We start from the raw sequence: 57,671 nt of genomic DNA on the forward strand, positions 1-57,671 counted from the left end.
TTCCCTGGGCACGATGTTCGCGCCGCTGTTCGGCGGCTACCTGATCCTGGGCCGGTCCACCAGCGGCACCGCCGAGGCGGGCCAGGTGCTGACCCAGGCCGAGCGCCTGGCCGATGCGCAGGCGGTGCAGCTGCCATACCTGATCGTGGCGGCCGTGCTGGTGTTGCTGGCCGTTATCATCGCGCGCTACCCGCTGCCGGCCATGACGTCGCGCCGCGTCTCCAAGGACGAGCGCGGCTCGCATTCGCTGTGGCGCCATCGTAACCTCGTCTTCGGCATCCCGGCGATCTTCATCTACCTGATCGCGGAAATCGGCGTCGCCAACCTGTTCATCAACTTCGTGTCGCAGCCCCACATCGGCAATCTCACGCACGAGAGCGCGTCGCACTACCTGTTCCTGCTGTGGGGCGGCATGATGGTGGGCCGCTTCGTCGGCAGCGTGCTGATGCGTTCGGTGTCGGCCGAGCGCGTGCTGGGCGGCGCCGCCATCGGCGCCTTCGTCGTGATGTTGCTGGCCACGTTCACCACCGGCCCGACCGCAATGTGGGCACTGATCGCCGTGGGCCTGTTCCACTCGGTGATGTTCCCGACCATCTTCACGCTGGGCATCCGCGGCCTGGGCCCGCTGACCGAGGAAGGCGCCGGCCTGCTGATCATGGCGATCGCCGGCGGCGCGCTGGTCGTCGTGCAGGGCTGGCTGGCCGATATCTACGGCCTGCAGATGTCGTTCCTGCTGACCGTGGCGTGCGAGCTGTACATCCTGTTCTATGCCGCATGGGGCGCGAAGGCGACCAACGCGTTCCCGGACCAGCAGCCGTAACAAGAAAAAAGGCGCCGCAATCGGCGCCTTTTTTTGTCTGCCGCCGCAACGGCGGCAGCATCAGTTGCTTGCTGTCCCGGCTTACCGCCCCGCGCGCCGGCGCCATGCGGCCAGCAGCCCCAGGCCGCCCAGCATCATGCCATACGTGGCCGGCTCCGGCACGGCCGGCAGTGGCACGCCGTCTAGCGTGACGCCGTCGAACGCCAGGCCGGACTGGTACTCCTCGTCGTCCCAGTTCGTCACGCCGAATTCCAGGTAGTAATTGCCCGCGTCGGCGATCCGGTACGACGACTGCACCCAGCCGGTGTAGCCGCAACCGGCGTCATAGCAATCGCCCGAATCGGCGCCGAGCGGGCTCCAGGTGGGGCCGCCGGCGACGATGCCGACCTGGCCCGGCGTCAGCGTGGCCGCGGCGGCGGGCATGTCGAAGCCGGGCACCGCGCTGCCGGATGGCGAAGTGCGGGCCGTGAACAGCAGCGCGACCTGTGCGCCGCTGGCGTCCAGCAGCCGCGCCCAGCCGTAATCGCTGTAATCGGCGCCATCCGAAGTCACATAGTTGAACTTGAAGTCCAGCGCCTGGCCGGCCTCGGCCGTGAACAGATTCGACAGCAGGCGGCTGCCGGTGGTCGCTTCGCCCACGCCGCCCACGCCGGGCAGCGAGACGCCGGCGACGCCCGATTCGCTCGTGACATAGCCGTAGCTCGTGCCGCCGCCGGGCGCCAGTGTTACGTCGCCGTCCGCGCCGGCGGCGCCGCAGTTGCCCTGGCACTGCCAGTCCGCCGGGATGCCGTTGTCGAATCCTCCCGCGGCGGCGCTACCGGGTCCGGCAAGGCCCGCGATGCAGGCGGCGATTCCCAGCAGGCGTGTGGCTTTCAACTGTCCAGCTTTCATTTGTTCTCCATGGTTTATATAAAGGCGTGACGGGGCCGTCCTGCCCATGGAGTTGATTTTATCTTAATAGTATTGACATAAATCTATCAAAAAACCACGTTGCATCAATATCATCAAAAATATTTGACCCACGCCTTGCCGCTGCTGCGCTTGTACCGCGCGAACCGGCGGGTCGGCCAGTACAGCACGGCCGCCAGCAGCGCCGCGATGAGCCACACCTGCCAAACGTGGCCGGCATCGGCGCGCGGCACATCCAGCACGAAGGCGGCGAGCCGCTGCAGCACCAGCAGTGCATACAGGTGCAGCAGGTAGTAGAACAGCGGGGCGCCGCCGAACACGGCGGCGATGCCGGTCCAGCGCAGCGGCCGCTCCACGAACGCCAGCACGATGGTGCCGGCGCCCAGCGTCAGCAGCACGAAGTCCAGCGATGGGGGGTACTTGGTGAAGTTGACGAACGACATTGCCGTCAGCAGCGGCTGCGCATGCATTGTCCACTGCGCCGGTTCTCCGTAGACGTCGACGCCGCGCAGCACGGCCAGCAGCGCCAGGCAGCCGGCGCCGATCGCCAGCAGCCGGCGGCGGCGTAGTGCCGGCGGCGTGCCGCGGGCGTACAGCGGGCCGGCGGCATAGCCGAGCAGGATCACGCCGATCCAGGCAAGCAGCGGATAGCTGACCTTCACACGCACGGGCTCTTCCAGCAGGAAGCCGCGCTGTTCGAGAACGGTCCATGCGGCGGCCGCCAGGCTGCCCGGCTCGGGCATGAAGTGCAGCGCATCGTGGCCGGCGACGATCGCCGCGCCCAGCACGCCGATCACGGCCAGCGGCAGCCTGTGCAGCAGCGCGAGCGCCAGCATCGACAGGCCGATCGCCCACATCACCTGCAGGTACACGGTCGATGGCGCCAGGGTGCCGGTCCATGCGAAGTTGACGACGGTGATCTCCAGCCCGATCAGCAGCAGGCCGCGCTTGACGAGGAAGCCGGTGGCGTCGCGCGGGCCGGCCGGCGGGTGCGCGTACAGCCACGCCGACAGGCCGGTGAGAAACACGAACATCGGCGCGCAGAAGTGCGCGGCCAGCCGCGAAAAGAACAGCGCCGGGTCGGTGGCGGCAACGTCCATCGGGTCGCCGACCTGGTGCTGGAGGAAAAAGGTTTCGCGCACGTGATCGACCGTCATCAGCAGCATGACGATGCCGCGCGCGATGTCGATCGAGGCGATCCGGTTCGGGTGGTTCATTGCGGATCCTCAGAAGACATGGGTCGCGCTCAGCGACGCGGTGCGCGTGCTGCCCGGCGCCACCCACAGGCGGCTGTACGAGCTGGCGTAGTAACGGCGGTCGAACAGGTTGTCCACGTTCATGGCCAGGCGCCAGCGCCTCGAAGGCATCCAGGCCGCCAGTACGCGCGCGGTGGTGTAGCCGGGCAGGCGGAAATCGCCCGACGCGGCAACCTCGCCGCGGCGCTCGCCAACATAGGCGACGCCGCCGCCGATGGAGGCGACGGCATTGCCCGCCACCAGCAGCACGTTGGCGCCGTGGCGCGGCACGTTCGGCATGCGGCTGCCGGTCCTGATGGCATTGTCTCCCCGCGTCACGCGCGCATCGGTGAACGCATAGGCGCCGGACAGCCGCACGCCGCGCGCCACTTCGCCCGAGACGTCGAGCTCCACGCCCTTGCTGGCCACCTCGCCGGCGGCAATCGCGAAATCGGTGTTGACGGGGTTCGTCGTCAGCACGTTTTCCTTGTCGATCCGGTACAGCGCCAGCGTGCCCGACAGCCCGGCGCGCGTTTCCGCCTTGGCGCCCAGCTCATAGGAAATACTGCGCTCGGCGGGAAACGCCGCGTTGTCGATGCTGATGCCGCTGTTCGGACGGAATCCCCGGGCCACGCTGGCATAGAGGGAAACGGCATCCGACGGTTGCCAGACGACGCCGGCGCGCGGACTCGTCGCCGACAGGGCCTGCCCGTTGACGGACGCCGTGCGGCGATTGGCCACGCTCTGCCGGTAGCGGTCGTGCCGCACGCCGGCCAGCATCTTCCATCGTTCGCCGATCGTGACCTGGTCCTGCGCATAGACGGCGTGGGCGCGCTGGTGTTCCAGCGTATCGACCGACACGGCCAGCGGCGCCGCGACGGCCCCATAGGCCGGCGCGTAAAGGTCGATCGCATAGGCATTCGCGGCCGAGGGATTGCGGCGCAGCTGCAGGCGCGTGTCGTCGAACCTGTAGCCATCGGCACCGAACAGCAGCGCGTGCTTCATGCCGAGCGCGGTGGCGCTGCCCAGCAGCTCCGCGCGCGCCGAACGGTCGGTCGCCGACCAGTCGCGCGAGCGCCGCTGGCGGCGCAGCGTGCGCCCGTCAGGCAGCAGGTCGCTGGCTTCGCTGGAATGGCCTTTCAGCGAACTGTCGCGATAGGCCGCGCCACCCTGCAGCGACCAGCCGTTGCCGAGGCCATGCTGGACGAACAGCTGGTGCCCCAGCGATTTCACCGTGATGCGGCCATCGGCCGGCTCGCCGAGGAAGCGCTCCACCGGTACACCGGGCCCCGCGGCCGGCACGGGAATGCCCCGGTCGAACGGCGAACGCTGGCGCGAAGCCTCCATTTCATACGATACCGTGGTCTCCGGTCCCGCCAGCCACAGCAGCGACGGCGACAGGTAGTCGCGGTCGGTGCGTACCGTGTCGCGGAAGCTGCCGCCACCCTGGTGCGCCCCGTTCATCCGGTACGCGACGGTGTCCGACAGCGGGCCGGTCAGGTCGACGGCCACGCGCCGCGTCGCATGGCTCGCGAGGCCGGCTTCGATGGCGTAGCGGGGCGCGAAGCGCGGCTTCTTCGTGAGGATGTTGACGGTGCCGCCCGGCTCGCCGCGCCCGTACAGCGCCGATGCCGGCCCCTTCAGGATTTCCACCGCCTGCGTGCCGGCGATGTCGCGCAGGCCGTTATAGCCCCGGCTTGCCGCGAAGCCGTTGACCATGTAGTCGGAACCGAAGTTCGGGTCGCCGGTGAAACCGCGCATCGCGTAGCTGTCCCACAGGCCGCCCAGGTCGCTCTGGCGCGAGATGCCGCTGGCCAGGTCGAGAGCGCCGGCCAGCGACGTCACGCCGGCATCCTGCAGCAGCCCGGCGGTCAGCGTGCGCACGCTCTGCGGCAGGTCTTTCGGCAGCGCGTCGGTCTTGGTGGCGCCGGCCACGGCCAGCGTGCGGTAGCCGCCGCGCTGGCCGTCGATGACGACGGTGCCGGCGTCGTCCGCCAGCGCGGCGGGAATGTGAAACAGGGTGGAGACGAGCGCGGCAAGCGCCAGCCGCCGCGGAAAGATATCGGTTCGGTCGTGCATGGTGTTCCTGTGGCCCATGGCTGCGCCGCGGCGCGGCTGGTGGAAGCACAGCACGCGCACCGGCGCAAAGCGGGAGCATGTGGGTGGTCGGGTGCGCGCTGGCGAATCGCCGATGGCGCGGCCGGGATCAGCGGAGGGACAGGAACGAAGGCGGCGCCTGCGACGGCGGCAGCAGGTAGCGGGCCGCGTGGGCAGCCGGGAAAGCGGGCGGGAGGGACGCCAGCGTGTGCAGCAGTGTCCAGCCGAACGGTGCCGGAGCGGGCCGTGCTTCGGGCGGCGCGGCGTGCGGTTGCGCATGCAGCGCGCACGCCACGCAGTGCTGGGACTTGGCGGCCAGTTCGTGGTCGTGGTGCGCCGCCGCAGCAAACAGCTGCAGCAGCAGGATCGCCGCCGCCAGCGCGACCACCCACGACGCGAGCCGGCCGCGCAGGGCGGCGCGGCGGGATCGGGAGCGTGGGAAAGCGGCCATTGTAATGAGAATGCGTTATCAGGAACAACGCATTGTAGCGCACGGCATGGTTGTTGGCCACCGTTGCTGGCCATTGCGGGCCATTGCGGGCCATTGCGGGCCGACCCGACCCGGGCCGGCGCGCGCTATCGGTGAATGAAATTCAGTGGACGATGTCGACGATGCCGCGCCGCACAGCCTCGCGCAGCACCTCGGTGCGGCAGGAGGCGTCCAGCTTCGCCATGATGTTCTTCACGTGGTACTTGACGGTGCCCGGCGCGATGCCCGCAGCGCGGGCGATCAGCTTGTTCGACATGCCCTGGGCCAGGAAGCGCAGCACGTCGAGCTCGCGGCCGGTCAGCGCATCGTTGTCGAGGCGCGCGGCGAGGCGGGTGGCGACATCCGGCGGCACGTAGCGGCGCCCCGCCGCGACGGCGTGCAGGCATTCGGCCAGCTGCGCTTCCGGCGCGTCCTTCAGCAGGTAGGCGCGGGCGCCGGCGTGCAGCGCGCGGTAGACATGCTCCTCGCCGTCGGAACTGGAAACGATCACGACCCGTGCGTCCGGGTGGAAAGCGCGGATCGCCTGCAGCGCCTCGAGGCCGCCGACGCGGGGCATCGACAGGTCCATCAGCACCACGTCGGGCCGCAGGCGGCGGTACAGGTCGATGGCGTCGGCGCCATCGGCGGCTTCGGCGGCTACGGCATAGCCGGGCTGGCGGGCGACGATGCCGGCCATGCCGAGACGGACGAGCGGGTGGTCATCGACGAGCATCACGGAAACGGTCATGTCATTCTCCTGGTTCGAGTGGAAGGGAAAGGAAGATGGTCGTGCCGCGCCCGGGGGCGCTGTCGACCTGCAGCGAGGCGCCTGCCAGCGCGGCACGTTCGTGCATGCCGCCGATGCCGAAGCCGGCACGGGGCATGTGGAGATCGAAACCGTCGCCGTCGTCGCGGACCTGCACCTGCGCGCGGCCGGCGCGCACCCGCAGCCGGCACACGATGACGCTGGCGCGCGCATGCTTGGCCGCGTTGCCGACCGCCTCGCGCACGATCATCGCCACCTGTTCGCAGGCGCCCGGCGCGAGCGTTGCGGCGTCGTCGAGCTGCAGGCGGAGCCGCATGCCCGCCGCCAGCGGCAGCGCCTGCAGCGTGGCGCGCAGGGCGGCCGCGAGGCTCGCCGGACGTTCCAGCGCGACGGGCGAGGTGCGCAGGCGGCGCACGAAGTCGCGGGCGCTGGCCAGGCCCTGCTGGGCCGCCAGCGTGGCGGTGGCCAGGCAGGCGGCCAGCTGCGCCGGGTCCGTGCTGCCGCTGGCGGCGCGCAACTGCAGCAGCACGGCGGTCAGGTCCTGCAGCACGATGTCGTGCACGTCGCGGGCGCAGCGCAGGCGCTCGGAACGCAGCGCTTCGTCGAGTGCTGCGGGTTCGGTCGGGGCGGCGGGGGCCGGGGCCGGTACAGGGCGCGGGATCGTCAGCTGTCTCATGTCTACTCGTTGGCTGGGAGTTGATCGGCGATGCCGGCAGCATCACTTGTCTGTGCCGCCGTTCATCGTGAGTGGAGCATAGGACGCCGGGCGGGCGGCGCAAATCATACGTGCGTATGATCCCGGCGATTCGGGATGCTAGCTTGCGGCGAGCGCGCGTTCGATGCAGCCGACCAGCGCATCGGCCTGGAACGGCTTGCCGAGCAGGCACGCGGCGCCGGCGCCCTCGGCGCGGCGCGCCACGCCATCCTGCAGGAAGCCGGTAATGACGATGAAGGGGACGCGATCGGCCCGCCCGCGCAGCAGTTCGAGCAGGTCCAGGCCGCTCATACCGGGCATCTGGAGGTCGGAGATCACCAGGTCCGTCGCGGTGCCTGCCGCGAGGAACGCCTCCGCGGAGTCGAACAGCCGGGCGCGCAGCCCCAGCGAACGTACCAGGCTGCCGACGGCGGTACGCACGGACGCATCGTCGTCGACGACGCAGACTTCTTGATCGGAAAAAGACACGGGTGCTCCTGTTGAGGCAATCGGCAAGAGCTTAGCGCCGGCGGGGGGCGGCGGCCATCATACATGCGTATAGGCGGCGTTTTCCGGGGTGGTGCCGGAAACCGCTTTTCGTTATGCGCACGTTGGCAACATGCTGGAGAAAACCGGTGTCCGACACCACGACGCCACGCCAGTGCCCCAACGTCATCCGCGACTTCAGTCCGCGCCGATCCGCAGCGCCTCGGCCATCCGCACCAGGTCGGCGAAGGTTTTCGCCCCCATCTTCTTCATCGCCTGGCCGCGGTGGATCTTGACGGTGATCTCGCTGGTGCCCACTTCGCCGGCGATCTGCTTGTTCATCAGCCCGCGGGCGGCGAGGGCCATGATTTCGCGTTCGCGCGGCGTCAGTGTCCCGTAGCGGTGCCGCAGCCCGGCCTGCAGGGCTTCGTCGGCGCGGCAGGCGGCGTCGCGGGCGAGGGCCTGGCCGACGGCGTCCAGCAGTTCCTCCACGCGCACCGGCTTGGCGAGGAAGTCGACGGCACCGGCCTTCATCGCCCGTACCGACATCGGAATGTCGCCGAAGCCCGTCATGAACACGACGGGCAGCGTGCAACCCTGCGTCTTGAGCTCGGCGTGCAGGTCCATGCCGCTTTGCCCGCCCAGCCGCACGTCCAGCAGCAGGCAGCTGTTGCGTTCCTCGCGGCGGTGGCCGAGGAAATCGGCCACGGCGCCGAAGGTGGCCACGTCCATGTCGGCCGACCGCAACAGGCTCGACAGGCCATCGCGCAGCGCGGCGTCGTCGTCGACGATGTATACCAGCGGTTTCATGCGGCGGCCTCGCGGTGCGCGGGCAGGGTGATTTCCAGCGTTGCGCCTGGGCCGCCCGGCAGGACCGCGATACGGCCGCCATGCGCCTCGACGATCGAGCGGCAGATCGGCAGGCCCATACCCATGCCATCCTGCTTGGTGCTGTAGAACGGCTCGAACAGCCGGCCGCACCCGTCCGCGGGAATGCCCGGGCCCTCGTCGGCGACGGCGATGCGCACGCCGGCGTCGCCGGCCAGGTCGGCGGGCGCGAGCGACAGCCGCAGCGCGCCGCCGCGCGGCGCCATCGCCTGCATGCCGTTCATCAGCAGGTTGATCAGCACCTGCTGCAACTGCACGCGGTCGCCCGCGACGGGCGGCAGGCGTTCGGCAATGTCGACCATGAGCGTGGCGCCGTGGCTTGCCAGCTCGCGCTGCAGCAGCGCGGCGCAGTCATGCACGATGCCGGCCAGGTCGACGGGCGCGAACGTGGCCTCGCTCCTGCGCGCCAGCGCACGGATGCGGCGGATCACCTCGCTGGCGCGGCAGGTGTCGGCCAGCATCCGCTGCAGCGCATGCTCCACTTCCAGGGGGTCGGGCGGCTGGCGGCGCAGCCAGCGCAGCGCCGCCTCGCCGTTGGCGGAGATCGCGGCCAACGGCTGGTTGACTTCGTGCGCGATCGATGCCGCCAGCTCGCCCAGCGTGGTCACGCGCGTCACGTGGGCCAGCTGCATGCGCGAATCGCGCAGCGATTCCTCGCGCTGCAACAGCCGGGACGTCGCCTGCGCGCCCACGTGCGCCAGGTAGCCGCCGATGCCGATCGCGGCAAGGCTGACGGCGCAGCGGGCCAGCGACGAATTGAGCACGCCGAACCAGCCGGTGACCATGTGCGCGGCCAGCGTCAGCACCAGGCACAGTGCCGTGACCGCCAGTATCCGGCGTGGCCACACGTGCACCGTGGCAAGTACGACGACGACGTACATGACGGCGATGGCGCTGTCCATCGACGTGAAGGCGTCCAGTGCGAAGATCGCGGCCGTCAGCAGCACGATGGCCGCTTTGAGCAGGGTAACGCGCAGGGTGGCGGGCATGGGAATGATGGGAGCTTGTCTTGAATGTTAGTTGCCGGCAGTATATGACGAGCTGTCCATGCCCCGGCCGTTCCGGCGGGCCGGTTCCCACCAATGGGGGAGGCGGGCATCGCAGGATCGGACTACGCGCCTGCAGCGGTCGCGCCCGGGTGCTATGCTGCCGCGCATGAACAAGCCAATCGAACCCCATATTGCCCCGGTCGAGCTCGCCAAGGCTTACCGTTTGCTGAACCATGGACCAACGGTGCTGGTTTCCGCGCGCCACGGCGGCGTCGACAATGTCATGGCCGCCGCCTGGGCCTGCGCACTCGACTTCAGCCCCCCGAAGGTCACCGTCGTGCTGGACAAGGCGGCGCAGACCCGTGCACTGGTGGAAAACAGCGGCCGGTTCGTGCTGCAGGTGCCCAACGCGGCCCAGCTGGACCTGGTGCATGCCGTGGGCACGCACAGCCTGGCCGACGATCCGGACAAGCTGGCCCGCTTCGGCGTCGAACTGTTCGCGGCGGACGGCTTCGATGCGCCGCTGGTCGCCGGCTGCTCGGCGTGGCTGGCGTGCCGGCTGATCCCGGAACCGCACAACCAGGACGCCTACGACCTGTTCATCGGCGAGGTCGTCGGCGCGTGGGCGGATACCCGCGTGTTCCGCGACGGTCACTGGCAGTTCGAGGATGCCGGGCCGCGCTGGCGCAGCCTGCACTACATCGCGGGCGGCCAGTTCTACGCGATCGGCGAATCACTGCAGGCGCGCGGCGTGTCGTGATTCAGTAAACGTCGCGGCGGATGCGGCCTTCGGCCGCCAGCAGTTCGACCGTGTCGCGGCCGAGCAGGCGGGCCAGCGCCGCATCGACGCCGCCGGCCATGCCTTGCAGGCTGCCGCAGACGTACAGCACGGCGCCATCGGCGATCCAGGCGCGCAGAAGTTCGCCCCGCTCGCGCAGGCGGTCCTGCACGTACCCTTCGCCATCGCGCGAGAACACCAGGTCCAGTTCCGGCAGGAAGCCGTCCGCGGCCCACTGTCGCAGTTCTCCCGCACACAGGCTGTCGAACGCGCGCTGGCGTTCGCCGAACAGCAGCCAGTTGCGGCGCCGGCCGGCGGCCACACGGGCGCGCAGGTGGCCGCGCAGGCCGGCCAGGCCCGAGCCATTGCCGATGTAGATGCATGGAACGTCCGCGTCGACCGGCGCGAAGCCGGGGTTGGCAAGCAGCCGGCCCCGCACTTCGGTTCCGGGCATGGCGTGCGCCGTCAGCCAGCCGGAGGCGAGGCCCAGGCCCTGTTCGTGATGCACCTGCCGCACCAGCAGTTCGACCGCGCCGTCCGCCGGCAGCGAAGCGACCGAGTAACGCCGCGGCGCCAGCGGTTTCAATACGGCGGCGCATTCACCTGCCGACGCGAACGGGTGGCTCGCGTCCGGCAGTTCGCTGGCGGCCAGCAGGCCGGCGAGCGTGCCGTCGCCGATCGCCGCGTCGCCATCCATGCCGGTCCGCGCCAGCCAGTCCTGCACGACGTCCTCGGCATGCCGCGCCTCGATCTCGACGAGCGCGCCGGGCAGCCAGCCCGCCGCGCGGCCTTGCAGCCTTACCTCGAACAGCGGGCCGCCCAGGCTGCCGGGGTTGAGCAGCGTGCGTTGCGTCAGCGTCCACGATCGCCATGGGGCGGTTTCGGCGGCCGGCGCCGCCGCCAGAGGAGCGGCGCCCAGGCAGGCCAGGGCGGACGACCAGCGGGCCACCGCCGCTTCGTCGCCATTGTCCACTTCCACCGGTGCGAACAGCCGCGTGCCGCCTAGCGCGGCCAGCCGGTCGTCGAGCGCGCGGCCGAAGCCGCAGTATTGCGCGTAGGCGCTGTCGCCCAGGGCCAGCACCGCATAGCGCAGGTGCGGCAGCCGCAGCGGGTTCTCGGCCAGCAGGCGGGCGAAGCGGCGCGCGCCGTCCGGCGGTTCGCCTTCGCCGTAGCTGCTGGCGACGAACAGCGCCTCGTGGTAGCGGGCCAGGTCCTCCGGTACCAGCGTGGCGACGGCATGGACATCGGCCGGCGTGCCGGCGGCCCGCAGCGCGGCGGCGGTGCGCAGCGCCAGCCGCTCGGCCTGGCCGGTCTGGCTGGCGTAGGCGACCAGGGTCGGGGTTGCCCCGATCGCGCCGGCGGCACCGCCGCCGGCGGGCGCCATGACGGCGGCCAGCGCGGCGCGCTCGGCCCGAGCGGCCCGCGCCTGGCGCCGGCGTTTCAGGTACAGCATCCAGCCGGTGACCGCGAAGCCGGGCAGCGCCAGGCTGGCCAGCAGCATCGCGATCCGCCCCGGCAGGCCGAAATAGGTGCCGATGTGCAGCGGATAGATTGTCGTCAGCGCCCGCGCGCCGGCGCTCTTGTCCGCATACGGCTCGTTCTTCGCCAGCGTGCCGTCCGGCGCGATCGTCATGGCGCTGCGCGCGCGCGGGTGCGGCGCGTCGGCGGCCAGCCATGCCACCTGGACCGGATCGCCAGGCTTGTCAGTAAAGCGCAGGAAGGCCATCTGCCAGCCGGGCGCGTGTTGCGTGAACGTGTTCCAGGCGGGCGCCAGGTCGACAGCTGCCGGCTTGTTCTTCCGCGCGCCCGGCGCCCCGGCCATCGGCTTCGCAGGGGCTTCGCGCGGCGCCCGCTTGACGCCCGCCCAGCCGTCGACGGTCGTACGCACGGCGTCGAACGCCCAGTAGGCGCCCGTCAGCGTGAAGATCACGTAGGCAACCAGCGCCCACGTGCCCGCCACCGAGTGCAGCGCCCACAGGAACGAACGGCCTTTCAGCCGGGTGTCGATCGTCAGCCAGGTGCGCCAGTTGCCGGCGTTGCGCGGCCAGCGCAGGTACAGGCCGGACAGCGCCAGGCCCAGCAGGCAGAGTGCCAGCGTGCCGGTGACGGGCTTGCCCGTTTCGCGCCCCAGCAGCAGCCAGCGGTGCAGGAACTCGATCCATTCGAACGCCGGCTCGCCGGCCATTTCCGGCTGGATCGTGCCGGCATAAGGGTGCACGTGGATGGACTCGCCGCGCTGCTGGCCGGGCAGCGGCGCCAGGCCCACGCGCGCCGCCGTACCCGGCTCGGCATACAGGATCACCGACGTCACGCGCTGCTCCGGATGCGCGGTCCGCACCGCCTGCGCCACCTGCTGCGGCGTGAGCACCGGCGCGTTTTGCGCCGGCACGTGGCGCACGCCCGGATTGGCCAGGTCGAGCATTTCGTCCTTGAACACCAGCAGTGCGCCGGTCAGGCCGATCACGATCAGCACGGTCCCGGCGGTAATGCCGATGAACCAGTGCAGCTGGAACCACACCCCCTTCCAGGTGGGCAGCACGAGGCGGGACGGGGCAGGCGTGACGCTGGCGGGGAGGAAGTCGCGTTTCATGATGGGCTCTACAGGGATTGCGGCCATTATATGGGCAAATCTACTGCAAATGAGAATCATTATTGTTGAGGGTTACTATTATTTCCGACCTGTGGCGGGGAGCACGCCGCGATGCCCGTGCCCGCCACCCCGGCGAAAGATGCCCGCTATAATCGGCACTTTCCATAGCCGGGCCCGCACCAATGCCTCCACGCCACGGCCTCACTCTCAGCCTGCGCCACCTGCTGATCCTGCTGACGGCGATCGGCTTCCTGCCGCTTGCACTGCTCGGCACGTGGGGCCTGATGGCGGCCGCCGACGTGCAGCAGCGCGAGCAGGACCGTTCGATGCTGGAACTGGCGCGCGCGCTGTCTTCCGCCGTCGATGCCGAACATGACGGCGCCGCGGCGGCGCTGACCGGCATGGCGCGCACCCCGGCGATGCAGGCGGGCGACCTGCGCGCCTTCCACGACGTGGCGAAACAGCAGGCCGCGGCCCAGCGCGAATGGCTCGGCGTGATCCTGTCGGATGCGGCCGGGCATACCGTGTTTCGCACGATGGCGCCGTTCGGCGCGCCGGCGCTGCCCGTGGCCGACCCGGGCAGCCTGGGCCGGGCGGTCGCCCTGAATGCGCCGGTGGCCGGCAGCGTGGTGCGCGGCAAGGGCGGGCGGCCGGCTTTCCCGGTGCGGGTGCCGGTCAGGCTGGCCGACGGCAGCAGCTATGTGTTGTCCGCCGTGATCGCGCCGGACCGCATCCTGAACGTGATACGGCGCCAGCGTGCCCCCGGGGATTGGGTGATCGCCGTGATGGACGGCACCGCGCGGCGCGTGGCGCGTTCGCGCGACCATGACCGCTTCGTGGCCGGGCAAGCCAGCGTGGGCCTGCTGCGGCTGCTGCGCAGCGGGCCGGAAGGCACCGGCGATTCCCGGACCATCGAGAACGTCGAGGTGCGTACGGCATTCACCACGTCGGCGCGCTGGGGCTGGAGCGTTGTCGTCAGCGCCCCGACCGCCTCGCTGCGCTGGCCGCTGCTGCAGGGCGCGATGGTGTACGCGGCCGGGCTGGCATTGAGCCTCGCCGGCTCCATTGCATTGGCCACGCTGCTGTCGCGCCGCATCGTGCGCCGCATCGAGCGCCTGGTGCGCGGCGCCGCGGCCCTGGGTGCCGGCACGCCGGTAAAAGTGGCGCCGTCGCGGGTGCGCGAGATCGAACAGATGGGCCAGGCGCTGGCCGCCGCCGCCGCCGCGCGCGACAGGCACGAGCACGAGCGTTCCGAACTGCTGGCTTCCCTGGAACGCGCCATTGCGTCGCAGGAGGGGGCGCTTGCCGAGGCGCGCGAGGCCGGCCGCGCGAAAGACGAGTTCCTCGCCGTGCTGGGGCACGAGCTGCGCAACCCGCTCAGCCCGATCGTGGCATCGCTGGACCTGATGGACCTGCGCGGCGACACGGGCGCGCAGCGCGAGCGGGCGGTGCTGCGGCGGCAGGTCGCGCACCTGAAACGCCTGGTGGACGACCTGCTGGATGTGTCGCGCATTGCTTCCGGCAAGCTCGACCTGGACTTGCGGCCGGTGGACCTGGCCGACATCGCGCGGCAGGCGGTGGATGCCGCGACCGGTCTGCGCGTTACGCTGGCGGCGCCGGAGGCGCTGTGGGTCATGGGCGACGACACCCGCCTGGCCCAGGTGCTGGGCAACCTGCTGTCGAACGCCGGGCGCTTCGGCGGCGGTGAAGCGGCCGTCACGGTAACGGTGGTGTCCGGACACGAGGGGGGCATGGCGCGGCTGGCCGTGAGCGACTGCGGTGCGGGCATGGCGCCGGACCTGCTGGCGCGCGTGTTCGAACCGTTCTACCAGGCGCCCCAGCAACTGGCGCGGCGTACCGGCGGGCTCGGGCTGGGACTGGCGATCGTGCGCAAGATCGTCGAACTGCATGGCGGCCACGTGGCGGCGCACAGCGCGGGCCCGGGGCAGGGCAGCACGTTCGAGGTGCTGCTGCCGCTGGCGCGCCAGATGACCGTGCCGCCCCCGCAGCCGCGGGCGCCGGTCACGCCCGGCCTGCGCGTGCTGCTGGTGGACGACAACGAAGACGCGGCGCGGGCCAGTGCGCAGATGCTGTGCCACATGGGCCTCGACGTGCAGGTGGCCTACACCGCGCACGATGCGCTGGCGGCCTATGGCGACGGCACCGTCGATGCCGCGCTGCTCGACATCGGCCTGCCGGACATGGATGGCTACGCGCTGGCCGCCGCGCTGCGCGATGCCGCGGCCGGCCGCGCCCTCCGGCTCGTGGCGCTGACCGGTTATGGCCAGAAGGGCGATATCGAGCGCGCGTCGGCGGCGGGTTTCGACCTGCATCTCACCAAGCCGGCGTCGCTGGACGACCTGCGCCGCGCGCTGGCGGCCTGATACGTTATGAAAAGCGCAAATATCGCGCGTCGTGATCTGCCTGGCTGGTGTACTATCACCGGTTTCTTGGATGGAGTAACGGCATCATGGCGGAACGCGGCACAAAGAGGTCGCGCGCTGACGCAACGACGGCTGCGCGCGTGGACGATGCATTGAAAATAGTCGAGGCCGACGGCATCCATCCGGCACTGGAATTCATGCAAAAGGCGGGCGTGCCGCGCGAGATCGCGCTGCGCGTGCTGTGCGCACCGCAATTCCACCGGAACGGCGAGCGCCGCCGCGAGCCACGCTGAAGCACACCTGGGGTTTCCCGTTGGCATGCTGGCTCGCCGAAGGGCGTTGCCGGCAGGCTTTCATTTCTTTCCAAACCTAGTCTAATTCCTACGTCTTGCAGGACGGGGCTCCGACTGCCATGGCGAGCGGCCCAGCCTACAATGAGGTTGGCTCGCACCGGCGGGCTCCCGCAACCTGACTCGAGGAGTATGTGATGGCAACGATGAATACCGGCTCGGCCGACGTGGTCGCGCACAAGGCTCTGAATGCCGTGGACTGGATCGCAATGGTATTACTGATCGTGGGTGGCCTGAACTGGGGCCTGGTGGGCCTGTTCCAGTTCGACCTGGTCGCCGCGATCTTCGGCGAGCAGACCACCGCCTCGCGTATCGTGTATGCACTGGTGGGCCTGTCCGCGCTGTACGGGATCTACCTGGCTGCGAAGAAGCTCCCAAGCCACTGAGCCGGCCGGCCACGTAGTCCGTACGCCTGCCGGGGCCGCGCTTTCGCGCGCCCCCGGTGTTCGTTGCACTGTCCCACGCCTTGCATTACTCCGCTCACAGCATTGAACGGTTCATTGCATCGCTTCAATCTCCGCCGCACTCAGCCTTAATGGCAATTTCCGACGAAGCATAGTCGGAATGGTTCGTTCTGTTTCGTTTTCGCTCCGTCTATATTGGCAACGCGGCCATGCGCCGTGCCTTTTCCGAGTCCGAAACGAACCACGTGCCATGAACGCCGTACCCCCACACAGTAACCTCCTGGCGCTGCGCAACGAATTGCTGGGCAACGAATTCAAGCGCAGCTATGGCTGGCTGACGGCCAGCATGCACCGGCTGGTGGGCTCCCGCAACGATGCCGAGGACCTGGCCGCGTCCACCTTTACCGAACTGGCCACTCTCGACGACCTGCGCCATGTGCGCCAGCCGCGCGCACTGCTGACCACGATCGCGCGCCGCCTGACCTTTGAATTCTGGCGCCGCCGCGATCTCGAACGCGCCTACCTCGCCGAGCTGGCGTTGCGGCCGGAGGGCGTGGGCGCATCCGCCGAGGACATCTGCATGACGGTCGAGGAAATCGTTCGCATCGATGCGGCCCTCGCCCGGCTGTCGGCGAAGGCGCGCGAGGCGTTCATCCTCAGCCAGTTCGAGGAACTCGGCTATGCCGAGATCGCCGACCGGCTCGGTGTATCGGTCAGCATGGTGCGCAAGTACGTGGCGCAGGCGCTCGCCGCCTGCTGGCCGGCCGCATGACGGCGCAGCCGCGCAGCCGCGCCGAACGCACCGCGATCGACTGGGAAGTACGGCTGCGCGATCCCGGCGTGGACGAGCGCGAATTGCGCGCGTTCCGTGCCTGGCACGACGGCGCGCCGGAGCATGCGGCCGCGTGGACGTCGCTGCAGCGGCAACTCGGGCAGATGGGCGGGCGCGGCGGCCGTGCCGGTGGAGAAGGCCTGGCGGTGGCCCGGGCCCTGCGGAAGCCGGTAGAAGAGCGCCGGCGGGCGCTGCGGGCCGGGTTCGGCATGGCGATGCTGGCGATCACGGGCGCCGGCAGCTGGAAGCTGGCGCACGAGCTGGGCTATGACGCCACGTGGCGCAGCGCCGTCGGCGAGCGCGGCGCGGCCACCCTTGCGGACGGTTCGGCGCTGCGCTTCGATGCCGCGTCGCGCATCGATCTCGCCGGCGGCGCCGGGCCGGTGCGGCTGCACCTGCGGCAGGGGCAGCTGCTGGTGCGCGCGCGGGGTGCGCTCACGGTCGCCGTGGGCGGCGCGGAAATCGACTGCAATGGCGCCGAACTGTGTGCCGGACGGCTGGTGCAGCGCGGCATCGCCGCGGTCCGCGGCGGCGAGGCACGGTTGCGCCTGCCGGGCCGGGCGCCCGTCGCGCTGGCATCCGGCGACGTACTGACCTTCGATGGCGCCGGCGGCGCGGCCGGTGCTCTGCCGTCGCCGCTGTCGTTCAACGCGGCGTCCGGCTGGACGCGCGGCATTCTGGTGGCCGACCGCCTGCCCCTGCCTGACGTGGCCGAAGCGTTCGGCCGCTACCATCGCGATATCGTGCGGGTCGGCGGCACGGCCGCATCCCGCGTGATCAGCGGCGTGTTCCGGCTTGACGATCTCGACGGCGCGCTGCGGCAGATCGGCGGCGCGCTGCCGGTGCGCGTGGCGCGCTACGGCATGCTGGCCATTATCGAATAACGGATATCGGCGCTGTTCGCATTGATTCCCGGCAGCGCCAAAAATATTTTCAACATCCGCTGACGCTTTTCGCATCTCGCCGCACAAGGGTATTACCAACGACATCAATGAGGTATCCCTTGCAAAAGCATTCAATGACGGCCGCCGTGCTGGCCACCCTTCCTTTCATCGCCATCCACGCGCAGGCACAGGCGCAGGGCCAGCACGAACGCCTGGACTACAAGCTGCCCGCGGCGCCGCTGGAACGGACGCTGCTGCTGATCGCCGCCGATACCGGCGTGGCGCTCGCCTACGACCCGCGCCTGCTGGGCGGTGCCCGGTCGGCGCCGGTGGTGGGCCGCTACAGCGCGGCCGAGGCGATCGCCCGCGCGCTCGATGGCAGCGGCTTCGAGCTGGCCGGCAATGGCGGCGGCGCGTTGACGATCCGCCGCGCGATCCAGCGGTCGGCGGCGCCCATGGCGCCGCAGTTCGTCAAGGTGTCGGCGCCGGCGGCGCCGGCGGCGGTGTCCTCGTCCGCGGCCGCCGCCCAGCCCGCGGCGGCCATGGCGACCGTGACCGTCAGCGGCGCGCGGCAGGGCCGCCGCGCCGGTCTCGACGAGGACCCGCAGCGCACGCCCACGTCGTCGTACCGGATCGGCGGCGAGGAACTCGACAGGCAGAACATCACGACGATCGAGGAACTGCAGCAGCTGGTGCCGGGCCTGAACATCCAGAGCACCGACCCGTCGGACATGCAGATCAGCATCCGCGGCGTGGGCGATGGCGGCGGGCAGGCCAGCGGCGATTCCAATATCGGCATGCCGGGCAGCGTGGCCGTCTACGTCGACGGCGTCTACCTGGCCCGGCCGGGCATGCTGTCGAGCCTCGGCGACCTGGCGTATGCCGAAGTGCTGAGCGGCGCGCAGGGCACGATGTTCGGCGCCAATTCCACCGGCGGCGTGCTGAACATCACTACCAAATCCCCGACGTTCGTGCCGGAGGCCGAAGTCACCGTGTCGGCGGGCCAGCACGGCTACCAGCGCGTGCGCGGCGTGGTCTCCGGCCCGCTGTCCGAAAACTGGGCCGGCCGCCTGAACGTCGTGCGTAGCGCGTCCGACGGCGCCGTGACCAACATCCGCAACGGCAACAAACTCAATGGCGGCTCGTCGAACGGTGTCCGCGGCCAGTTGCTGTATCGGGGCGGCGACAGCTTCACGCTGCGCCTTGCCACCGACTACAACAACAGCAACAGCGAGCCGACATCGGTGCTGGTGGCCACGCACGCGATCAATGGCCGCGACACGTACCTGACGCACTCCGCCGCTGCCGGCAACAACGTGGTGTTCGGCCCGAACGTGGACCTGGACGACGAAAACCGCATCCACGTGGTGCAGGGCGGCGCGTCGGCGCTGGCCGAATGGCAATTCGGCGGCGGCTGGCGGCTGCGCTCCGTCACGTCGCTGCGCTACTTCCATTCGCAGCCGACGATGGCGGACGGTCTTTCCGTGCAGGTCTACGCCAACACCGGCACCGAGGTGCGCGACAAGACCTGGTCGCAGGAACTGCGGGTCGACTCGCCCGCCGGCGGCGCCGTCGACTACGCGTTCGGCCTCACGTACCTGGGCCAGCATGCCGAGACGCTGGCGCACACGCGCTACGCCAATACCACGGTGCCGGCGAAGTGGCTGGACAGCACCGCGTTCCGCAACCTGGACATCATCCGCCTCGGGCTGCTGCGCGACCGCATGCTGTCGCCGTTCGCGCAGGGCACGCTGCACGTGGGCGATGCCGTCGACATCACGGCCGGCGTGCGCGCCAACATCCAGAAGAAGGGCGGCAGCTTCATCCGGTACAACCGCGTGCCCTTCAACTCCGGCTACCTGGAAGAGCAGCATACGCTGCCATCGGGCACGCTGACCGCCAGCTGGCGCTTCGCGCCGGGCTGGAGCACCTATGCGGCGGCCTCGTACGGCGAGAAGTCGGGCGGCCTGAACATCTCGGCCGGCGCGGCGCGCCAGGCCGGCCTCGATTCGCTGTACATCAAGCCGGAAAAGACGAAGAGCGCCGAGGTCGGCGCGAAGGCCAGCCTGGCCGGCGACCGGCTGGCGCTGAAGGGCGCGCTGTTCCTTACCGAGATCAGCGATTTCCAGACGCAGGGCTACAACCCCGACGACCAGCAGGTGTACCTGCTGAACGCCGGCACGTTCATCTCGCGCGGCGCCGAGGCCAGCGCGCGCTGGACGCCGGACCGCAACTGGAGCATCGACGCGGCGGCCGTCTACAACGACACGTACTACACGCACTACGCCAACGCGCGCTGCGCACCGGAAGTGACGCTGGCGCCGAATCCGCCGCCGTCGTGCAACCTGACGGGCCAGCGCGTGTTCAACGCGCCGCGGCTGACCGCCAATACGAGCGTGCGCTACGACTGGACCGCGGAAAACGGCCTGCGTTCGTTCGTGTCGGCACGGTATGCCTACCGCAGCTGGATGTTCGGTACCGTCGACGCGTCGCAGTTCACCCGCGTGCCGGGCTACGGCCTGGCATCGTTCGCCGCCGGCACCGGGGCCAAGGCAGGAGCGGGCGAGTGGACCGCGTCGGTATTCCTGAACAACGCGTTCGACAAGACGTACTACAAGCGCCTCGTGAACGGCGACTACGGCTCGGTGGCCGGCTGGCTGGGCGAACGTCGTACACTTGGCGTCACGCTGGCATACCGCTACTGACATACCGCTGCTGACATACTGCTATTGACATACCCTCGCCGATATCGCTGTCGGCGACACGATCGAACGACACGAAGGAGACCGATGGACCGCCGTCAACTGCTCAAACTTTCCGCGCTGCTGGCCGGCGCGCCGGCCGTGACCATGCTGCCCGCGCGCGCCGCCGGCCAGCCGGGGACCGCCCCGATCGGCCCGACGACGCTGCGCTGGCTCGACAGCGATGCGCCGGACAGCTTCACCGGCGCCACGTTCGGCGTGCCGTGGCCGCAGGGACTCGTGCCGCGGGCCAGCGGTTTTTCGTTGCGCGCCACGGCGGGAGGGGGCGCGGCAGGGGCGCCGGCGTCGGCGCCGCCGCTGCAGTCCTGGCCGCTGGCCTGGTGGCCCGACGGCTCGGTCAAGTGGAGCGCCCACGCGATCGGCGGCGGCACGCCGGCCGGCAGCTACGACCTGCAACCGGGGCCGGCCGCTCCGCAGGACGGGAACGCGGGCGGCATGGTCAGCCGGCACGGTGCCGACATCGTCGTCGATACCGGCAGGCTGCGCGCCCGGGTGGCGGGGAATGGCAACGGCGTGTTTGCCGAAGTCGCCCTGGGCGGCCGGACACGGCTGCGCGACGGCGAACTGGTGCTGCTGACCGATGCGACCGATGACAGCGAAGAGGGCGCCGGCCAAAAGCGGCGCTGGCGCGGCGAGGTTGCGCAGGTGGAGGTCGAACAGGATGGTCCGGTGCGCGCGGTGCTGAAACTGACCGGCACCCACAGGGGGGAGGATGGCACCGCGCTGCTGCCGTTCACGCTGCGCCTCGAATTCCACCGCGGCAGCGACGCGATCCGCGTGCTGCACACGTTCGTCGTCGACGTGGACCCGGCGAAGTTCCAGGTGCGCGGCATCGGCCTGCGGTTCGGTACCGTGCTGGACGGCGCGCCGCACGACCGCCACGTGCGCTTCGTGTCTGCCGCCGGCGGCGTGTTCGCCGAGAGCGTGCGCAGCCTCACCGGCCTGCGGCGCGATGTCGGCGACGACAACGCGGCCGCGCAGGTGGCCGGCCGGCCCCTGCCGCCGGTGGCGCAACTGCCGCAGGCCATCCGCGACGGCCTGGCGTATGTGCCGGCGTTCGGCGATTACCGGCTGCTGCAGCCGAATGCCGACGGTTTCACCATCGTCAAGCGCACCGCGAAGGGATATGGCTGGATTCCGGCCGGCGGCGGCACGCGCGCCGGCGGCACCGGCTATGTCGGCGGTGCCGGCGGCGGGGTGGCGTTCGGCGTGCGCAATTTCTGGCAAAGCCATCCCGGCCAGATCGACATCGCCGGCGCGGCCGGCGACCGTGCCGCCGTCACGCTGTGGCTGTGGGCGCCGGAAGCGCCGCCGATGCAATTGCGCTTCTTCCACGACGGCATGGGCCAGGACACGCACGAAAAGCAGCGCGCCGCGCTGGACATCACGTACGAGGACTACGAGCCCGGCTTCGGCTCGCCGCACGGCATCGCGCGCACCAGCGAACTCGAACTGCAGCTGTTCGCCGCCACGCCGTCCGCCGCGGAGCTGGCAGCGGTCGGCCGGCGCATCGCGCAGCCGCCACGGCTGCTGCCCACGCCCGAGCGCCTGTACGCGGCAGGCGTGTTCAGCGATTACTGGGCGCCCCGGGGCCGTGGAGGCAGCCGTGCCGGGCCGCTGGAAACGCGGCTCGCCGGGCTGTTCGACTATTACAAGGGGCAGGTCGAACAGCGCCGCTGGTACGGCTTCTGGGATTACGGCGACGTGATGCACACCTACGATCCGCGCCGCCACCAGTGGCGCTACGACGTCGGCGGCTTCGCCTGGGACAATTCGGAACTGTCCACCGACATCTGGCTGTGGCATTACTTCCTGCACTCGGGCCGGGCCGATGCGTTCCGGCTGGCCGAGGCGATGACGCGGCATACCGGCGAAGTGGACGTGTATCACATCGGCCCGTTCAGCCCGCTGGGCACGCGGCACGGCGTGCAGCACTGGGGCGACAGCGCCAAGCAGCTGCGCATCTCCACCGCGATCAACCGCCGCTTCATGTATTACCTGACGGCGGACGAACGCATCGGCGACCTGCTGACCGAACAGCAGGATGCCGTGCGGCGCCTGCGCGACATCGCGCCGGGCCGCAAGATCGGCCAGAAGCTGGCCACGGGCGCGGACGAGGCCAGCGTGGGCTTCGGCACCGACTGGGGCGCCATCGCCGGGGCCTGGTTCACGGCCTGGGAACGCACCGGCGACAACGTGTGGCGCGACAGGCTGCTGGCCAGCATGACCACGATTGCCGCGCAGCCGCACGGCTTCTTCACGGGCGCCGCGATCATGGACCTGCGCACCGGCGCGTTCCGCATCGATACATCGAAGAAGATCTCGGTATCGCACCTGTCCGCCGTGTTCGGGCTGACGGAAATCTGCTCGGAGCTGCTGTGCACCTTGCCGGAGCCGGCGTTCCGCGAGGCCTGGCTGCGCTACTGCCGGCTCTACAACGCCACGCCGGAAGCGCAGCGCGCCGCGCTGGGGCAGGATCTCGGCAAGCTGAACCTCTCGCAAGGGCATGCCCGGCTGCTCGGCTATGCCGCCGCGCAGGCGCGCGATCCGGCGGCGATGCAGGAAGCGTGGCGCCTGTTCGAAGCGGGCAAGGCGGGGCTGCGCGACGCCGATTTCGCCATCCGCCCCGTGCGCGCGCCGGCGGTGCTGAACGATATCGACGAGGCGGCCCGCATGTCCACCAATGCCGCCGCCCAGTGGGGGCTGGGCGCGCTGGGACTGCTGGCGCTCGATGCACGGGCCACGCCGCCGGGCAAGGTGCTCGTGCGCGACGACTTCCGCAGCTTCGATGGACGCCGCTGGCGCGTGGAAGCGGAAAAGGGCGATCCGCGCGAAGCCGCCACGGTGAAGGATGGCGCGCTGCTGCTCGATACGCGCGGCGGGCTCACGGTATGGCTCGCGCAGCCGCTCGACGGCCACTACGAGATCGCGTACACCTGCACCGTGCTCGACGAAGGCAATCCGGGCGACCGCGTGTCCGACATGAACGTGTTCTGGCAAGCGCGGTTGGACCGGCCGCGCTCCGGCAAGCTGGACGATTACGACCGGGTGCCGATGTTCTATGCGGGGATCGGCGGCAACCACAATACGACGACGCGGTTCCGCCGCTATGACGGCAGCGGCGAGCGCATCCTGCTGCACGAGTACACGGAAAAGCCCTGGCTGCTGCGGGCCAACCATCCGTACCGGGTGCGGATCGTCGTCGATGGTGCCGGTACCCGGCTGTACGTCGACAATGTGCAGTATTTCGCGTCGCGCGAACGGGTCGGCGCAGGTCTGTTCGGACTGCGCACCACGCTGTCGCGGCAGCGGATCGCCGATTTCGCCGTCTATAGTTTGGCGTAAGGGATAAAAATCGAACGATCGTGCCACAAGGGCCGCCGACACGGTCCGCCAGTTCAGGGTAATATTGACGGTTTCGCACACCGTGTCACTTTGATATCACTGCGGCCGATCACTATTTTATAAGCCTGCGCCGACCCGTAGCCGCACGGGCGGTCCTGAAGGAGATTGCATGACGAACGACCATAACGACAACAATAACGACAGCGACCAGCGTCGCGAGCAGCAACTGCGTGCGGACGCACTGGAATACCACCGCCTGCCGACCCGGGGCAAGATCGAGGTCGTGCCGACCAAGCCGCTGTCGAACCAGCGCGACCTGTCGCTGGCGTATTCGCCGGGCGTGGCCTACGCCTGCGAGGAAATCGCCGCCAACCCGGCCGCCGCCGCCGAGTACACGTCGCGCGCGAACCTGGTGGCCGTGATCACCAACGGCACCGCCGTTCTGGGCCTGGGCAACATCGGCCCGCTGGCCTCGAAGCCGGTCATGGAAGGCAAGGGCTGCCTGTTCAAGCAGTTCGCCGGTGTCGACGTGTTCGACATCGAACTGGCCGAGAACGATCCCGACAAGCTGGTGGACGCCATCGCGATGCTCGAACCCACCGTGGGCGGCATCAACCTGGAAGACATCAAGGCGCCCGAATGCTTCTACATCGAGAAGAAGCTGCGCGAGCGGATGAACATTCCCGTGTTCCACGACGACCAGCACGGCACCGCGATCATTTCCAGCGCAGCGCTGCTCAATGCGCTGAAGGTGGCGAACAAGCGCATCGGCGATATCCGGCTCGTGGCGTCGGGCGCCGGCGCCGCGGCGATCGCCTGCCTGGACATGATGGTGGGCCTGGGCGTGCGCCGCGAAAACGTGTACGTGACCGACTCGCGCGGCGTGATCTGGCAGGGCCGCGAAGCCAACATGGAAGCGAACAAGGCGCGCTATGCGCAGCAGACCGATGCCCGCACGCTGGCCGACATCGTGCGCGGCGCGGACGTGTTCCTGGGCTGCTCGACCGCCGGCGTGCTGACGGGCGAGATGGTGAAGACGATGGCCGATCGCCCGATCATCCTGGCGCTGGCTAACCCGGAACCGGAAATCCGCCCCGAAGTGGCGCTGGCCGCCCGGCCGGACTGCATCATCGCCACCGGCCGTTCGGATTACCCGAACCAGGTCAACAACGTGCTGTGCTTCCCTTACATCTTCCGTGGCGCGCTCGATTGCGGCGCCACCCGCATCACCGAGGAAATGAAGCAGGCGTGCGTGGTGGCGATCGCCGAGCTGGCCGAAGCCGAAGTGAGCGAGACCGTGGCCGCCGCCTATGCCGGCCAGAGCCTCACGTTCGGTCCCGACTACATCATTCCGAAACCGTTCGACCAGCGCCTGATCGCCGCGATCGCGCCGGCCGTGGCGAAGGCCGCCTTTGAGTCGGGCGTGGCGGCCACGCCGATCGCCGACCTGGCCGCCTACCGCGCCCAGCTCGAGCAGCAGGTGTTCCACACCGGCCTGGTGATGAAGCCGCTGTTCAGCGCCGCCAAGGCCGCGCAGAAGCGCGTGGTGTACGCCGAGGGCGACGACGAGCGCGTGCTGCGCGCCGTGCAGACCGTGGTCGACGAACGCCTGGGCCTGCCGGTGCTGGTGGGCAGCGCGGAGAAGGTCGCGAAGGCGATCGCCGCCGCCGGCCTGCGCCTGAAACACGGCACCGACTACACGCTGGCCGATCCCGGCACGGTCGATTCCACCAGCCATGCGCTGGCGCTGCTGAAGTCCGGCGATGCGGATGCGGTGATCTGCGGGCTGCGCGGCAACATCGACTCCCACCTGGAGCAGGTGCGCCAAACCATCGGCCTGGCGCCGGGCGCCGAGGTGCTGGCGACGATGAACGCGCTGGTGCTGGAAAAGCACACGCTGTTCGTGGCCGACACGCACGTCAACGACGACCCGACGGCGCAGGAACTGGCCGCCATCGCACGGCTGGCCGCCGCACAGGTGCGCCACTTCGGCCTGGAGCCGAAAGTCGCGCTGCTGTCCCATTCGACGGCCGGTTCGTCCGAGCGGCCGTCGGCCCGCAAGATGCGCGATGCCCGTGCGCTGCTGGCGCGGTCGTCGCCGGACCTGCCGGTGATCGGCGAAGTGCAGGGCGACGTCGCGCTGGTCGGCGGCGTGGCGCCCGGCCTGCTGGGCAACTTCAGCGGCGAAGCCAACGTGCTGGTGATGCCGTCGCTGGACGCGGCCAACATCGCGTTCAACCTGCTGAAGGTAACCGGCGGCAAGGGCGTGACGGTCGGTCCCGTGCTGCTGGGCGCCGCGCTGCCGGTGCACGTGCTCGGCCCTGGCGCGACCGTGCGCCGCATCGTCAACATGACGGCGGTTGCCGTGGCTGAAGCCGTCCGGTAAGGGCACGCCGTTTCCCTGGAAGCGGGGCTGCCGGTTCGCCGGCATGCCCCGTTTTTTACGCCGAAATTTGCAACTAACCGAATCTGACGGGAGGCAGCCGGCGGGTGCATTTGCACGACTGATCGAAGGCCGGGCTTGCAGTATCGAAGCGGCCCGGCGGGGCATGCCGGGCGGGCAGCCGTGCACCACCGTTGAACCAGCCATGCTACCTTCCGCCTTTTGGCGAAAGGAGCATCCAGTGCGGGCATGCCTGTTTCTCCTGGCGGCGCTGTTGCAAGTCACGGCCGCCGCGCAAGCGCAAGCAACTTCCACTTACCAGAATCCGCTGCCGGTAACACTGGCCAGCGGCGAGATCGCGCAGAACTGCGCCGACCCTGCCGTGCTGCGCGATCCGCGTGCGACGCAGCCCACCTGGTACCTGTATTGCACCACCGATCCGGTCAGCCGCGATGAAAAGGAGGGGGACGGCTATCGTTTCCGCCTGCTGCCGGTCTACCGCTCGACGGACCTGGTGCACTGGGACTGGGTTGCCGATTCCTTCATCGACCGGCCGGCGCCCGCCGCGCCGAAATCCTGGCTGTGGGCGCCCGAACCCCACTATCACGACGGCCGCTACTGGCTGTACTACACGATCACCGATACCGACGATGCCCACAGCCCCGAACCCGGCTGCGGCAGCGACAGCGCGATCGGCGTGGCCAGCAGCGCGTCGCCCGCCGGGCCGTGGCGGGCCAGCGGCAAGCCGGTGGTGCCGCCCCGTCGCGCCGGCCCCGGCTGCAAGTTCGACTGGACCTTCGACCCGGACATCGTCGTCGACGACGACGGCACGCGCTGGCTCTACTACGGCAGCTACGGCGGCGGCATCTTCGTGCAGCGGCTCGCGGCGGACGGCCTGGCGGTGGAGGGCGAGGCGCGCCTCGTCGGCACCTCCGGCCGCTACGAAGGCGCCGAGGTCGTGCGGCACGACGGCTGGTGGTACCTGTTCGCTTCCGCCACCGACTGCTGCGCCGGCCCGGCAACGGGTTATGCGCTATATGTCGGCCGGTCGCGAACGCCGCAGGGGCCGTTCCTGGACCGGCAGGGCAACGACATGGCGGCCGCGCGCGCCGGCGGCACGCCGGTCCTGCCGCAGAACGGCAACCGCTGGACGGGGCCGGGCCACAACACGGTGTTCCAGGATGCCGCCGGGCAGTGGTGGACCATCTACCACGCGGTCGATACCGGCGATCCCTATTTTTCGCCGGGGCTGACGCGGCGCCCCGCCTTGCTGGACCGCGTGGACTGGGCCGGCGGCTGGCCGGTGCTGGCCGAGGGGCGGGGGCCTTCGACCGGGGAACTGCCGGCACCGGCCTTCACCGCCGACGGCACCCGGCCGCCGCCGCGGTTCGCCGGCAACGGCGTCGACGTGCGCCTGCTGTGGCGCGAGGATTTCGGCAAGGCCCCCGCCGCGCCATGGCGCTGGGTGCGCTCGCCGGGAGCATGGCGCGCCACCGCCGAAGGCCTGGCATGGAGCACGCAGCCGGGCGACCTGTACGTGGACACGAATACCGCGCCGCTGCTGGTGCGGCCGCTGCCGCCGGCCGGCGACCTGCGCATCGAAACCCGCGTGCGGCTCGACGCGCCGGACGACTGCTGCGTCACGCACTCGCAGGCCGGCCTGGTGGCGATGAAGGATGACGACAACTACGTGAAGCTGGCCGTGCTGGCCGATGCCGGCCTGCACCAGGTGGAATTCGGCAGGGAAGCCGGGCCGGTGCCGGCCGGCCATCCCCGCTACGGCAATACGGTGGCCGGCACGCCGGCGGCCGCCAACGGCTGGACATGGCTGCGGCTCGACTTGCATCGCGATGCCGGCGGCGGCGAGCGCTGGAGCGCCTGGTCCAGCGCCGATGGTCGCGCATGGGAGGGTGGCGGCACGTGGAATCACCGGCTGGGCCCCGCTGCGCGGATCGGCCTGGTGGCGATGGGCGGCGGCGGGCGGGCCGTGACGTTCGGCCCCGTCACGGTCAGTGCGTTGCGCGCACCCCACTCGGCGGCGCATCCGGCACCGCCAGATCGCGCCAAAGCGGTGCCGCGCGCGGTGCCGGCTCAACCGTAACGCGCGATGCGCCATAAACCCCTTATCATAAGGAGACACCGTGATGAGAGCCCCGCCGAAGGAGAACGAGATCGTGGACCACCCCCGGCCGCAACTGCGGCGCACGCAATGGCTGAACCTGGACGGGCCGTGGCAGGCCATGCTCGACGACGATGCCGTGCACCACGAACCGGCCGGCGTGCCGTTCGACCGCACGATCATCGTGCCGTTCCCGCCCGAGGCGGCGGCCAGCGGCGTGCACGACCGCGGCTTCCGCCGGCGCGTCTGGTACCGGCGCGTGGTGGGGCTGGACGACGACCTGCTGCCGTCACCGGACGAGCGGCTGAAACTGCACTTCGGCGCCGTCAACCACCGCGCGCGGGTGTGGATCAACGGCCGCTTCGCCGTGCAGCACAAGGGCGGCCACGGGCCGTTCTCGGTGGACGTGACCCGCTACCTGAACGGCCGCTCGATGGAAATCGTGGTGCAGGCCGAGGACGACCCGCACGACATGCACAAGGTGCGCGGCAAGATGGACTGGGAACTGGAGCCCCATTCGATCTGGTATCCGCGTACCACCGGCATCTGGCGCACCGTGTGGCTGGAAAAGGTGGCGCGCTCGCACGTGGCGCAGCTGCGCTGGACGGCGGACGTGTTCACCTGGCAGATCCGCCTCGATGCCGATATCGCCCACCATGCACCCGGCAGTACCGTCAACGTGATGCTGCGCCTGGGCGAGCAGGTGCTGGTGTCGGACCGCTGCATGCTGCTCGAAGGCCGCCTGTCGCGGCTGTTCCAGCTGCCCGACCCGGGTATCGACGATGCGCGCGCCCACTGGATGTGGAGCCCGGAAAGCCCGCAGCTGATCGATGCCGAGATCACGCTGCATGCGCCCGACGGGCTGGTGCTCGACCATGTGCTCAGCTACACGGCGCTGCGCACCGTCTCCGTCGACGGCGACCGGTTCCTGCTCAACAGCCGGCCGTATTACCTGCGCATGGTGCTCGACCAGGGCTACTGGCCCGAGAGCCTGATGGTGGCCTCGGCCGAGCAGCTGCGCCAGGACGTGCTGATGATCAAGAAGCTCGGCTTCAACGGCGTGCGCAAGCACCAGAAATCGGAAGATCCCCGATGGCTGTACTGGTGCGACGTGATGGGCCTGTGCGTGTGGGCCGAGATGCCCTCCGCCTATGGCTTTTCCAGCGAAACGGTGCACGGCGTGATGGAGGAGTGGAAGGAACTCGTCGCGCGCGACATCTCGCACCCGTGCATCGTGGCCTGGGTGCCCACCAACGAATCGTGGGGCGTGCCGGAACTGATGCACGACCGGCGCCAGGTCGATTTCGTGCGCGCGATGTACCACATGACGCGGGCGCTTGACGGCACCCGCCCGGTGGTCGGCAACGACGGCTGGGAAATGCCCTGCGGCGATTTCGTCAACGTCCACGATTACCATGCCGACCCGGAAGAACTGGTGGCCCGCTACGGCAGCCGCGAGGGCCTGAAATACACGTTCGAGCACGTGCGGCCGGCGCGGCGCCGGCTCGTCATCGACGGGTTCGACGGTACCGGCAAGCCGCTGTTCCTGTCCGAGTTCGGCGGCATCGCCTGCATGGAAGAGCAGGACCCGAAGGACTGGGGTTACTCGGTGGCGCGCAGCGGCGAGGAACTGCTGGAGCGCTACCGCCGGCTGATGGAGGCGATCCACCGCTGCCGCCCGCTGTCCGGCTTCTGCTATACCCAGCTGACGGACACGTTCCATGAAAAGAACGGCTTGCTGACCGAGGGGCGCGTGCCGAAGGCGCCGATCGCCGCGCTCGCCGAAGCCACCCGCGGCCCGGACGCGCGCCTGCACGACTGGTACACCGACCCGCTGGGCCACAGCGAACTGTGGCGCGGCAAGCGGACGCCCGAACTGCTGCCGCCGACGGGGGCGCAGCCGGCGGGGGCGACGGAGACCAGGCAGGACGCCGGCGGTTCCGAAGACCAGCCCGGCACGGACGGCCCGCCATCCTTTCCTCTGCCCAGCGAGGCCGCCTGACCAGGCCCGCGGCGGCCGTTTCGAACGATCGACCACAAGAAAAACGAGGGGAGACGGGACATGAGGCATGCTGGCAAACGGCTGGCGGGAGGGCTGTCGGAGTTGCTGCCGGGGTTGCTGCCGGGGTTGCTCCTGCTGCTGCTGGCACTGTCCTGCGGCGCGGCGCGGGCCGACGCGCAGGTGGTACGGATGTGGACGCTGCTGTCCGGCGGCGACGGCGCGCGCATGCGCGCGCTGATCGACTCGTTCAATGCGTCCCAGCAGGAGGTGCGCGTCGAGAGCACGACGCTGAAGTGGGGCGAACCGTTCTACACGAAGCTGATCACCGCGTCGGTGGCCGGCGCGGGGCCCGACCTGGCCACGATCCACCTGTCCCGGCTGCCGAACCTGGCCGGCGGCGGGGTGCTGCGGCCCATTTCGGCGGCCGAACTCGCCGCCGGCGGCCTGCAGGGAAGCGACTTCCTCACGCGGCAGTGGGACCGTTCTCAGTACGGCGGGCGCACCTATGCGATCCCGCTCGACCTGCATCCGCTGGTGCTGTACTACAACAAGGACCTGGCCGGCCAGGCCGGCCTGCTGGGCGCCGATGGCCGCCTGGCCCCCATCGTCGGCATGGATGCGATGACGAACGCTTTCCGGGCCGTCAAGGAACGCACCGGCAAGGCGGGCCTGACGATGGAATCGGCGCAGAGCACCTATGCGATCTGGCGACTGTGGCTGTCGCTGCTGGCGCAACAGGGCCTGCCGGTCGTGGCGGACGGCCGTTTCGCGTACGGGCCCGCCGGCGAGCGCACGCTTGCCGCCATCGCCCGCTGGTTCCAGGCCGGCTACGCCACACCGGGCCAGGATTACCCGGCGTCGACCAGCCAGTTCATGGCGGGTAACGCCGGCTTCATGATCAACGGCGTGTGGGAAGTGCCGGAGCTGGTACGCGGTACCAGGGCGGGCACGCTGCGGTTCCGCTACGGCATCGCGCCGCTGCCGCAACTGTACGGCAATGCCAGCGCATGGGCCGATTCGCACGGCTTCGCGATCCCGGCCAGCGAAGGCAGGCCGATGTCGCCGGAAAAGGCCACCGCGGTGCTGCGCTTCGTCGCCTACGTCAACACCCATTCGTTCGGCTGGGCCGAGGGCGGCCACATTCCCGCCTACCGGCCGGTGGCCGAGTCGCCGGCCGCCATGGCGCTGATGCCGAACGCGGAATACGGGGCGGCGGCCGCCAGCGTGGTCTACGACCCGCCCGGCTGGTACATGGGGGCGGCCGGGCCGCTGGAAGCGATCGCGTCGAAATTCCTGCCGGCGCCGCTGGCCGGGCAGCTCACGCCGGCCGATGCGCTGCGCCGCTTTGAAACCGAGGCGCAGCGCCTGCTCAGGAAACGCCCGCCGCGCTATTGACGCACCATGGACGCGCCATCGACAGAACCACCGGGAGAACCACGGATGAAGGCAACACGCCGTTCCGAAGCGCTGTCCGCCGCACTGCTGCTGTTGCCGTTCATGGCGGCGTTCGTGCTGTTCTTCCTGCTGCCGGCCTTCCAGACGCTGTACCTGTCGCTGACCGAAAGCAGCCTGACGCGCACCAGCGCCTTTGTCGGCCTGGCCAACTACGATACGCTGGTGCACGACCCGGCATTCTGGTCGTCGCTCGGCAACACCTTTTATTTTTCCGTGCTGACGGTCATTCCATTGACCGCGCTCGGCCTGGCGATGGCGCTGCTCGTCGACCGTTTCACGGGCGACCGCCAGCGCGCCGGCACCTGGCTGCAAAGCGTGTTCTTCCTGCCCTACGTACTGCCGATCTCGGTGATGACGCTGATCGCCGACTGGATGCTGCAGCCGTCGTCGGGCATCGTCAACCACCTGCTGGGCGTGCAGCGGGCATGGTTTTCGGACGTGCACTGGGCAATGCCGGTGGTGGCGATCGCCACGGTGTGGTGGACCGTGGGTTTCAACATGCTGATCTTCCTCGCCGGCCTGCGCAACATCCCGCGCGAACAATACGAAGCGGCGGCGCTGGACGGCGCGCGCGGTTTCGCCGTGTTCCGCCACATTACCTGGCCGGCGCTGCTGCCCGTGACGGTGACGGCGCTGGTGCTGCAGCTGATCGCCTCGCTGAAGGTATTCGGGCAAACCTACATCATGACCACCGGCGGGCCGTTCAACACCACCCGCGTCACGCTGCACTACATGTACGAGACGGCGTTCACGCAAAGCGACGCCGGCTATGCGGCGGCGGTGGCGATGGCGTTCATGTTCGTCGTCGTCGCGCTCGGGCTGCTGCAGGCGCTGCTGCTGAGGAAGCGGAAATGATACGGCAGCCCGCCGCAACCGGCATGAAAACTTCCCGTGAAGGCATCGACATGAAGGCTCGCGCATGAAACATACCCAGCTGCACTGGACCGTGATCGCCATCGCCGCCGCGCTGTCGCTGGCCATGCTGTGGGTGGCGCCGCTGCTGTGGGCGCTGTCGACGTCGCTGCGGCCCGAGTACGAGACGATCTCGCCGGTGCTGCACTACCTGCCGCGGCGCTGGACGGTGGAAGCCTATGCGAAAGTGCTCGGCGCCGGCAACGTGCCGCGCTGGCTGTTCAACAGCGCGCTGGTCGCGCTGGCCGTGACGGTCGCGACGATGGCCATCAGCCTGATGGCCGCCTTCGCATTTTCCCAGCTGCGCTTTCGCGGCCGCAACCTGTTGTTCCTCCTGTCGATGCTGGCGCTGCTGCTGCCGTTCGAGGCGCTGCTGGTGCCGCTGTTCCGCACGATGAACGGGCTCGGCCTGATCAATACCTACGCCGGCATCGTGCTGCCGCAGGTGGTGTCGCCGGTGGTGATCTATGTGTTCCGCCAGTTCTTCGACGCGGTGCCGCACGATTTCCGCGATGCCGCGCTGCTCGACGGCGCTTCGCCGCTGCGGGTGCTGTGGAGCGTGTACCTGCCGATGTCCGGCAATATCGTGTGGGCGATGGCGATCGTCACGTTCATCGGCGCCTGGAACAATTTCCTGTGGCCGTTCATCATCGTCACGTCGAACGACATGATGACGATCCCCCTCGGCCTGACGCAGACCTACGACGCGTTCGGCGTGCGCTACGCGCAGCTGATGGCGGCCGCGCTGCTGGGCGCGTTCCCGGTGGCGCTGGCCTACATCGTGTTCCAGCGCCGCGTCACGCAGGGGCTGCTGGCCGCTACCGGGCTGAAAGGCTGAGAGGCGGAGAGGCCGGCGGCCGGCTGCGGCGGCGCCGGCGTCGCGCCGGCGCAACCCTTTCGCCATACCGCGTTGGCATCGAATAAAGCTTGTGTCTATGATCGGGAAGCTTCCCCAGGCGGAGCATGACGAGCCTGGCACGACGATCGATCGACAGCACGACAACAGAATCACGCCCGCAGCCAACGACAGCAGCCAAGATATCGGAGACAGCCATGACTTCCACGACATTGAATCCAACGCGGATGCGCCGCGCCGTTGCCGCCGCCCTGTGCGTGCTGGCAGCGGGAGCGGCCGGCGCGCAACAGGCCGGGGTGCAGGCCAATGCCCAGGCCAATGCCCAGGCCGGCGAAAAGGCCGCCGAGCCGGCGGCGATGCAGCCGCCGGCCGGCCAGGATTCGCCGGCGCAGGATACGTCCGGGCAGGGCACGCCGGCGCAGGCCACCGGTTCGGGCCAGGCCACGGTGGAGGGCGGCCCCATCGCCACCGTCGAGGTGACCGGCATCCGCCGCAGCATCCGCTCCGCCGAGCAGATCAAGCGCGATGCCACGCAGGTCGTCGATTCGATCAATGCCGAGGATATCGGCAAGTTTCCCGACCGCGCCGCCGGCGACGCGCTGCAGCGGATCGCCGGCGTGCAGGTCGGCCGCGACCGGGGCGAGACGTCGTCGGTGACGATCCGCGGCCTGCCGGACGTGGTCACCACCCTCGACGGCAACGACATCTTCACCGGCCGGGGCCGCCGGCTGTCGTACCAGGACCTGCCCGTGCAATCGATCGCCGGACTGGACGTGTACAAGTCCGCCACGGCCAACCAGCCCGAGGGCGGCATCGCCGGCGCCGTGAACATCCGGTTGCGCGCGCCGTTCGACAACCCCGGGCAGACCGTCACCGGGTACCTGGAAAACCGGCGGCCGCAGATCAACGGCAGCGACGCGGCCGAGACCCGCAACAGCCCGGGCGGCGGTCTGCTGTACAGCAACCGCTGGAAGACGGACGTGGGCGAGATGGGCCTGCTGTTCGACGCCGCCTACAACAAGGAGCACTGGGGCTACCCGGTACAGTGGGTCGACCGCCCGGACCGCATCTTTTCCGTCGGGCCGGACGGCAATGCCGTGCGGCTGAACGACGACCAGCCGGTCGCGCCCCTGAACCCCGGCGACCGGCTCGGCAACCTGCCGCAGGTGGGCGGCATCTACAACGCCGGCGACCGCGAACGTTTTTCCGCGCATGGCGCATTCCAGTGGAAGATCAACCCGAAGCTGGAATTCACCACGCAGTACCTGGGCACCGGCTACCGCGCCCGCAGCGAGGTCGACTACATCCTGGCGATCGTGGGCTGGGCGCCGCGCCTGAACGGCGTGGTGCTGGGCGAGCGGGGCTGCGATACGCCGGAAGGCACGATCTGCCCGATCCTCTCGGCCAACGCGCCGGCGGCGCAGTTCGGCGGACCGTACGACTGGGATCCGTACGTGGCCACCAGCGGGTGGGGCGTAAAGGAACGCACCAACACGCACTACCTGAACTTCGGGCTGCAGTTTCGCGACGGGCCGTGGAACGTCACGAGCGCGCTGGCCTTCACCCGCTCCAAGTTCATCAACGACACGGTCATCGTCGACCAGCAGATTCCCAACGCGACCGTCAACGTCTACACCTACGGTGCCGATGGCCACGGCGGCTACAACGCGGTGACCACGCCAGGCAGCGCCGCGCCGCTGCGCGATCCGCGCGCGTTCGTGCTGCGCGGCCTCGTGCAGAACTGGGAAGAGTCCGAAGGCAAGCAGGCACAGTGGCGCACCGATGGGACGTACAAGCTGGGGCAGGGCTTCGTGCGCGCGCTTAACGCCGGGCTGCGGCTGTCGTCGCGCTCGACCAGCTATCACTCGGCGGAGGGGCACAGCGACGTGAACCCGCAGGCGCGGCCGAACCCGGTCGATGTGTTCGGCCCGTCGTTCGAACGCCTGATCCCCGGCATCGACCGGCTCGGCGGGCAGTACTACGTGCCGTCGCGCGACTTCCTGATCGACCAGACCGACCAGGTGCGCGCCGCCTACGGCGCGGCGGCCGGCCGCGTGCCGGACGATCCGACCCGGCTGTTCGACCAGCGCGAGCGCACCACGACAGGCTATGTCAGCGCCCGCTGGCAGACCAGTGTCGGCGGCGTCGACGTGAGCGGCGACGCCGGCGTGCGCGTGATCCATGTGAAGCGCAAGCTCGAAGGCACCAGCCGGATCGGCAACGTGATCACGCCGGTCGACCTGTCGACCTCGGAGAACAACTACCTGCCCAGCATCTCGGCGCTGGTCGGCTGGCGCGACAACCTGCAGACGCACCTGTCCGCGGGCAAGACGCTGACCCGTCCGGATTTCCAGCGCCTCAATCCCGCGCTGTCGCTGATTCCGCCCACCGTGAACGCGCCCGGCACCGGCAGCGCCGGCAATCCGGGCTTGGCCCCGACCAAGTCGACCAACCTCGATGCGACGCTGGAGTACTACTTCCAGAAAAACGGCTACGCCCAGATCGCGCTGTTCCACCGCGATATCGACGGCTACCTGCAGAACTTCACGCAGGATGAAATCATCGACGGCCAGCGCTACCGCGTGACGCGCCCGCAGAATTCCGGCAAGGGCACGCTGAAGGGCTACGAGTTCGGCACCCAGAAATTCTTCGACTTCCTGCCCGGCTTCTGGAGCGGGTTCGGCGCCCAGTACAACTTCACATGGATCGACGGCGACAACGAAACGCGGCTCGACGTGAATTCCGACGTGCTCACGAAGACCCGGCTGATCGACGTGGCCAAGAAGAGCCACAACCTGGCGCTGCTGTACGAGGGGCACGGGCTGACCGGCCGGCTGGCGGCCACGCGGCGCGGCGACTACGTGGAGCAGGTGGCCGAGCCGCGCTTCCTGCAGGACCGCTTCGTCAAGGCTTCCACCTACGTCGACCTGTCGCTTTCGTATGACATCACGAGCAACATCTCGGTGCAGTTCGACGCGATCAACCTGACGAAGGAAAAATACGAGAGCTACGTGGGCGACACCGCGCGCCCGCGCGATATCCGCTACACGCCCACCACGTACGGCGTGGGCCTGCGCTTCAAGCTATGACCGATCGAGGAAGACCCATGTCCGAGCAGCCGATTTCCCCGCAGGCCCCGCAGTCCGGCTCGCATTATGTGAACCCGGTGTATCCGCACACGTTCGCCGACCCGTTCGTGCTACGCCACCAGGGCTTCTATTACGCGTACGGCACGGCGGCGGGCAATGCCGACGGCCGCGCGTTCCCCGTGCTGCGCTCGTTGGACCTGGTGCACTGGCAATCGCTCGGCCATGCGCTGGTGCCGCCGGGCGGCACGGATTTCTGGGCGCCGGAAGTGGCGTATCGCGACGGCACGTTCTACATGTATTACTCGGCGCAAGGCATCGACGGGCGCGATCACCAGCTGCGCGTGGCCACCAGCGCGGATCCGGCCGGGCCGTTCGTCGATGCCGGCGCCGGTTCCGTCCTTGTGCCGGACCAGCCGTTCTCGATCGATGCCCACCCGTTCTGCGACGACGACGGCCAGTGGTACCTGTTCTACTGCGTGGATTTCCTCGAACTGGAAGACGACCACCGCGTGGGCACCGGCATCGTCGTGGACCGCATGCTCGACATGCGCACGCTGGAAGGCAAGCCGCGCATGGTGCACCGGCCGCACGAGGACTGGCACCTGTTCCTGAACGGGCGCACGATGTACGGCAATGTCTACGACTGGCACACGGTGGAAGGCGCGGCGGTGCTGAAGCATGATGGGAGGTATTACTGCTTCTACAGCGGCGGCGCGTGGGAAAAGGACAACTACGGGGTCAGCTGGGTGGTGGCGGATCATCCGCTCGGCCCTTACCGGCGGCCGGAGGAGGGCGGGCGGGCCCTGCTGATGAGCACCTTGCCGGAGCGCCTGATCGGCCCGGGACACAATTCCTTCGTGGCCTCGCCCGGCGGCGACGAGACATGGATCGTGTACCACGCCTGGGGGCCGGACCGCGCGGGGCGGCGCATGTGCATCGACCGGCTGCGCTGGGAAGACGGCAGGCCCGTCACGGACGGGCCCACCGCGTCGCCCCAGCCGGCGCCCTTGTAACGCCAACGCGCGCCAAAGCGGCCCCCATCGCGGCGGGCCAAGGGTTCGTCAAAAGTCGCGTCGCTCGCCCGGCATGGCCAGCACGCGCTTGATCAGCGCCGGCTTGACACGCTTGCGGGTCAGGAACAGGTGCGCATCCTTCAGCCCGGTCGACTTCTGCAACAGCAATGCACGGTTGATGATCAGTTCGGTTTCGATATCGGTGCGGGAATAGGCGCGGCGGACTTTGTACATCTTGTCTCTCCTTGGGTAATGATCGTTGCGTGATGTGACGTGATGGCTTCATCGTATGCGGCCGGGCTCAGCACTACCGTGCGCCAGTTCACGCAGCGCGCATGCGAAATTATCATCCACGCCACAGCCATGTCTTGAAAATATTGCCCCACGGCATAAAATACTGCACTATGGCAGCTGTTCCCAGCCCCCGAGCAAACCGTTGACCCTAGCCCGTCGCGACCGCGACGATGGCGTGCCGCGTGGTGCGTGCCGCCGCCCCGTTCTGGAGCCCCCGATGAAACCCGATTCCCCGCAAGTGCTGTCCCATGTCATGTCCGACGAGGAGGCCATGACCTACAACCCGAACCGCCTGCTCGACGGCCTGCTCGACATCATGCAGCTGAAGAACGATGCGGCCCTGGCGCGCGCGCTCGAGGTGGCGCCGCCCGTGATCAGCAAGATCCGGCACCTGAAGCTGCCGGTCGGTGCCTCGCTGCTGATCCGCATGCACGAGGTCAGCGAACTGTCGATCCGCGACCTGCGTTACCTGATGGGCGACCGCCGCAGGAAGTTCCGCATCAGCCCGACGCACTTCAAGCCCGACGGCACGGAAGCGGCGTCTCCAGGGACGTCGTCCGGGTCGTAATCCGGCCGGCAACCGGCCGGGAAGTTCGCGGGCGCTGTCTTTTTGCCATCGAGTGCGGGCATACTGTGCGGGCCGGCCGGTGCCACTCCCGTGGAACCGGCTTCCCCGTCCGGCACTCGAACGGGAATCTGCATTGAGGAACCGACTATGGCACAGCCCGCGCAATTCACGCATCATACGCATTTCCGCATCTGCGACGCATCCGCCGCCGTACCGCTGGGTGACGACGAATTCATCGCCGCCGACGACGAATCGAACGTGCTGCACGTCTACCGCTACGATACCGGCGCGCCGGTTCGCGAGCTCGACCTGACCGCTTTCCTGGACACGCCGGACGGCGGCGAGGCCGATATCGAGGGCGCCGCCGAACTGGGCGGGCGAATCTGGTGGATCGCGTCGCATGGCTGCGACAAAAAGGGCCGCCCGAGCGCCACGCGCCGTCAGCTGTTCGCCACCGATCCGCACGGCGCGCCGCTCGGCGCCCCCTACCGCCGGCTGCTGGACGACATGCTGGCGCACCCGCCGCTGGAACATCTCGAACTGGACAAGGCGGCGCGCAAGGCGCCGAAGGATCCCGGCGGCCTGTGCATCGAGGGCCTTGCCGCCACGCCCGGCGGCGGCCTGCTGATCGGCTTCCGCAATCCGGTTCCGCACGGCTGGGCGCTGCTCGTGCCGCTGGCCGATCCGGCGCCGCTCCTTGCCGGCGGCGGCGCGCGTGCCGTGCTGGGCGCACCGGTGCTGCTGGACCTGCAAGGCCACGGTATCCGCGCGATCGAATGGTATGGCGACGCCTACTACATCGCGGCCGGGGCGCCGGGGGCGGGCGACAACTACGCGCTTTACCGCTGGTCGGGCCGGGTGGGCGATGCCCCGGTGCGGATGACGGTGCCGGCGCTGGCGGGCCTGCATCCCGAATCGCTGTTCTTCGATGCGCGGGGCACGCTGCATGTGCTGTCCGACGACGGCAAGGCGCAGCCGGGCGGGCGCAAGTGCAAGGAGTTGCCCGTGGCCGAACGCACTTTCCGGCGCCTGTCGCTGCCGCGCGCCGAGTGGGACACTTACTGGGGCGCGTGACCGCGCCGCCAGCGCGCCGCCGGCCAATGGCCGGCCGGCACCCCTGCATCACACGGGCCACTGCCGCCTGGCGCACCGACTCCAGCGACCGGGCCACACTGCGCTTGTTTCGCCTGTTGCACCCCGGCGCTTCCTGATCACCCTCAGGCAATTACTCGCGGCGTTGTATTTTTGATACAGAATTGAGGGCCGGCAGCGGCATGCCGGGGCCGGATTCCTGCCGTTTCACGCCTGCCGGCAGCTATCGCCAAAAAGAATACCATTTTGTATAAAAGTTATAGTTAAGCGTCCGATGGCGCCGTGTAGTATCGACAATGGTAACGTTGCCATAAGGAGGCGGCGGACCCGGTTGTTCGCCCCCGTTTCATTCCGGACGTGGGCGCAAATTACCGCGAGTAACGAATCGTTCCCTGCAAAGTCATGCGGAACGCGGCACGTCGATAACTTAAAAAATGGAGACCAATTACAATGCATAAACATGCCTTGCGCAGGACCGTCCTGGCCGCGCTGATCGCCGATATCCTGATTCCCACCGCGGTATTCGCGCAAAGCACGCCGGCGCCCGACGGCGAAACCGCCAGCGGCGACAGCCCGGCCCGCGTAGTGGTCAGCGGCATCCGCGCGTCGCTGTCCTCGTCGCTGACGACCAAGCGCCTGCAGGACGGCGTGGTCGACGCGGTTTCAGCCGAGGACGCCGGCAAATTCCCGGACACCAATATCGCCGAATCGCTGCAGCGCGTGACCGGCGTGCAGATCCAGCGCAACAACGGCGAAGGCCGTTATATTTCCGTGCGCGGCCTGGGCCCCGAATTCAATAACGTGCTGGTCAACGGCCGCACGCTGACCAGCGATACCGGCGGCCGCGAGTTCTCGTTCGACCTGCTGTCCTCCGACCTGATTTCCAAGGTGCTGGTCTACAAGACTTCGCAGGCGTTCCTGCCGGAGGGGGGCATCGGTTCGACGGTAGATATCCAGACGGCGCGACCGCTGTCCGGCAAGACCGGCCATTCGTCGGTGATCAGTCTCTCGCATTCCTACGACGACAATTCGAAGCAGCACACGCCCGGCCTCACGGGCATGTATTCGTTCGCCAACGAAGCGCGCACGTTCGGCGTGACCGGCTCGCTGTCGTACACCGACCGCGCCTCGAAGCAGAACAAGGCCGTGACCGACAGCTGGAATTACCGCGATGTCGCCATGATCAACGGCGACCTCAATTCCACCGGCCTGACGGCGGCCGATGTCACGACCAGGAAACTGTACATGCCGCAGAGTTTCGGCTTCCAGGTCGAGGACGAGACGCGCAAGCGGGTGGTCGGCAATCTCACCGTGCAATACAACCCGTCGCCGGCCTGGAAATTGACGGCCGATGCGCTGTACTCGCGGCTCGACCAGCGCAACAAGGTGATCGCGATCAGCGACTGGAACAACCCCGTCCAGGTAGGTGTGCAGTATGACGCGAACGACCAGGTGACCGCATTCCAGCGCCCGGGCGCGGATTTCTACGCGAACAATCCGGCCCTGGCGAGCGAGGCCAATTCGAACGACATGATCGTCAAGGGCGGCGATCGCCTGTCGGAAACGAAGGCGTTCGGCCTGAACTCGAAATGGCAGCTGGCGCCGGACTGGAAACTCGAAGGCGATGTGTCGACGTCGCGCTCGACGTCCGACTTCCCCGACATGTGGGTCGTGGCCGGCATGGTGCCGAGGAAGGGCGACTTGCTCACCTTCGGCAGCGCGCCGACGGTGACCTTCGGCGAAAACATCGCCGATCCGAACGCGGTGCGGGCCCATGCCGTGTCGAACAACGAGATCACCAATTCCGACAAGCTGCACGAGGGGCGGCTGAGCCTGTCATGGAACCGCGACAACGGGCCGTTCAAGGGCATCGACACGGGCGTGGCCTACTCGCAGCGCAACGTGGAGCGCACCCAGGTCGGCAGCGATTCCTGGAATGCCTTCAGCGGCTACCACGTGGCGCTGCCGGCGTCGCTGTTCACGGTGACGCCGATGGACGATTTCTTCGGCAGCGGTGGCCAGGTACCGAAAGCGTTCCTGCGCTTCGATCCGCAGCAATACATGGCTTACCTGAACCAGCCTTCGCTGCTGGGACAGAGCAATGACCCGGCCCTGTATTCGGACCTGACGAAGTTTCCGAACGGCCCGATGGCGATCGACTATACCAAGCCGTCGATGCGCGGCGTGAAGGAAAAGGTGGCCAGCATCTTCCTCGACACGCGCTGGGAAGGCGAGCGCTGGTCGGTCAACGCCGGGGTGCGCGTGGTGCACGTGAAATCCGGTGCGACCGGCACCAGCCGCGAACTGCTGTCCGCGGTGAAGAGCCCGAACGACACGACCTATATCCTGAACTGGGGCCCGTACAAGACGATCACCGTGGACAACAGCTACAACAGCTTCCTGCCGTCGGCCAACCTGAAGTTCGACGTGACGAAGGACATGCTGCTGCGCCTGGCCGCGTCGAAAACGGAAACGCGGCCGACGCTGAGCCAGATGGGGGTGGACAACTGGTACGGCGGCCGCTATGGCGACGTGCAGACCGGCGGCGGCAACCCTTACCTGAACCCGATGCAGTCGAAGAATCTCGACCTGTCGTATGAATGGTACCTGTCGAAGACGAACTACGTCAGCGCGGCGGTGTTCTACAAGAAGGTCTCCGACTTCCTGGAAACGCGGCTGGTGGACATGCGCATTCCGCAGTACGACGAGGTCGTGCATGACAGCCGCGTGCGCAATGGGCAGACGGGCAAGATCAAGGGCGCCGAGCTGGCCGGCCAGTATGCGTTCGACGAAGCCATGCCATGGCTGCGCGGCTTCGGCGTGGCGGCCAACTATACCTACGTGGATGCGTCGGCCGAGCGCGAAGGCGATACCGCCGCGCTGGTGTGCGGCTACCCCGGCCTGTCGAAGCAGTCGTACAACGGCTCGGTATTCTTCGAGAACGGCAACTTCCAGGCACGAGTCAGCTACAACTGGCGCAACCACTTCTCGGTCGACTGCGGCGGCGGCAGTACCCAGCCGCGCAACCGCGCCGCCTATGGCCAGACCGATGCCAGCCTGCGCTACAACCTGACGCCGACGATCGCGGTGTATGCCGATGCAATCAATCTCTCCAACCAGAGGATGCATGAATACGCCAACAATGAAAGCCAGTTCCTGACGCTGGAAGACGTCGGGCGCCGGGTCAACGTGGGCGTGCGGATGGCGTTCTGACGCGAAAAACAGCAAGGGGCGCCGCGGCGCCCCTTATTGATCCTGCCGTTCCCTCACGGCCGCGTCATCGCCGTATCAATGGCCCTGGTTCAGCAGCGAACGCTGGCGCGCATAGCCGAAGTAGATGACCAGGCCGATCAGCAGCCAGATGCCGAACGCCAGCCAGGTGTGCCACGACAGGTAAGCCATCAGCGTGAGGCAGAACGCCACGGCCAGCAGAGGCACGACCGGCACGCCGGGGCAGCGGAAGGCGCGGTGGAGATCGGGGCGCTTCTTGCGCAGCACGATGACGGCGATCGATACCAGCGAGAACGCGGCCAGCGTGCCGATGTTGATCAGTTCGGCCAGTACGTTCAGCGGCACCAGCGCCGCCAGCAGGCCGAACACGATGCCGACCATCCACGTGGCGAAATACGGCGTGCCGTGTTGCGGGTGCAGCGACGACAGGCGCTTCGGCAGCAGGCCGTCGCGCGACATGGCAAAGATGATGCGCGTCTGACCATAGGACATCACCAGGATCACGGTGGTCATGCCCAGGATCGCACCCAGGTCGACAAAGCCGGCAACCCAGTTCTCGCCCGCGTATTTCAGCGCCAGCGAGACCGGATGGTCGACGCCTTCGAAGTTCTTGAACGGCACGATGCCGGTCATGATGCCCGAGACGATCACGTACAGGATCGTGCAGACGGCCAGCGAGCCGATAATGCCGATCGGCAGGTCGCGTTCGGGCCGCTTGACTTCCTCGGCGGCCGACGTCACGGCATCGAAGCCGATGAAGGCAAAGAACACCAGGGCAGCGGCGGACAGCACGCCGGTATGCCCGAACGGCATGAATGGTTGCCAGTTGGCCGGCTTCACGTGCCCCGCGCCGACCACGATGAACAGCAGCACGACGGCGACCTTGATGGCGACCATGATGTTGTTCATCCGCGCCGATTCGCGGATGCCCCACGACAGCATGACGGTCAGCACCATCATGATGGCAAACGCCGGCAGGTTGAACCACGTGGCCACGCCCGGGACCGCACCGGGCGCGCCCGTCAGCGCGGTGGGCAGGTGCAGGCCGAAGCCGGCCAGCAGCGACTGGAAATAGCCGGACCAGCCGACCGCCACGGCGGATGCGGCCAGGCCGTATTCCAGCATCAGGTCCCAGCCGATCATCCAGGCAACCAGTTCGCCCAGCGTGGCATAGCTGTAGGTATAGATCGAGCCGGCAACCGGTACGGTGGAGGCGAATTCGGCATAGCACAGCGCGGCAAAGCCGCAGGCCATCGCCGCGATAATGAAGGAAAGGGTGAGCGCGGGGCCGGCGGTCAGCGCACCGGTGCCGGTGAGGACGAAGATGCCGGTGCCGACGATGGCGCCGATACCCATCAGGACGAGGTCGAAGGGGCCCAGTACTTTCTTCAGGCCGCCGGGTTTCCGGCTGGCCGCAACCATGTCGTCAAGGTTTTTGGTTCTGAAAATGCTCACTGCTTCTCCAAGGTGTGTTGGGATTGTCTCCGGCGCCGCGCGTTGCCGGGTAGGCCCGCAGCGGTCTGTGCTTTGTATACAAGCAAGCCCATACGGACTCGCCGCCGCATACTAGCACAGCAGAAGAAGCGTGAAAATGTGTTAACTGACTGCCAGCCAGGTTGTCACCGGGGCTGGTGCCCCGGTGATGAAGGAAGGGGGATAGCGGAGGAAATCGGGGGAGGGGGCGGCGACGGATCAGTGCAGCAGGCGGCCGCGGCTGTCAACATAGCGGCTGGTTTCCGCCATCTTGTCCAGCCGCGCCTGCACCAGGCGGTGCCAGGCGTCGACCCACTTCGAAGCCAGCATGCTTTCCTCGGCCGAGCGCGCATAGAGCGTGCGTTCGACCGCGCGTTGCTGGCGTTGCAGGGCGTAGGAAACTTTGAAGATGCTGTTCATGGGTACTTTCATCGTCGTTGATTGGCACAGACATTGGCGCGATTGCCTTGAGACGTATTTTCGGGCATCCGGTCCCGCTTGAATGTGCGCCACTTCACGTAGGACAGAGATTACAGAGGCTACTGTCCCAGTACTACATTGCGTCCTACAGTAGTCCGACTCTCAAAACCTTGGCTCAACCATAAAGTGGAGGAAATGACAACGACACAGAACAACGCCGAGGACACGACAATGTTTAAGACTACCGCTACCGACACCACCTCCCTGCCAGTCTCGATGATGACGCTCCCGAAGGCGCCGCGCGGCAAGCTCGCGCCGCAGGGCATCAGCGTGACGGGCCTGCAGCAGAACGAGCTGCTGCGTGCGCTGCCCTTGCACGAACTGGAGCGCCTGATCCCCGACCTGGAGCTGGTGGCGATGCCTGTCAACAAACACCTGTATGACTTCGGCGAAAAGATCGATTACACCTATTTCCCCACCACGGCGATCGTTTCGCTGCAATATGTGAACGAAGATGGCGTGACCACCGAAATTGCCGTCGTCGGCCGCGAAGGCGTGGCCGGCATCACGATGTACAAGGGCGAGCGCGCCAGCAACACGGCGGTGGTGCAGGGCGCCGGCTACGGCTACCGCATGCGCACCGACGCGCTGCGCGCACTGTTCGCCGAAGGCGGCATGCTGGCCCAGCAACTGATGCGCTACACGAGCTGCCTGTTCGCCCAGCTGGCCCAGAACGTGGTCAGCAGCCGTCACAGCAGCATCGAGCAGAAGTTGTGCCGCTGGCTGCTCGAGCGCCTCGACCGCTCGCCATCGAACGAACTGAAGGTCACCCAGGAACTGATCGCCAACCTGTTGGGCGTGCGCCGCGAAAGCATCACGGCCGCCGCCGGCAAGCTGGCCGCCGAAGGCATGATCCAGTGCCGCCGCGGCATGGTGGTGGTCCTGGACCGCGAAATGCTGGAACGCTGCGCCGGGGCCTGCTATTTCGCCGCCCGCATGACCGCGAACGGGGCGATGCAGGCGAGCCACTGATTTGCTGGCTGTCCTACTGATTGATTGACTTACTTATTTACCTGATTGCTCGTTCAGTGCACGCGAAAACCGGTGCCTGACACTGTTTTCCGGAAAAATCGCCAGGAAAACAGTGTCGCACACCAGGCCGCGGTAGCAGACCGAGGTATCAGACGAACGGGGCGGACTTCGCTGCACTCCTGAAAGCAGGTGCGCTCAGTCTTCGGTCGTCGGTCGGATACTTCCCCGGCCGGCTCCCTTGGCGAGGTACATCTGGCGATCGGCCTCGCGCAGCAGGTCGGCCGGCGCCGTCAATTCCCCCGCGCCATGCAGCGCGATGCCGATGCTGGCGCCGACCTGCACCGCCTGCCGGGCCGTTGCCACGGGCTGCGACACCGCGGCGATCAGCTTGGCGGCCACGGTGCGCGCCTTTGCCGTCGTGTAAGGCTGGCCCTCCAGCACGACAATGAATTCGTCGCCGGCCAGCCGGATCACGCTGTCGTTCTGCCGCACCGCGTCGCGCAGGCGCCGCGCCACTTCCTGCAGCACCTCGTCGCCGGCATCGTGACCCAGCCGGTCGTTGATTGCCTTGAATCCATCCAGATCAATGAACAGCACGGCAAAGCCGATGCCGTGCCGCCGCGAGCGCGCCTGCGCCTGCGGCAGCAATTCTTCGAGCGCGCGGCGGTTCAGCAGTCCGGTCAGCGGATCGTGGCGAATATCGTGGTCGCGCCGGGCCTCGGCTTCCTTGCGCGCCGAAATGTCGTGCAGGAAGGCCGAGAAGGTCAGCTGGCCGTCGACCTCGTTGGCGTGGATGCGGATCTCGACCGTCAGCGTACTGCCATCCTTGCGCACGGCCGGCAGTTCCAGCCGCTTGCCTAGCACCTCGGCCTGGCGGGTGGCGCGGTAGCGCGCCAGGCCATGCTCGTGCCGGGTGTGCATGCCGGCGGGGATGATCAGGTCTTCCAGGATGCGGCCGGTCGCTTCGGCGGCGGTCCACTGGAATGTGCGTTCGGCCTGGCGGTTCCAGGCGGTGACGCGGCCGCCCTGGTCGATGCCGATGTAGGCATCGTTCGCATATTCGAGAATGCTCGACAGTTCAGCTTCGCGCGCCCGCAGCGCGGCTTCGGCCTGTTGCTGGCGGGCGATTGCGGCCGTCAGGTGCCGGTTGGTTTCGAGCTGCTCGCGCCGCTGCACCTCGTCGGCCACGATGGCGGCCAGGTCCTTCAGGGCCGACACGTCCTCGGGCGCCAGTTCGCGCGGTTGCGTGTCCATCGCGCATAGCGTGCCGATCGGGTGGCCGTCGCGCGTATGGATCGGCACCCCTGCATAGAAACGCAGTCCGAGCTCGCCCGCGACGAGCGGACTGTCGGCGAAACGGGGGTCGCGCAGCGCATCGTGGACGACCAGCGGCTCGCGCCCCAGGATCGCATGGGTGCAGAACGAAATATTGCGCGGGGTTTCCTCGACCGCGGTACCCACCCGCGACTTGAACCACTGGCGGTCGCGGTCCACCAGTGAAAACAGCGTAACCGGCACCCCCAGCAACCGGCTCGCCAGCCGGGTTATCCGGTCGAATTCGGGCTCCGGCGCCGAATCGAGCAACCGCAGCGAGTGCAGCGCGGCAATGCGGCCAACCTCGTTGGCAGGCAGAGGGGGATCGGATGGAAACGGCGCGGACATACCGCATTGTAGCGGCTGCGCAGTGAATGCTGCGCGCGCCGGCGCGCGGCGAGGCGCCCGCAATCGGCTTCAGCGACGGAACGCGGCGCCTTCCGCCCCAGCGCGCGGCGCGCGGCGCGGCACCTGGCCGGCGGCGGGGGCCGCCAGCACGCGCAGGATCGTTTCCGGCGGCACGCCATGCCGGGCGAGATATGCCCATGCCAGCGCCGCGCCGCGTTCGGCGTCGAAACGGATGGCCTCGTCGACCACGGCTGCCAGGGCAGGGTCGCTGCGCCGGTCGTCGCTGCCGCCGGTGCGCCCGCCGCCGCGTGCGTCATCGAGTCTGTTGCCGGCCTTGTCGTCGAGTCTGTCGGATGTCATTCATGCTCCCAGTCGTCACTCGGACAGCATCCACCGTTGCTAACCGCAAGTCAAGCTGGCTCATGAATTAATCGTCACTGTCGGGGCCGCTTGGGTCCCCGAAATGCTCAGCCGTCCGGTAGCGCCGTTCGAATTCCTCTGGGCCCATCGGGACCTCCCGTCTTGTTCCTGTACCTGTCCTGCGTCCACCGTAACGCGCCGCCGGTGGCCGTGGCGCGGCGGAGGGAGGAGGGCACGCCGGATAACTATAGCGGAAAAACTACATACGGCTTGCCGATTGCATTTAAAGAATTTTTAGTGCAATATGGTAATCGTTCGCCGACCTCAAATTCCTGTCGCGCGGGCCGAGTTCCCTTCCGCACCTCCGCGGGGACGCCGCTCCTGGCGCATCTCACCACCACCGGTACCGAATCCGACGCACCCGCCTTCGCATTCGTACCGGCCGACAGGCCCGATCCGGGCTGTGACCTGCAACCCTCTGGAGAACGTCATGACGACTTTTACCAACAATGCCGGCATCGGCGCGAACGCAACCGCCAATGACGATGCCCTGCTCGACTACGATCCGAACCGCCTGCTGGACCACCTGGTCGACCGGCTGCACCTGAAGAACGATGCGGCGCTGGCCCGCATGCTGGACGTGGCGCCGCCCGTGATCAGCAAGATCCGCCACTTCCGCCTGGCGATCGGCGCCTCGCTGCTGATCCGCATGCATGAAGTGTCCGACATCTCGATCGGCAACCTGCGCATCCTGATGGGCGACCGCCGCGGCAAGTTCCGCGTGGCGTTTTCGCAAAACGACGTGCCCGGCGCGAGCCTGCGCGCGGCCTGACCCGGCAAGCGTCCGGTCTGCCCGCACAGGCCATACTCGTCCAACTGATGCATCAAGGCAACATCCTGTGCATTATCCGCCGCTACCGATATCGGCTGCGGCCGGTCCTGCGGTACACTGGAGCGAGCCGCGAGCCCCCCATGGCCCGCCGTCCGTCTTCCGCGAACCCCCGCCCCCGGTTCCTGAGCCGGCGCCGAGCATCTCGATCGAGTCCTCTGCCCGGATCCACCACCCATTCAGGAAAATTCGATGTCCGGTCTTCCCGGGAGCGTTTGCCCCTCCATTCTCACGCGGCTCTTTCTGCGCCGCCGCCTGGGCAGCTGGCTGTCGCTGTGGCTGGCGCTGTCCGTGCTGCTGTCGACCGCCGTGCTGGTGGTGGTGCTCGGCCATCTCGCGGCCGTTGAACTGAAGGGCTCGGTCGGCGCCGGCCTGGCGGCCCGGGCAAGCTATGCCGCGCAGCAGCTCGACGGCACGATGTACGAACGCTACCGCGAAGTGCAGTTGCTGGCCTCGCGCGGCGACTTTGCCGCGCCCGGCCTGCCGGCGGCCGCCCGGCGCGACATCGTCGAGCACCTGCAGGGGAGCTATCCACTGTACGCATGGATCGGCCTGGCCGACATGGACGGCAAGGTCGTGGCGGCCACCGGGGGCCTGCTGGAGGGCGCCGACGTGGCCGCCCGGCCGTGGTTCGGCGGCGCGCTGTCCGGCCGGCACGTGCACGATGTGCACGACGCGAAGCTGCTGGCCAGGTTGCTGCCGCGCGAGGAAGGCGCCGTGCCGCGCTTCGTCGACGTGGCGTTTCCCGTGCTCGGCGCGGACGGGCGCGCCCGGGGCGTGCTGGCGGCGCACCTGAACTGGCGCTGGGCCGAACAGATGCGGCTGCAACTCGATGCCGCCGGTGCCAGCGATGCGGAAACGCTGATCGTGGGCCGCGACGGCAAGGTGCTGGCCGGGCCCGCGGACCTGACCGGCAAGATGGTGCCGCCGGCGGTGCTGGCGATGGTGCGCAGTGTCAGGCACCGCTACGTGGAAGAGCGGTGGGCCGATGGCCGCGACTACCTGGTGGGCGGCGCCACCACGCAGGGCCATGGCGGCTATCCGGGGCTGGGCTGGATCGTGCTGACCCGGCAGGATACCCACACCGCCTACGCGCAAGTGCGCACGCTGCAGGTGCGGGCGTTGCTGCTGGGGCTGGCGGTGGCGCTGGCGTTCTCGCTGGTGGGCTGGCGCGTGTCGCGCCGCATCACGCGGCCGCTGCAGAAGGCCGCCGCGCTGGCCGCCGCGATCGAGGCCGGTGCCGGCCATTCGATCAGGGTGCCGCGCGGCAGTTTCGAGGAACTGGCGGCCCTGACGGGCGCCGTCAACAGCAGCCTGTCCCGCCTGAAGGACAAGGAACGCCAGCTGACCGAGGTGAACGCCGAGCTGGAAGAACGGGTGGCCCAGCGCACGCGCGACGTGGCGCAGTCGCTCGACACGGTGCGGCGCAACGAGGCGCGCATCCGGGCGATCCTGGAAACGGCGCACGACGCGTTCATCGGCATGTCCAGCGCCGGTTGCATCACGGACTGGAACCCGCGCGCCGAGCAGCTGTTCGGCTGGTCGCGCGACGAGGCCATGGGCCGCCTCCTGCACGACATGGTGGTGCCGGAGCGGCTGCGCGCCGCGCACCGGGCCGGCCTGGAGCGTTTCCTGGCGGGCGGCGAGGCGCGCGTGCTGGGACGCCGGATCGAGCTGATGGCGCTGCGCCGCGACGGCAGCGAGATCCCGGTGGAAATGACGATCGGGCTGATCGATGTCGACGGCACCCGCTCGTTCGGCGCCTTCCTCAACGACATCTCGGAACGGCGCCGCATCGAACGCGAGCTGGCCGACAGCGAAACCTTCCTGCGCGCCGTCACCGACAACAGCACGGCACTCATCGCCTACCTCGACCGCGACGAGGTGTACCGGTTCGCCAATCGCCGCTTCGAAACGCTGCTCGGCGCCGATCCGGCGCGCATCATCGGCAAGCGCCTGGGCGACGTGGTGACGCCGACCATGTACGACAGCTTCCGCGAGCACCTCGATGCCGTGCTGGCCGGCCAGACGGTGCATTTCGAGACCGAGTTCGACGTGCCGGGCTGGCCACGCTACTTCATGGCCGACTACATCCCGAGCTTCGGCGCGGATGGCGCGGTGCAGGGCTTCCACGTGCTGGCGATGGATATCACCGACCGCAAGATGGCCGAACTGGCCCAGGCGCGCAACGAACGGCTGGCCCAGGCCGCGAGCCGGGCCAAAAGCGAATTCGTGGCCAACGTGAGCCATGAGATCCGCACGCCGATGAACGCGGTGCTGGGGCTGACGCACCTGCTGGAAAATTCCGGCCTGGCGGCGCAGCAGCAGGAATACGTCGGCATGATCCGTTCCTGCGGCAAGACGCTGGTCGGCATCATCGACGACGTGCTGGACTTTTCCAAGATCGAGGCCGGCCGTGTCGATATCGCCGCGCTGCCATTCGAACTGGGCGAGATCGTCGAGGCGGCGGCCACCGCGATGCGCGCCAGCGGCAAGCCGCTCGAACTGGTGGTGGACGTGGAGCCCGGCCTGCCGCGGGCCTTCATCGGCGATGTGACGCGGCTGCAGCAGGTGTTGCTCAACCTGATCGGCAACGCGCTGAAGTTCACGGCGTGCGGCCAGGTGGTGTTCGCCATCGCGCGGGTGGCCAAGCACGGCAATACCGTCACGTTGCGCTTTACCGTGCGCGATACCGGCATCGGCATCAATCCGGAACAGCAGGCGCGCCTGTTCACGCCGTTCGAACAGGCCGACGCGGGAATCTCGCGCCGCTTCGGCGGCACCGGGCTGGGCCTGACGATCGCCCGCCAGTTGACGGAGCTGATGGGCGGCAACATCGTGATGGCCAGCGTGCCGGGCGAAGGCAGCGAGTTTTCGGTGACGCTGCCGCTGACGTGCGCACCGCTTCCTGCGGCGGGCGCCGCCGTCGAGGCTGGGAATGGCTTCGCCGCGGCGCCGCTGCGCCTGCTGATCGTGGAGCCGCAGCGGGCCAGCCGCGCCAGCCTGGCGCACGCCGTGGAAACACTGGGCTGGACGGCCGGCTGGGCCGATTCCGCCGCGCAGGCGCTGGCGGCGGCCGATCAGCCGGTCGACGCCGTGCTGGTCGACGGCGATGCGGCCGCCGTGGCGCAGCTGCGCCGCACGCTGGCGGCACGCTGGCCGGGCCATGCGGTGACGTTCATGCAGCTCACCGGCGGGCCCGTTCCGGCCGCGCCCGTGCCGGATGCGACGCCACTGGTGCGGCCGGTGACCGCCCGGGCGTTGCGCACGGCGCTGGCCGGGGTCGCCGCGGCCGCGCCGCGGGCACTGCCGGCCACGCTGCCGCCGGCGCCGCTGCCGGTCGCCGAATTGGCCGGGGTGCGCGTGCTGCTGGTCGAGGACAATGCGCTCAACCAGCTGGTGGCGCGGGGTATACTCGAGCCCATCGGCGCCATCGTGACGACGGTCAATGATGGGCAGCAGGCGGTGGACCTGATGACGGCGCAGCGCGGCGCCAACCGCTGCGACTTCGACATCGTGCTGATGGATGTGCAGATGCCGGTGATGGACGGCTACACGGCCACGCGCATCCTGCGCACCCGGCTCGGCCTGCAACTGCCGATCCTGGCGATGAGCGCCGGCGTGACCGCCGCCGAGCGGGACCAGTGCCTGGCCGCCGGCATGAACGACTTCATTCCGAAGCCGATCGACGTGGAGCAGATGATGGTGCGAATGCAGGACAGCCTGCGCGGGGCCCGGCCCGCCGCGCAACCCGAGCCGCCGCCTGCGCAGCGCTTCGACGTGGCCCGCCTGGCCGCGCTGTCGGCGCGCGATCCGGCCCAGCTGCAGGGGCTGGTCACCCTGGTCGCGCGCATGGCCAGCGAGGCGCCGGCCGAACTGGCGCGCGCGCACGATGCCTGGATGGGCGGCGACGCCGTTGCCGCCGCCCGCCTGCTGCACGCGCTGCGTGGCGCCGTGGGCAGCCTCGGCGCGCGTACCTTCGCCGGCGTGACCATCGAGCTGGAAGCGGCGCTGCGCGAAATGCGGCAAGACGACGCGGCCCGGCTGTTCGACACTGCCGAACGCGAACTGGACGCGACGACCGCCGCCGCGCGCGGCTGGCTGGCCGGCCAGGGGCGGCCGGCGGTGCCGGCGGCACGACCGGAAGACCTGCGCCGCTGGATCGGCCTGCTGCGCGAGCGCGACCTCGACGCGGCCACCGTCTATGAAACGTTGCGCGCATCGCTGGCCGCGCGGCTGGATGCGGCGCAGGGAGCGGCCGTCGCCGCCGCCATGGCAACGCTCGATTTCGACACCGTGCTGGCCATATTGCCTGATAACATCAAGGAAAACCAATGACAGGAGTGCCAATGAAAGCGGTCGCACCGGGAAACACGATCCTGATCATCGACGACAATACGGACACCATCCGCCTGCTGTCCACGATGGTCCGCGACCAGGGCCGCGTGCTGTTCGCCACCAGCGGCGCCGCGGGGCTGGAACTGGCGCGCCTGCAGCGGCCGCAGCTGATCCTGCTGGACGTGGAAATGCAGGGCATGGACGGTTTTGCCGTCAACGAGCGGATCCGCCAGGACCCGGCCCTGCGCAGCAGCGCGGTGATCTTCGTGACGGCGCAGTCGTCGCCGGAAGCGGAGATCTCCTGCCTCGACGCGGGCGCCGTCGACTTCATCCCGAAACCGCTGAACGCGGCCGTGGTGCAGGCCCGCGTGCGCACGCACCTGCGGCTGCAGTCGGCGTTGGCGGCGCTGGATGAACTGGCCAACCAGGATGGGCTGACCGGCCTCTACAACCGCCGCTACTTCGACCGGCAGCTCGCCGCCGAGTTCGCGCGCCACCGGCGCCACCAGCTGCCGCTGGGCCTGGCGCTGATCGATGTCGACGATTTCAAGCTGTTCAACGACCGCTACGGCCACCAGCGCGGCGACGCCTGCCTGGAGGAAGTGGCCGAATCGCTGCGCGACGGCGCGCGCCGGCCCGGCGAGCTCGCGGCCCGCTACGGCGGCGAGGAATTCGTGGTGCTGCTGCCGAACACCACGCCGGACGCGATGGTGCGCTACGGCGACTGGCTGTGCCGGCGCATCGCCGCGCTGGGCATCCCCCATCCGTCGGCCTCGGCGGCGCCGCACGTCACCGCCAGCGTCGGCCTGTACGCATTGATCCCGTCGGACGGCGACACGGCGCCGGCGATGCTGCATGCGGCCGACATGGCACTGTACGCGGCCAAGCGGGCAGGGCGGAACCGCAGCGTGCTGGCGGGGGGCACCGTCGCCGATATGGTGGCGTGAAAATCCTCGGGCGGAATCAACCTGATTGCGGGAGTCTCATGTGCGGTCGATGACCGGCAAAGCAGCAATCTGATGGCGGAAGTACCCGGCTGTTGGCCGGGCTGCTATCCGGCGCATGATCCAATTCGTTGCAGAACGTGCCCGTTCAATCCGGAGCGGTCCGGAACGGGCAATTTGCCACCTTGTCCGCTCTGAAATCAGCGGCACGCTACCTTTCCAGGGCTGAAATCCGCATGGAGCTGGCGCGTATCTGCCCGATCATCGCTGCGATTCCGTTCTCGCAGGCCGTTTTATAATCTTCCATGTTTGCCCGGATCGTTTTCGCCGCGATCGACCCTCGCGCGCCGGTTCCTGACCTGAAGCAGACCTTCCGACTCGCTGCCAATAGCCGAGTATCGCGGATGCGTTCTGCATTAGTAAGTGTATCGAGAATTGCAATGCCTGATGCGGCTTTCGAACCTGTAGTCATATGCATACGCTGGCAGGGCACGCCAGCTGCGCAGGTTCTTGACGTTACGCTCGTTCTTCCGCCGGCGGCAGCGGCACAGCCGGCGGTCGGCGCCGCACTTTCTCTTGTGCAACCAAGCGTTCAGCGGTGACCCGCGAGATTCCAACGTCGAGAAGGGCTTGCAGGCAGCGGGACGGCTCGAAGCCCGGCTCGCCGTTGAGAACGGCGTCAATATAGAGTGCGGTAAGCTTGTCTCGACGTTTTTCCATTGTTCCAGTATGGCATAGCTATGTCATGGATGGCTTGTCTTCGCCATGCTTGCGTGCAGTGTTCACGCAGAGATGGAGTCCGTCTGATTCGCTCCACGTTTTGCAGGAGCCGCTTGGTGCGACTCGGCCCGGGCCAGGCCCAAGATCAGGGATGGTTCCGTAGCAGACACTGGTGGCATGACACTAACTTTCCATCGAAATATTTTCAACTTCGCCACTATCATCGAAGCGAACGCTGATCACATAGTCTGTGACGTCATCTGGAAGACTAAAGTCAAAGACATCCAAACCATCATCGTCATCGTTACCTTCGAACGTTGCTGATCCACGGCGCCAGAGCCGTTATTTACGCCCTCAAGCGCAAGCCGCCTACTGCTGGATGGCTAACCAACTTATTAGCCCGTCGCGACAAGAACATCGTCGCTGTCGCTCTAGCGAACAAGAATGCACGAATTATATGGGCGCTTCTGGCCCACGACCGGGAGTTCCGATCTGACTACGCTCCCGCGTAATCAGATCGGCTAGCGATGAAGTAACAGAAACACCTAAGGTAGCAGACACCACCGATTGCTCAGGCAAACACAACGTGATGGCAAGGCAGGTAAGACCGTGGTCGGCAAAGCCCGTTTGGGGCGGAGCATGAAAAATGCGTGCTTCCGATTGGGGCACCGACTAGCAAATCCCATCAGGGACAACTTCAGCTTAGGCTGCATTAAAGTCCAGATGTACGGGTGCAATCTTTACCTTCTACCAATCACAGAATGAATGCTTGGCAAACCTGGGGCGTCCATGTATGCCCCATAGCGGACCTACAGGCTACGCAAACAAAGCAGAGAATTCGGCTGCTCGATGTTCATCAATTCCGTTGGCTTGCTCGACGTAGAGCTGGTGTTGACTCGGCTGAAGGATAACATCTGGCCTGGTGGTCGGACCGGTTAGACGCATTTCTGCACGTAGACCGAGCGAGCCATCAGCCGTCGGGATTTCATTAGCGATTTGTGCTGCGAAGGGTTTCTGAAGTACTTGCTCGTCGGAGTCCCATAGATCATAGACTCGCGCAAACGTCGCCTGAGTTACTTCAACCCATAACCCAATGCAGTACGGGATATCACGAGACTCGACCGGCAGCGGCAGCAGTGCACGGATGAAAAAACGCATTCCATCGATGACACACAAATCATTATTTTCTTGAACTAGACGAGCCCGTTCCTCCGCAGAGAGCTTCGCCACATCATCAGGTCGGCGAAAAGTTAATTCCATTTCTTCTAACGGATGCTCTTCACCACATTTTGAACAAATCAAGGTAACGTCTCTGTTATAAGTTGATGAAGTAGCCCACGAAAGGCGGCTTTTGCCCCCCAAGCCTGTCACTCTGCCCTGAGGCGAACCCGACCCGCTCGAAAAACGGGCCGCAGGAGCTGCTCGCGATCAGGCGGCAACCGCCGCCGCCTTCCGCCGCTTGCCCCAATACCCCACGCACAAGGCCAGCAGCCACAGCGGGATCATGTATACCGACACCCGCAGCGACGGCGTCAGGTACATCACGACCAGCACGCCGCCCAGGAACGCGAGGCAAATCCAGTTGGCCAGCGGCGCCAGCGGGCTGGGGAAGCTGGTGGCCAGGCCTTGCGCCGCCTTGGCGGCGCGGAAGCGCAGGTGGATCCAGCTGATCATGCCCCAGTTGATGATCAGCGCCGAGACGACGAGGCCCATCAGCAGCGCGAACGCCTCGCCCGGCATGAAGTAGTTCACGCTCACGCACACGGCGGTGGCCACGGCCGACACGCCCAGCGCCGCCAGCGGCACGCCGCGGCGGTTCACCTTCAGCAGCGAACGCGGCGCGTTACCCTGCAGCGCCAGGCCATACAACATGCGGCTGTTGCAGTACACGCAGCTGTTGTAGACCGACAGCGCAGCCGTCAGCACGACCAGGTTCAGGGCATGGGCCACGGCTTCGGCGTCGAGCGCGTGGAAGATCAGCACGAACGGCGAGCCGCCTTCCACCACCTTCTGCCACGGATACAGCGACAGCAGCACGCCCAGAGCGCCGATATAGAAGATCAGGATGCGGTAGATGGCCTGGTTGGTGGCCTTCGGGATCGTGCGTGCCGGGTCGTCGGCCTCGGCCGCGGTGATGCCCACCAGTTCCAGCCCGCCGAACGAGAACATGATGACGGCGATCGCCATCACCAGCCCGCCCACGCCGTTCGGGAAGAACCCGCCGTGCTGCCACAGGTTCGCCACGGTGGCTTCCGGTCCGGCGCCGCCGGAGGCGAGCAGCCACACGCCGAAGGCGATCATGCCCACGATCGCCAGCACCTTGATGATGGCGAACCAGAATTCCATCTCGCCGAATGCCTTCACGTTGGTGAGGCTGATCGCGTTGATGATCACGAAGAACGCCAGCGCCGACACCCAGGTGGGAATCCAGGGCCACCAGTACTGCACGTAGATGCCGACCGCGGACAGCTCGGCCATGCTGACCAGCACGTACAGCACCCAGTAGTTCCAGCCCGACAGGAAGCCGGCCAGCGGCCCGCAGTACTTGTCGGCGAAGAAGCTGAACGAGCCGGCCACGGGTTCGTCGACGACCATTTCACCCAGCTGGCGCATGATCAGGAACGCGATCACGCCCGCCACCGCGTAGCCGAGCAATACCGAAGGGCCGGCCATGCGGATTGTTTGCGCGATGCCGAGGAACAGGCCGGTTCCGATCGCGCCGCCGAGTGCAATCAGCTGGATGTGCCGGCTTTTCAGCCCGCGCTTCAGGCCGCCCGCATTCTCTGTTTCTGCTGTCATGGTCCCCGCCGGTCGTGTTCAAAGAGCATGATTCTATAGCATCAGGCAACGGCCGGGGGCGCAATGGATGCAGATTCGAAACACCGGGAAAGGGCGGCGGAGGCCGGCTGGTGGCGGCACCGCCGCCCGGGTGTTTACGCCATGGCGGGTTCCCCGGCGCGCAAGGTCAGCACCGAGACACCCGTGGCCGTCACGGCCACGGTATGCTCGAACTGTGCGGACAGCGAACCGTCCCGCGTCACGACGGTCCAGCCGTCGGCCTCGGTGCGCACGCTGCGGCCGCCGCGATTGAGCATGGGTTCGATCGTGAACACCATGCCTTCGCGGAGCAAGAGGCC

At 68.2% G+C, this 57,671-nt stretch carries 43 protein-coding genes and 1 pseudogene (2 of these 44 only partly in view); 25 read left to right on the top strand and 19 right to left on the bottom strand.

The features are described 5' to 3' along the window. Positions 1-820 carry the 3' portion of a sugar MFS transporter gene (locus GJV26_RS27115; RefSeq protein ID WP_189442192.1) on the top strand. It extends 479 nt beyond the left edge of the window, so only the last 820 of its 1,299 coding nucleotides appear in the window; its start codon lies beyond the left edge, outside the window; the stop codon is at positions 818-820. Between the two features lie 81 nt (positions 821-901). Here the strand turns inward: GJV26_RS27115 and GJV26_RS30385 are convergent, their stop codons facing one another. From GJV26_RS30385 to GJV26_RS27160, 9 genes are all read right to left on the bottom strand, one after another. Beyond that, positions 902-1,711, bottom strand: a complete 810-nt coding sequence (locus GJV26_RS30385; protein ID WP_155711701.1) for an NF038132 family protein — start codon at positions 1,709-1,711, stop codon at positions 902-904. Positions 1,712-1,824: 113 nt separating this feature from the next. After that, entirely contained in the window at positions 1,825-2,946 is a 1,122-nt protein-coding gene (locus tag GJV26_RS27125; RefSeq protein ID WP_155711702.1) for an acetyltransferase domain-containing protein, read from the bottom strand. 9 nt (positions 2,947-2,955) lie between these two features. Beyond that, positions 2,956-5,043, bottom strand: a complete 2,088-nt coding sequence (locus tag GJV26_RS27130) for a TonB-dependent siderophore receptor (protein ID WP_155711703.1) — start codon at positions 5,041-5,043, stop codon at positions 2,956-2,958. A 127-nt stretch (positions 5,044-5,170) separates the two neighbouring features. Next, on the bottom strand, positions 5,171-5,512 hold the full coding sequence (locus tag GJV26_RS27135) for a hypothetical protein (RefSeq protein WP_155711704.1): 342 nt from the start codon (positions 5,510-5,512) through the stop codon (positions 5,171-5,173). Positions 5,513-5,654: 142 nt separating this feature from the next. Then, complete coding sequence (locus GJV26_RS27140; RefSeq protein WP_155711705.1) at positions 5,655-6,278, bottom strand: response regulator; 624 nt, start codon at positions 6,276-6,278, stop codon at positions 5,655-5,657. Between the two features lies 1 nt (position 6,279). Further along, a complete protein-coding gene (locus GJV26_RS27145; protein ID WP_155711706.1) occupies positions 6,280-6,972 on the bottom strand; it encodes a sensor histidine kinase in 693 nt (230 codons plus the stop codon). A 138-nt stretch (positions 6,973-7,110) separates the two neighbouring features. Then, a complete protein-coding gene (locus tag GJV26_RS27150; protein ID WP_189442190.1) occupies positions 7,111-7,479 on the bottom strand; it encodes a response regulator transcription factor in 369 nt (122 codons plus the stop codon). Positions 7,480-7,674: 195 nt separating this feature from the next. Then, positions 7,675-8,286 carry a response regulator transcription factor gene (locus tag GJV26_RS27155; protein WP_155711708.1) on the bottom strand — a complete coding sequence of 204 codons (612 nt, stop codon included), beginning with the start codon at positions 8,284-8,286 and terminating at the stop codon, positions 7,675-7,677. After that, entirely contained in the window at positions 8,283-9,353 is a 1,071-nt protein-coding gene (locus tag GJV26_RS27160; RefSeq protein WP_155711709.1) for a sensor histidine kinase, read from the bottom strand. The genes GJV26_RS27155 and GJV26_RS27160 overlap by 4 nt, the downstream gene beginning before the upstream one ends. A gap of 178 nt (positions 9,354-9,531) precedes the next feature. Here GJV26_RS27160 and GJV26_RS27165 point away from each other — a divergent pair, with 178 nt between their 5' ends. After that, entirely contained in the window at positions 9,532-10,113 is a 582-nt protein-coding gene (locus GJV26_RS27165) for a flavin reductase family protein (RefSeq protein WP_189442199.1), read from the top strand. 1 nt (position 10,114) lies between these two features. On the opposite strand, the gene GJV26_RS27170 is transcribed toward GJV26_RS27165, so the two are convergent. Further along, on the bottom strand, positions 10,115-12,721 hold the full coding sequence (locus tag GJV26_RS27170; RefSeq protein WP_155711711.1) for a PepSY domain-containing protein: 2,607 nt from the start codon (positions 12,719-12,721) through the stop codon (positions 10,115-10,117). A 182-nt stretch (positions 12,722-12,903) separates the two neighbouring features. Between GJV26_RS27170 and GJV26_RS27175 the strand changes: the two genes are divergently transcribed. The 15 genes from GJV26_RS27175 to GJV26_RS27245 all read left to right on the top strand — a co-directional run bounded on the left by GJV26_RS27175 (position 12,904) and on the right by GJV26_RS27245 (position 37,511). Then, positions 12,904-15,105, top strand: coding sequence for a hybrid sensor histidine kinase/response regulator (locus tag GJV26_RS27175; RefSeq protein WP_155711712.1), 2,202 nt, complete (start codon positions 12,904-12,906; stop codon positions 15,103-15,105). Between the two features lie 152 nt (positions 15,106-15,257). Beyond that, entirely contained in the window at positions 15,258-15,398 is a 141-nt protein-coding gene (locus tag GJV26_RS27180) for a hypothetical protein (RefSeq protein WP_155711713.1), read from the top strand. A gap of 194 nt (positions 15,399-15,592) precedes the next feature. Then, positions 15,593-15,841 carry a DUF378 domain-containing protein gene (locus tag GJV26_RS27185; protein WP_155711714.1) on the top strand — a complete coding sequence of 83 codons (249 nt, stop codon included), beginning with the start codon at positions 15,593-15,595 and terminating at the stop codon, positions 15,839-15,841. 268 nt (positions 15,842-16,109) lie between these two features. Then, the gene (locus GJV26_RS27190; protein ID WP_155711715.1) at positions 16,110-16,631 is read left to right on the top strand and encodes a sigma-70 family RNA polymerase sigma factor; all 522 of its coding nucleotides are present in this window, start codon (positions 16,110-16,112) and stop codon (positions 16,629-16,631) included. Next, positions 16,628-17,575, top strand: a complete 948-nt coding sequence (locus tag GJV26_RS27195; protein WP_155711716.1) for a FecR family protein — start codon at positions 16,628-16,630, stop codon at positions 17,573-17,575. The genes GJV26_RS27190 and GJV26_RS27195 overlap by 4 nt, the downstream gene beginning before the upstream one ends. Positions 17,576-17,694: 119 nt before the next feature. Continuing rightward, positions 17,695-20,280: a TonB-dependent receptor gene (locus tag GJV26_RS27200; protein WP_155711717.1), complete on the top strand. Its 2,586-nt coding sequence runs from the start codon at positions 17,695-17,697 to the stop codon at positions 20,278-20,280. A gap of 84 nt (positions 20,281-20,364) precedes the next feature. Then, positions 20,365-23,682: an exo-rhamnogalacturonan lyase family protein gene (locus tag GJV26_RS27205; RefSeq protein ID WP_216643176.1), complete on the top strand. Its 3,318-nt coding sequence runs from the start codon at positions 20,365-20,367 to the stop codon at positions 23,680-23,682. 169 nt (positions 23,683-23,851) lie between these two features. Next, a complete protein-coding gene (locus GJV26_RS27210; protein ID WP_155711718.1) occupies positions 23,852-26,068 on the top strand; it encodes an NADP-dependent malic enzyme in 2,217 nt (738 codons plus the stop codon). Between the two features lie 238 nt (positions 26,069-26,306). After that, positions 26,307-28,166 (top strand): glycoside hydrolase family 43 protein, encoded by a 1,860-nt coding sequence (locus GJV26_RS27215; RefSeq protein WP_173346291.1) that lies wholly within the window; start codon positions 26,307-26,309, stop codon positions 28,164-28,166. A gap of 43 nt (positions 28,167-28,209) precedes the next feature. Beyond that, positions 28,210-30,186 carry a glycoside hydrolase family 2 protein gene (locus GJV26_RS27220; RefSeq protein WP_155712763.1) on the top strand — a complete coding sequence of 659 codons (1,977 nt, stop codon included), beginning with the start codon at positions 28,210-28,212 and terminating at the stop codon, positions 30,184-30,186. Between the two features lie 60 nt (positions 30,187-30,246). Then, positions 30,247-31,581: an extracellular solute-binding protein gene (locus GJV26_RS27225; RefSeq protein WP_155711720.1), complete on the top strand. Its 1,335-nt coding sequence runs from the start codon at positions 30,247-30,249 to the stop codon at positions 31,579-31,581. A 45-nt stretch (positions 31,582-31,626) separates the two neighbouring features. Further along, a complete protein-coding gene (locus GJV26_RS27230; RefSeq protein WP_155711721.1) occupies positions 31,627-32,496 on the top strand; it encodes a carbohydrate ABC transporter permease in 870 nt (289 codons plus the stop codon). 64 nt (positions 32,497-32,560) lie between these two features. After that, entirely contained in the window at positions 32,561-33,391 is an 831-nt protein-coding gene (locus GJV26_RS27235) for a carbohydrate ABC transporter permease (RefSeq protein ID WP_155711722.1), read from the top strand. Positions 33,392-33,606: 215 nt separating this feature from the next. Then, the gene (locus GJV26_RS27240) at positions 33,607-36,498 is read left to right on the top strand and encodes a TonB-dependent receptor (RefSeq protein WP_173346293.1); all 2,892 of its coding nucleotides are present in this window, start codon (positions 33,607-33,609) and stop codon (positions 36,496-36,498) included. A gap of 17 nt (positions 36,499-36,515) precedes the next feature. Beyond that, a complete protein-coding gene (locus tag GJV26_RS27245) occupies positions 36,516-37,511 on the top strand; it encodes a glycoside hydrolase family 43 protein (protein ID WP_155711724.1) in 996 nt (331 codons plus the stop codon). 48 nt (positions 37,512-37,559) lie between these two features. Here GJV26_RS27245 and GJV26_RS27250 read toward each other — a convergent pair whose 3' ends face one another. After that, positions 37,560-37,745 (bottom strand): hypothetical protein, encoded by a 186-nt coding sequence (locus tag GJV26_RS27250; protein ID WP_155711725.1) that lies wholly within the window; start codon positions 37,743-37,745, stop codon positions 37,560-37,562. Positions 37,746-38,022: 277 nt separating this feature from the next. Here GJV26_RS27250 and GJV26_RS27255 point away from each other — a divergent pair, with 277 nt between their 5' ends. From GJV26_RS27255 to GJV26_RS27265, 3 genes are all read left to right on the top strand, one after another. Further along, positions 38,023-38,373, top strand: coding sequence for a hypothetical protein (locus tag GJV26_RS27255; RefSeq protein WP_229419469.1), 351 nt, complete (start codon positions 38,023-38,025; stop codon positions 38,371-38,373). Positions 38,374-38,520: 147 nt separating this feature from the next. Further along, complete coding sequence (locus GJV26_RS27260) at positions 38,521-39,447, top strand: DUF3616 domain-containing protein (protein ID WP_155711726.1); 927 nt, start codon at positions 38,521-38,523, stop codon at positions 39,445-39,447. Between the two features lie 468 nt (positions 39,448-39,915). Then, positions 39,916-42,678, top strand: a complete 2,763-nt coding sequence (locus GJV26_RS27265; RefSeq protein WP_155711727.1) for a TonB-dependent receptor — start codon at positions 39,916-39,918, stop codon at positions 42,676-42,678. 75 nt (positions 42,679-42,753) lie between these two features. On the opposite strand, the gene bcaP is transcribed toward GJV26_RS27265, so the two are convergent. Both bcaP and GJV26_RS27275 read right to left on the bottom strand, forming a co-directional pair. Continuing rightward, on the bottom strand, positions 42,754-44,151 hold the full coding sequence (gene bcaP, locus GJV26_RS27270; RefSeq protein ID WP_276530021.1) for a branched-chain amino acid transporter BcaP: 1,398 nt from the start codon (positions 44,149-44,151) through the stop codon (positions 42,754-42,756). A 237-nt stretch (positions 44,152-44,388) separates the two neighbouring features. Continuing rightward, the gene (locus GJV26_RS27275; protein ID WP_229419470.1) at positions 44,389-44,589 is read right to left on the bottom strand and encodes a hypothetical protein; all 201 of its coding nucleotides are present in this window, start codon (positions 44,587-44,589) and stop codon (positions 44,389-44,391) included. A 276-nt stretch (positions 44,590-44,865) separates the two neighbouring features. Between GJV26_RS27275 and GJV26_RS27280 the strand changes: the two genes are divergently transcribed. Continuing rightward, positions 44,866-45,621: a Crp/Fnr family transcriptional regulator gene (locus GJV26_RS27280; RefSeq protein ID WP_155712765.1), complete on the top strand. Its 756-nt coding sequence runs from the start codon at positions 44,866-44,868 to the stop codon at positions 45,619-45,621. 195 nt (positions 45,622-45,816) lie between these two features. On the opposite strand, the gene GJV26_RS27285 is transcribed toward GJV26_RS27280, so the two are convergent. Continuing rightward, complete coding sequence (locus GJV26_RS27285) at positions 45,817-47,283, bottom strand: diguanylate cyclase domain-containing protein (RefSeq protein ID WP_155711729.1); 1,467 nt, start codon at positions 47,281-47,283, stop codon at positions 45,817-45,819. Between the two features lie 69 nt (positions 47,284-47,352). After that, positions 47,353-47,643, bottom strand: coding sequence for a hypothetical protein (locus GJV26_RS27290; protein WP_155711730.1), 291 nt, complete (start codon positions 47,641-47,643; stop codon positions 47,353-47,355). A gap of 490 nt (positions 47,644-48,133) precedes the next feature. Here GJV26_RS27290 and GJV26_RS27295 point away from each other — a divergent pair, with 490 nt between their 5' ends. The 3 genes from GJV26_RS27295 to GJV26_RS27305 all read left to right on the top strand — a co-directional run bounded on the left by GJV26_RS27295 (position 48,134) and on the right by GJV26_RS27305 (position 53,817). Then, positions 48,134-48,475: a hypothetical protein gene (locus GJV26_RS27295; RefSeq protein WP_155711731.1), complete on the top strand. Its 342-nt coding sequence runs from the start codon at positions 48,134-48,136 to the stop codon at positions 48,473-48,475. A 249-nt stretch (positions 48,476-48,724) separates the two neighbouring features. After that, positions 48,725-52,870, top strand: a complete 4,146-nt coding sequence (locus GJV26_RS27300) for a PAS domain S-box protein (RefSeq protein WP_155711732.1) — start codon at positions 48,725-48,727, stop codon at positions 52,868-52,870. Between the two features lie 11 nt (positions 52,871-52,881). Continuing rightward, the gene (locus GJV26_RS27305; RefSeq protein ID WP_155711733.1) at positions 52,882-53,817 is read left to right on the top strand and encodes a GGDEF domain-containing response regulator; all 936 of its coding nucleotides are present in this window, start codon (positions 52,882-52,884) and stop codon (positions 53,815-53,817) included. Between the two features lie 513 nt (positions 53,818-54,330). On the opposite strand, the gene GJV26_RS27310 is transcribed toward GJV26_RS27305, so the two are convergent. Next, entirely contained in the window at positions 54,331-54,534 is a 204-nt protein-coding gene (locus GJV26_RS27310) for a hypothetical protein (protein ID WP_155711734.1), read from the bottom strand. Between the two features lie 305 nt (positions 54,535-54,839). Here GJV26_RS27310 and GJV26_RS30390 point away from each other — a divergent pair. After that, positions 54,840-55,046: pseudogene (locus GJV26_RS30390) on the top strand (IS110 family transposase); the annotation flags it as partial. 304 nt (positions 55,047-55,350) lie between these two features. Here GJV26_RS30390 and GJV26_RS27320 read toward each other — a convergent pair. The 3 genes from GJV26_RS27320 to map all read right to left on the bottom strand — a co-directional run. Beyond that, positions 55,351-55,905: a DUF2199 domain-containing protein gene (locus tag GJV26_RS27320; protein ID WP_371866532.1), complete on the bottom strand. Its 555-nt coding sequence runs from the start codon at positions 55,903-55,905 to the stop codon at positions 55,351-55,353. A 57-nt stretch (positions 55,906-55,962) separates the two neighbouring features. Further along, entirely contained in the window at positions 55,963-57,333 is a 1,371-nt protein-coding gene (locus GJV26_RS27325; protein ID WP_155711737.1) for an amino acid permease, read from the bottom strand. A 134-nt stretch (positions 57,334-57,467) separates the two neighbouring features. Next, a protein-coding gene (gene map, locus GJV26_RS27330; RefSeq protein ID WP_155711738.1) for a type I methionyl aminopeptidase crosses the window boundary here: on the bottom strand, positions 57,468-57,671 show its 3' portion. 564 nt of this gene lie beyond the right edge of the window; only the last 204 of its 768 coding nucleotides appear in the window; the start codon falls outside the window, past its right edge; its stop codon occupies positions 57,468-57,470.

Source organism: Pseudoduganella dura, assembly GCF_009727155.1.
Lineage (GTDB): Bacteria > Pseudomonadota > Gammaproteobacteria > Burkholderiales > Burkholderiaceae_D > Rugamonas > Rugamonas dura.

What these genes read in the sequence shown, in the direction of transcription:
- GJV26_RS30385 (WP_155711701.1), bottom strand. Translation starts at nt 1,711, where the DNA reads ATGAAAGCTGGACAGTTGAAAGCCACACGCCTGCTGGGAATCGCCGCC.
- GJV26_RS27125 (WP_155711702.1), bottom strand. Translation starts at nt 2,946, where the DNA reads ATGAACCACCCGAACCGGATCGCCTCGATCGACATCGCGCGCGGCATC.
- GJV26_RS27130 (WP_155711703.1), bottom strand. Translation starts at nt 5,043, where the DNA reads ATGCACGACCGAACCGATATCTTTCCGCGGCGGCTGGCGCTTGCCGCG.
- GJV26_RS27135 (WP_155711704.1), bottom strand. Translation starts at nt 5,512, where the DNA reads ATGGCCGCTTTCCCACGCTCCCGATCCCGCCGCGCCGCCCTGCGCGGC.
- GJV26_RS27140 (WP_155711705.1), bottom strand. Translation starts at nt 6,278, where the DNA reads ATGACCGTTTCCGTGATGCTCGTCGATGACCACCCGCTCGTCCGTCTC.
- GJV26_RS27145 (WP_155711706.1), bottom strand. Translation starts at nt 6,972, where the DNA reads ATGAGACAGCTGACGATCCCGCGCCCTGTACCGGCCCCGGCCCCCGCC.
- GJV26_RS27155 (WP_155711708.1), bottom strand. Translation starts at nt 8,286, where the DNA reads ATGAAACCGCTGGTATACATCGTCGACGACGACGCCGCGCTGCGCGAT.
- GJV26_RS27160 (WP_155711709.1), bottom strand. Translation starts at nt 9,353, where the DNA reads ATGCCCGCCACCCTGCGCGTTACCCTGCTCAAAGCGGCCATCGTGCTG.
- GJV26_RS27170 (WP_155711711.1), bottom strand. Translation starts at nt 12,721, where the DNA reads ATGAAACGCGACTTCCTCCCCGCCAGCGTCACGCCTGCCCCGTCCCGC.
- GJV26_RS27175 (WP_155711712.1), top strand. Translation starts at nt 12,904, where the DNA reads ATGCCTCCACGCCACGGCCTCACTCTCAGCCTGCGCCACCTGCTGATC.
- GJV26_RS27185 (WP_155711714.1), top strand. Translation starts at nt 15,593, where the DNA reads ATGGCAACGATGAATACCGGCTCGGCCGACGTGGTCGCGCACAAGGCT.
- GJV26_RS27190 (WP_155711715.1), top strand. Translation starts at nt 16,110, where the DNA reads ATGAACGCCGTACCCCCACACAGTAACCTCCTGGCGCTGCGCAACGAA.
- GJV26_RS27195 (WP_155711716.1), top strand. Translation starts at nt 16,628, where the DNA reads ATGACGGCGCAGCCGCGCAGCCGCGCCGAACGCACCGCGATCGACTGG.
- GJV26_RS27205 (WP_216643176.1), top strand. Translation starts at nt 20,365, where the DNA reads ATGGACCGCCGTCAACTGCTCAAACTTTCCGCGCTGCTGGCCGGCGCG.
- GJV26_RS27210 (WP_155711718.1), top strand. Translation starts at nt 23,852, where the DNA reads ATGACGAACGACCATAACGACAACAATAACGACAGCGACCAGCGTCGC.
- GJV26_RS27220 (WP_155712763.1), top strand. Translation starts at nt 28,210, where the DNA reads ATGAGAGCCCCGCCGAAGGAGAACGAGATCGTGGACCACCCCCGGCCG.
- GJV26_RS27225 (WP_155711720.1), top strand. Translation starts at nt 30,247, where the DNA reads ATGAGGCATGCTGGCAAACGGCTGGCGGGAGGGCTGTCGGAGTTGCTG.
- GJV26_RS27230 (WP_155711721.1), top strand. Translation starts at nt 31,627, where the DNA reads ATGAAGGCAACACGCCGTTCCGAAGCGCTGTCCGCCGCACTGCTGCTG.
- GJV26_RS27235 (WP_155711722.1), top strand. Translation starts at nt 32,561, where the DNA reads ATGAAACATACCCAGCTGCACTGGACCGTGATCGCCATCGCCGCCGCG.
- GJV26_RS27240 (WP_173346293.1), top strand. Translation starts at nt 33,607, where the DNA reads ATGACTTCCACGACATTGAATCCAACGCGGATGCGCCGCGCCGTTGCC.
- GJV26_RS27245 (WP_155711724.1), top strand. Translation starts at nt 36,516, where the DNA reads ATGTCCGAGCAGCCGATTTCCCCGCAGGCCCCGCAGTCCGGCTCGCAT.
- GJV26_RS27250 (WP_155711725.1), bottom strand. Translation starts at nt 37,745, where the DNA reads ATGTACAAAGTCCGCCGCGCCTATTCCCGCACCGATATCGAAACCGAA.
- GJV26_RS27255 (WP_229419469.1), top strand. Translation starts at nt 38,023, where the DNA reads ATGAAACCCGATTCCCCGCAAGTGCTGTCCCATGTCATGTCCGACGAG.
- GJV26_RS27260 (WP_155711726.1), top strand. Translation starts at nt 38,521, where the DNA reads ATGGCACAGCCCGCGCAATTCACGCATCATACGCATTTCCGCATCTGC.
- GJV26_RS27265 (WP_155711727.1), top strand. Translation starts at nt 39,916, where the DNA reads ATGCATAAACATGCCTTGCGCAGGACCGTCCTGGCCGCGCTGATCGCC.
- GJV26_RS27275 (WP_229419470.1), bottom strand. Translation starts at nt 44,589, where the DNA reads ATGAACAGCATCTTCAAAGTTTCCTACGCCCTGCAACGCCAGCAACGC.
- GJV26_RS27280 (WP_155712765.1), top strand. Translation starts at nt 44,866, where the DNA reads ATGATGACGCTCCCGAAGGCGCCGCGCGGCAAGCTCGCGCCGCAGGGC.
- GJV26_RS27285 (WP_155711729.1), bottom strand. Translation starts at nt 47,283, where the DNA reads ATGTCCGCGCCGTTTCCATCCGATCCCCCTCTGCCTGCCAACGAGGTT.
- GJV26_RS27290 (WP_155711730.1), bottom strand. Translation starts at nt 47,643, where the DNA reads ATGACATCCGACAGACTCGACGACAAGGCCGGCAACAGACTCGATGAC.
- GJV26_RS27295 (WP_155711731.1), top strand. Translation starts at nt 48,134, where the DNA reads ATGACGACTTTTACCAACAATGCCGGCATCGGCGCGAACGCAACCGCC.
- GJV26_RS27300 (WP_155711732.1), top strand. Translation starts at nt 48,725, where the DNA reads ATGTCCGGTCTTCCCGGGAGCGTTTGCCCCTCCATTCTCACGCGGCTC.
- GJV26_RS27305 (WP_155711733.1), top strand. Translation starts at nt 52,882, where the DNA reads ATGAAAGCGGTCGCACCGGGAAACACGATCCTGATCATCGACGACAAT.
- GJV26_RS27310 (WP_155711734.1), bottom strand. Translation starts at nt 54,534, where the DNA reads ATGGAAAAACGTCGAGACAAGCTTACCGCACTCTATATTGACGCCGTT.
- GJV26_RS27325 (WP_155711737.1), bottom strand. Translation starts at nt 57,333, where the DNA reads ATGACAGCAGAAACAGAGAATGCGGGCGGCCTGAAGCGCGGGCTGAAA.